At 46.9% G+C, this 56,935-nt stretch carries 61 protein-coding genes and 1 pseudogene; 14 read left to right on the forward strand and 48 right to left on the reverse strand.

Translation table 11 applies throughout. The features are described from left to right. The first annotated feature begins 150 nt into the window (after positions 1-150). From DMN77_RS05265 to DMN77_RS05275, 3 genes and pseudogenes are all read left to right on the forward strand, one after another. Positions 151-933: pseudogene (locus DMN77_RS05265) on the forward strand (VanW family protein). A 136-nt stretch (positions 934-1,069) separates the two neighbouring features. Beyond that, positions 1,070-1,921: an AraC family transcriptional regulator gene (locus tag DMN77_RS05270; protein WP_068782548.1), complete on the forward strand. Its 852-nt coding sequence runs from the start codon at positions 1,070-1,072 to the stop codon at positions 1,919-1,921. Between the two features lie 26 nt (positions 1,922-1,947). After that, positions 1,948-2,127, forward strand: coding sequence for a hypothetical protein (locus DMN77_RS05275; RefSeq protein ID WP_179013845.1), 180 nt, complete (start codon positions 1,948-1,950; stop codon positions 2,125-2,127). Positions 2,128-3,415: 1,288 nt separating this feature from the next. On the opposite strand, the gene DMN77_RS05280 is transcribed toward DMN77_RS05275, so the two are convergent. The 41 genes from DMN77_RS05280 to DMN77_RS05480 form a co-directional block, all read right to left on the reverse strand. Then, positions 3,416-4,129: a GntR family transcriptional regulator gene (locus DMN77_RS05280; RefSeq protein WP_179013847.1), complete on the reverse strand. Its 714-nt coding sequence runs from the start codon at positions 4,127-4,129 to the stop codon at positions 3,416-3,418. Between the two features lie 11 nt (positions 4,130-4,140). Next, entirely contained in the window at positions 4,141-5,157 is a 1,017-nt protein-coding gene (locus DMN77_RS05285) for a sugar kinase (protein ID WP_179013849.1), read from the reverse strand. Continuing rightward, positions 5,150-5,905 carry a 2-dehydro-3-deoxy-phosphogluconate aldolase gene (dagF, locus tag DMN77_RS05290; RefSeq protein WP_179013850.1) on the reverse strand — a complete coding sequence of 252 codons (756 nt, stop codon included), beginning with the start codon at positions 5,903-5,905 and terminating at the stop codon, positions 5,150-5,152. The genes DMN77_RS05285 and dagF overlap by 8 nt, the downstream gene beginning before the upstream one ends. Position 5,906: 1 nt before the next feature. Next, positions 5,907-7,010, reverse strand: coding sequence for a DgaE family pyridoxal phosphate-dependent ammonia lyase (locus DMN77_RS05295; RefSeq protein ID WP_179013852.1), 1,104 nt, complete (start codon positions 7,008-7,010; stop codon positions 5,907-5,909). Beyond that, positions 6,976-8,166 (reverse strand): amidohydrolase/deacetylase family metallohydrolase, encoded by a 1,191-nt coding sequence (locus tag DMN77_RS05300; RefSeq protein WP_179013853.1) that lies wholly within the window; start codon positions 8,164-8,166, stop codon positions 6,976-6,978. Before DMN77_RS05300 ends, DMN77_RS05295 begins: the two co-directional genes overlap by 35 nt. Positions 8,167-9,100: 934 nt before the next feature. After that, positions 9,101-9,322: a phage holin gene (locus DMN77_RS05305; RefSeq protein WP_068782230.1), complete on the reverse strand. Its 222-nt coding sequence runs from the start codon at positions 9,320-9,322 to the stop codon at positions 9,101-9,103. A 1-nt stretch (position 9,323) separates the two neighbouring features. After that, a complete protein-coding gene (locus tag DMN77_RS05310; RefSeq protein ID WP_179013855.1) occupies positions 9,324-10,232 on the reverse strand; it encodes a glycoside hydrolase family 25 protein in 909 nt (302 codons plus the stop codon). 55 nt (positions 10,233-10,287) lie between these two features. After that, positions 10,288-10,548 carry a hemolysin XhlA family protein gene (locus tag DMN77_RS05315; protein WP_068782232.1) on the reverse strand — a complete coding sequence of 87 codons (261 nt, stop codon included), beginning with the start codon at positions 10,546-10,548 and terminating at the stop codon, positions 10,288-10,290. Positions 10,549-10,642: 94 nt separating this feature from the next. Beyond that, positions 10,643-11,101 (reverse strand): hypothetical protein, encoded by a 459-nt coding sequence (locus tag DMN77_RS05320; RefSeq protein ID WP_179013856.1) that lies wholly within the window; start codon positions 11,099-11,101, stop codon positions 10,643-10,645. Positions 11,102-11,237: 136 nt separating this feature from the next. Beyond that, complete coding sequence (locus DMN77_RS05325; protein ID WP_179013858.1) at positions 11,238-11,378, reverse strand: hypothetical protein; 141 nt, start codon at positions 11,376-11,378, stop codon at positions 11,238-11,240. Then, a complete protein-coding gene (locus DMN77_RS05330) occupies positions 11,375-11,674 on the reverse strand; it encodes a hypothetical protein (RefSeq protein WP_179013859.1) in 300 nt (99 codons plus the stop codon). Before DMN77_RS05330 ends, DMN77_RS05325 begins: the two co-directional genes overlap by 4 nt. Before the next feature lie 13 nt (positions 11,675-11,687). Continuing rightward, positions 11,688-12,698, reverse strand: coding sequence for a hypothetical protein (locus DMN77_RS05335; RefSeq protein WP_179013861.1), 1,011 nt, complete (start codon positions 12,696-12,698; stop codon positions 11,688-11,690). 18 nt (positions 12,699-12,716) lie between these two features. Continuing rightward, on the reverse strand, positions 12,717-13,013 hold the full coding sequence (locus tag DMN77_RS05340; protein ID WP_179013863.1) for a hypothetical protein: 297 nt from the start codon (positions 13,011-13,013) through the stop codon (positions 12,717-12,719). A gap of 14 nt (positions 13,014-13,027) precedes the next feature. Further along, positions 13,028-14,509, reverse strand: coding sequence for a phage tail protein (locus DMN77_RS05345; RefSeq protein WP_179013864.1), 1,482 nt, complete (start codon positions 14,507-14,509; stop codon positions 13,028-13,030). Between the two features lie 34 nt (positions 14,510-14,543). Then, a complete protein-coding gene (locus DMN77_RS05350; RefSeq protein WP_179013866.1) occupies positions 14,544-15,131 on the reverse strand; it encodes a YmfQ family protein in 588 nt (195 codons plus the stop codon). Further along, complete coding sequence (locus DMN77_RS05355) at positions 15,124-16,242, reverse strand: baseplate J/gp47 family protein (protein WP_068782237.1); 1,119 nt, start codon at positions 16,240-16,242, stop codon at positions 15,124-15,126. The genes DMN77_RS05350 and DMN77_RS05355 overlap by 8 nt, the downstream gene beginning before the upstream one ends. Beyond that, complete coding sequence (locus DMN77_RS05360; protein WP_068782238.1) at positions 16,242-16,697, reverse strand: DUF2634 domain-containing protein; 456 nt, start codon at positions 16,695-16,697, stop codon at positions 16,242-16,244. The genes DMN77_RS05355 and DMN77_RS05360 overlap by 1 nt, the downstream gene beginning before the upstream one ends. Next, positions 16,690-17,067 carry a hypothetical protein gene (locus DMN77_RS05365; RefSeq protein ID WP_068782239.1) on the reverse strand — a complete coding sequence of 126 codons (378 nt, stop codon included), beginning with the start codon at positions 17,065-17,067 and terminating at the stop codon, positions 16,690-16,692. The genes DMN77_RS05360 and DMN77_RS05365 overlap by 8 nt, the downstream gene beginning before the upstream one ends. Beyond that, positions 17,057-18,034: an XkdQ/YqbQ family protein gene (locus tag DMN77_RS05370; RefSeq protein WP_179013984.1), complete on the reverse strand. Its 978-nt coding sequence runs from the start codon at positions 18,032-18,034 to the stop codon at positions 17,057-17,059. Before DMN77_RS05370 ends, DMN77_RS05365 begins: the two co-directional genes overlap by 11 nt. Beyond that, positions 18,034-18,666 (reverse strand): LysM peptidoglycan-binding domain-containing protein, encoded by a 633-nt coding sequence (locus DMN77_RS05375; RefSeq protein ID WP_179013868.1) that lies wholly within the window; start codon positions 18,664-18,666, stop codon positions 18,034-18,036. Before DMN77_RS05375 ends, DMN77_RS05370 begins: the two co-directional genes overlap by 1 nt. 14 nt (positions 18,667-18,680) lie before the next feature. Continuing rightward, positions 18,681-20,294 (reverse strand): hypothetical protein, encoded by a 1,614-nt coding sequence (locus DMN77_RS05380; RefSeq protein ID WP_179013869.1) that lies wholly within the window; start codon positions 20,292-20,294, stop codon positions 18,681-18,683. 199 nt (positions 20,295-20,493) lie between these two features. Beyond that, positions 20,494-20,955 carry a phage tail assembly chaperone gene (locus DMN77_RS05385; RefSeq protein WP_068782243.1) on the reverse strand — a complete coding sequence of 154 codons (462 nt, stop codon included), beginning with the start codon at positions 20,953-20,955 and terminating at the stop codon, positions 20,494-20,496. Positions 20,956-21,010: 55 nt separating this feature from the next. Continuing rightward, a complete protein-coding gene (locus DMN77_RS05390; protein WP_068782244.1) occupies positions 21,011-21,427 on the reverse strand; it encodes a phage tail tube protein in 417 nt (138 codons plus the stop codon). Positions 21,428-21,451: 24 nt separating this feature from the next. Then, a complete protein-coding gene (locus DMN77_RS05395) occupies positions 21,452-22,915 on the reverse strand; it encodes a phage tail sheath subtilisin-like domain-containing protein (protein WP_179013871.1) in 1,464 nt (487 codons plus the stop codon). A gap of 1 nt (position 22,916) precedes the next feature. Then, a complete protein-coding gene (locus tag DMN77_RS05400) occupies positions 22,917-23,123 on the reverse strand; it encodes a YqzN/YkzM domain-containing protein (RefSeq protein WP_068782246.1) in 207 nt (68 codons plus the stop codon). A 5-nt stretch (positions 23,124-23,128) separates the two neighbouring features. Further along, positions 23,129-23,707, reverse strand: coding sequence for a hypothetical protein (locus DMN77_RS05405; protein ID WP_179013872.1), 579 nt, complete (start codon positions 23,705-23,707; stop codon positions 23,129-23,131). Positions 23,708-24,151: 444 nt separating this feature from the next. Beyond that, positions 24,152-25,216 carry a phage tail protein gene (locus DMN77_RS05410; protein ID WP_179013874.1) on the reverse strand — a complete coding sequence of 355 codons (1,065 nt, stop codon included), beginning with the start codon at positions 25,214-25,216 and terminating at the stop codon, positions 24,152-24,154. Beyond that, entirely contained in the window at positions 25,209-25,502 is a 294-nt protein-coding gene (locus DMN77_RS05415; protein ID WP_179013875.1) for a ketopantoate hydroxymethyltransferase, read from the reverse strand. Before DMN77_RS05415 ends, DMN77_RS05410 begins: the two co-directional genes overlap by 8 nt. Then, positions 25,499-26,083, reverse strand: coding sequence for a putative phage tail protein (locus DMN77_RS05420; RefSeq protein ID WP_179013877.1), 585 nt, complete (start codon positions 26,081-26,083; stop codon positions 25,499-25,501). The genes DMN77_RS05415 and DMN77_RS05420 overlap by 4 nt, the downstream gene beginning before the upstream one ends. Then, positions 26,076-27,155, reverse strand: a complete 1,080-nt coding sequence (locus DMN77_RS05425; RefSeq protein WP_068782253.1) for a baseplate J/gp47 family protein — start codon at positions 27,153-27,155, stop codon at positions 26,076-26,078. The genes DMN77_RS05420 and DMN77_RS05425 overlap by 8 nt, the downstream gene beginning before the upstream one ends. Next, entirely contained in the window at positions 27,148-27,546 is a 399-nt protein-coding gene (locus tag DMN77_RS05430; RefSeq protein WP_068782254.1) for a DUF2634 domain-containing protein, read from the reverse strand. The genes DMN77_RS05425 and DMN77_RS05430 overlap by 8 nt, the downstream gene beginning before the upstream one ends. After that, positions 27,543-27,884, reverse strand: a complete 342-nt coding sequence (locus DMN77_RS05435) for a DUF2577 domain-containing protein (RefSeq protein ID WP_068782255.1) — start codon at positions 27,882-27,884, stop codon at positions 27,543-27,545. The genes DMN77_RS05430 and DMN77_RS05435 overlap by 4 nt, the downstream gene beginning before the upstream one ends. Beyond that, positions 27,884-28,879: an XkdQ/YqbQ family protein gene (locus DMN77_RS05440; RefSeq protein ID WP_256872249.1), complete on the reverse strand. Its 996-nt coding sequence runs from the start codon at positions 28,877-28,879 to the stop codon at positions 27,884-27,886. Before DMN77_RS05440 ends, DMN77_RS05435 begins: the two co-directional genes overlap by 1 nt. After that, on the reverse strand, positions 28,854-29,537 hold the full coding sequence (locus DMN77_RS05445; protein ID WP_179013878.1) for a LysM peptidoglycan-binding domain-containing protein: 684 nt from the start codon (positions 29,535-29,537) through the stop codon (positions 28,854-28,856). Before DMN77_RS05445 ends, DMN77_RS05440 begins: the two co-directional genes overlap by 26 nt. 1 nt (position 29,538) lies before the next feature. Then, positions 29,539-31,587 (reverse strand): tape measure protein, encoded by a 2,049-nt coding sequence (locus DMN77_RS05450; protein ID WP_179013880.1) that lies wholly within the window; start codon positions 31,585-31,587, stop codon positions 29,539-29,541. 259 nt (positions 31,588-31,846) lie between these two features. Beyond that, a complete protein-coding gene (locus DMN77_RS05455) occupies positions 31,847-32,266 on the reverse strand; it encodes a phage tail assembly chaperone (protein WP_179013882.1) in 420 nt (139 codons plus the stop codon). A gap of 11 nt (positions 32,267-32,277) precedes the next feature. After that, positions 32,278-32,745 carry a phage tail tube protein gene (locus tag DMN77_RS05460; RefSeq protein WP_179013883.1) on the reverse strand — a complete coding sequence of 156 codons (468 nt, stop codon included), beginning with the start codon at positions 32,743-32,745 and terminating at the stop codon, positions 32,278-32,280. Between the two features lie 13 nt (positions 32,746-32,758). Then, entirely contained in the window at positions 32,759-34,087 is a 1,329-nt protein-coding gene (locus DMN77_RS05465; protein WP_179013885.1) for a phage tail sheath family protein, read from the reverse strand. 1 nt (position 34,088) lies between these two features. Further along, positions 34,089-34,319 carry a hypothetical protein gene (locus tag DMN77_RS05470; RefSeq protein ID WP_068782263.1) on the reverse strand — a complete coding sequence of 77 codons (231 nt, stop codon included), beginning with the start codon at positions 34,317-34,319 and terminating at the stop codon, positions 34,089-34,091. Further along, a complete protein-coding gene (locus DMN77_RS05475) occupies positions 34,297-34,755 on the reverse strand; it encodes a phage tail terminator family protein (RefSeq protein WP_179013886.1) in 459 nt (152 codons plus the stop codon). The genes DMN77_RS05470 and DMN77_RS05475 overlap by 23 nt, the downstream gene beginning before the upstream one ends. Further along, the gene (locus tag DMN77_RS05480; protein WP_179013888.1) at positions 34,752-34,928 is read right to left on the reverse strand and encodes a hypothetical protein; all 177 of its coding nucleotides are present in this window, start codon (positions 34,926-34,928) and stop codon (positions 34,752-34,754) included. The genes DMN77_RS05475 and DMN77_RS05480 overlap by 4 nt, the downstream gene beginning before the upstream one ends. A 363-nt stretch (positions 34,929-35,291) precedes the next feature. Between DMN77_RS05480 and DMN77_RS05485 the strand changes: the two genes are divergently transcribed. Then, positions 35,292-36,104, forward strand: a complete 813-nt coding sequence (locus tag DMN77_RS05485; protein ID WP_068782265.1) for a copper amine oxidase N-terminal domain-containing protein — start codon at positions 35,292-35,294, stop codon at positions 36,102-36,104. A 110-nt stretch (positions 36,105-36,214) separates the two neighbouring features. Here the strand turns inward: DMN77_RS05485 and DMN77_RS05490 are convergent, their stop codons facing one another. Together DMN77_RS05490 and DMN77_RS05495 are read right to left on the reverse strand one after the other, a co-directional pair. Beyond that, positions 36,215-37,924 carry a DUF4127 family protein gene (locus DMN77_RS05490; protein WP_179013889.1) on the reverse strand — a complete coding sequence of 570 codons (1,710 nt, stop codon included), beginning with the start codon at positions 37,922-37,924 and terminating at the stop codon, positions 36,215-36,217. Between the two features lie 249 nt (positions 37,925-38,173). Continuing rightward, on the reverse strand, positions 38,174-38,677 hold the full coding sequence (locus DMN77_RS05495; RefSeq protein WP_068782267.1) for an ArpU family phage packaging/lysis transcriptional regulator: 504 nt from the start codon (positions 38,675-38,677) through the stop codon (positions 38,174-38,176). A gap of 296 nt (positions 38,678-38,973) precedes the next feature. On the opposite strand from DMN77_RS05495, the gene DMN77_RS05500 reads away from it, so the two are divergent. The 8 genes from DMN77_RS05500 (at position 38,974) to DMN77_RS05535 (ending at position 47,490) form a co-directional block, all read left to right on the forward strand. Next, entirely contained in the window at positions 38,974-39,351 is a 378-nt protein-coding gene (locus tag DMN77_RS05500; RefSeq protein WP_179013891.1) for a helix-turn-helix domain-containing protein, read from the forward strand. Positions 39,352-39,476: 125 nt separating this feature from the next. Continuing rightward, positions 39,477-40,073 carry an ImmA/IrrE family metallo-endopeptidase gene (locus tag DMN77_RS05505; RefSeq protein ID WP_068782269.1) on the forward strand — a complete coding sequence of 199 codons (597 nt, stop codon included), beginning with the start codon at positions 39,477-39,479 and terminating at the stop codon, positions 40,071-40,073. Positions 40,074-40,076: 3 nt separating this feature from the next. Then, complete coding sequence (locus tag DMN77_RS05510; protein ID WP_179013892.1) at positions 40,077-40,421, forward strand: hypothetical protein; 345 nt, start codon at positions 40,077-40,079, stop codon at positions 40,419-40,421. Between the two features lie 307 nt (positions 40,422-40,728). Further along, positions 40,729-41,736, forward strand: a complete 1,008-nt coding sequence (locus DMN77_RS05515; RefSeq protein WP_179013894.1) for a LacI family DNA-binding transcriptional regulator — start codon at positions 40,729-40,731, stop codon at positions 41,734-41,736. Positions 41,737-42,034: 298 nt separating this feature from the next. Then, positions 42,035-43,453: a tagaturonate reductase gene (locus DMN77_RS05520; RefSeq protein ID WP_179013895.1), complete on the forward strand. Its 1,419-nt coding sequence runs from the start codon at positions 42,035-42,037 to the stop codon at positions 43,451-43,453. Position 43,454: 1 nt separating this feature from the next. Beyond that, positions 43,455-44,942, forward strand: coding sequence for a UxaA family hydrolase (locus DMN77_RS05525; protein ID WP_179013897.1), 1,488 nt, complete (start codon positions 43,455-43,457; stop codon positions 44,940-44,942). A 34-nt stretch (positions 44,943-44,976) separates the two neighbouring features. Further along, positions 44,977-46,365, forward strand: a complete 1,389-nt coding sequence (uxaC, locus tag DMN77_RS05530) for a glucuronate isomerase (RefSeq protein ID WP_179013985.1) — start codon at positions 44,977-44,979, stop codon at positions 46,363-46,365. Positions 46,366-46,950: 585 nt separating this feature from the next. Beyond that, positions 46,951-47,490: an NADPH-dependent FMN reductase gene (locus DMN77_RS05535; protein ID WP_068782276.1), complete on the forward strand. Its 540-nt coding sequence runs from the start codon at positions 46,951-46,953 to the stop codon at positions 47,488-47,490. A gap of 71 nt (positions 47,491-47,561) precedes the next feature. On the opposite strand, the gene DMN77_RS05540 is transcribed toward DMN77_RS05535, so the two are convergent. After that, positions 47,562-47,939: a MerR family transcriptional regulator gene (locus DMN77_RS05540; RefSeq protein WP_179013898.1), complete on the reverse strand. Its 378-nt coding sequence runs from the start codon at positions 47,937-47,939 to the stop codon at positions 47,562-47,564. 161 nt (positions 47,940-48,100) lie between these two features. Here DMN77_RS05540 and DMN77_RS05545 point away from each other — a divergent pair, with 161 nt between their 5' ends. Next, positions 48,101-49,027 carry an aldo/keto reductase gene (locus tag DMN77_RS05545; RefSeq protein WP_068782278.1) on the forward strand — a complete coding sequence of 309 codons (927 nt, stop codon included), beginning with the start codon at positions 48,101-48,103 and terminating at the stop codon, positions 49,025-49,027. Between the two features lie 98 nt (positions 49,028-49,125). Here DMN77_RS05545 and DMN77_RS05550 read toward each other — a convergent pair whose 3' ends face one another. Continuing rightward, positions 49,126-50,718 (reverse strand): extracellular solute-binding protein, encoded by a 1,593-nt coding sequence (locus DMN77_RS05550; RefSeq protein ID WP_256872253.1) that lies wholly within the window; start codon positions 50,716-50,718, stop codon positions 49,126-49,128. 570 nt (positions 50,719-51,288) lie between these two features. Here DMN77_RS05550 and DMN77_RS05555 point away from each other — a divergent pair. Further along, positions 51,289-53,631, forward strand: coding sequence for a helix-turn-helix domain-containing protein (locus DMN77_RS05555; RefSeq protein ID WP_068782280.1), 2,343 nt, complete (start codon positions 51,289-51,291; stop codon positions 53,629-53,631). A 111-nt stretch (positions 53,632-53,742) separates the two neighbouring features. Here the strand turns inward: DMN77_RS05555 and DMN77_RS05560 are convergent, their stop codons facing one another. The 3 genes from DMN77_RS05560 to DMN77_RS05570 form a co-directional block, all read right to left on the reverse strand. Next, positions 53,743-54,765 (reverse strand): glycoside hydrolase family 130 protein, encoded by a 1,023-nt coding sequence (locus DMN77_RS05560; RefSeq protein WP_179013900.1) that lies wholly within the window; start codon positions 54,763-54,765, stop codon positions 53,743-53,745. 91 nt (positions 54,766-54,856) lie between these two features. Then, positions 54,857-55,768, reverse strand: a complete 912-nt coding sequence (locus DMN77_RS05565) for a carbohydrate ABC transporter permease (RefSeq protein WP_179013901.1) — start codon at positions 55,766-55,768, stop codon at positions 54,857-54,859. A gap of 24 nt (positions 55,769-55,792) precedes the next feature. Then, complete coding sequence (locus DMN77_RS05570) at positions 55,793-56,746, reverse strand: ABC transporter permease (protein ID WP_179013903.1); 954 nt, start codon at positions 56,744-56,746, stop codon at positions 55,793-55,795. Positions 56,747-56,935: the final 189 nt, after the last annotated feature.

The following is a 56,935-nucleotide window of genomic DNA, read 5'->3' on the forward strand; positions in this document are numbered from 1 at the left end:
GAGCCAATGGTTAGCCGGGTGTTCTCAGCACTCGGCTTCTTTAATAGTTATGATAACATAATTGGAAAAAGAAGTGAACGATAAGAGCCATTCAATTTAACCCAGTATAAGGGGGGAGCTGCATTGAAGAAACCGATTCCCAGGTCTAGGATGCGTTTAGTCCTTGGAGCATTTTATTTTCGCTGGAGAAGATATTTGAAATGGTATTTAGAACGAAGCAAATTTGCTGCAAAGCAAGAACCGTCTATACTCCCCATAGAAGTGAACAGGCATCAGACACCGCTAATCCGGCAGCTCAAAAACGTAGATATGTGGATGCAGACGAATAAAGTTATCAACCTGAAGCTGGCCCTGCAAAAAGTAAACGGTATCGTCATCCAGCCTGGCGAGACATTTTCTTATTGGAAATTGATTGGCCGTCCTTCACGCAGAAAGGGTTACGTAGAGGGAATGGTCTTGTTCTACGGCAGCTTCCGGTCGGGGATCGGCGGCGGGTTATGTCAGCTCTCCAACCTGATTTACTGGATTACCTTGCATACTCCGCTGGAGGTTACAGAGAGACATCGCCACAGCTACGACGTATTCCCCGATTCAAATTGAAATCAGCCCTTTGGCAGCGGCGCTACCTGCGCTTACAATTATCTCGACCTGCAAATTTACAATCCGACCGATCAACCCTACCAGTTGAATGTCTATTTGACCGATGACCATCTGGTCGGGAGCTGGAACACCACTATGGAAAGTAAATTCAACTATGAAATTTATGAAAAAGAACATAGCATGACACAGCAATCATGGGGTGGTTATATCAGACAAAACCTTATTTTCAGGCGGGTGTTTAATGTAGAAGGCGAGCTCGTGGACGATCAGTATGTGACAGAGAATTATGCATTGATGATGTATCCGCCTTTTTTGAAGCAGGGGAATGCTTAAGAATGCTTAATTGATGAGCAGAATGTGTGTCATAGTGGATGATCCAGGCAGATGGGTGCGGGTTGGGTTAACCCTTTTTCAGATGCTCCGGAATTATGGCATAATGAAGTTAGATTGTTATCGGGAGGGAGCCGTTGTGCCTAAAATCGAAATTCCCCACCAAAAAAGCGATACCTTCCGCTTCAAAAGAGTCCCGGAGCTGCTCTTCGCCGGCAAGGTTGAGGATGAGAGCTTCTTCTACGCGCCACCGCAGATTCATGATTTTTGCGAGATCATCTATATTGTGGAAGGGACCGGAGAGTTCTCGATCGGTGGAAAAAACTATGTGCTACAGCAAGGGGATGTAGCCATCTATAACCCCGGCGTCCCCCATGAGGAGCGTTCTTCGAGCGAGGTGCCATTCAAGGTATTTTATTGCGGTCTGGATAATCTGCATATTGAGGGAGTTCCTTACGGGATGCTGCTCCCCCCTTACGTAGATCCGGTCATTTCCTGTGAGAAGTACGCTTATCGGGTGGAGAGCTATCTGTCGGAAATGCTGCAGGAATGCGACTCGCAGGTTCTGGGCTATGAGACGCTCAGCAATAACCTGTTGATGTCGCTGATTACGTTGATCTATCGCATTGTCGATGTGAAGCATCAGTTCCAGAAGCTGAAGGGCAAGAATGAAATTTCCCTGCGGACCAAGGAATTTATTGATAAAAACTATACTCAAAGCATTACGCTCAAGGATATCGCCGACACGCTTTATGTCAGTCAGCACTACCTGTCCCACCGCTTCAAAAAAGATCTCGGCGACTCCCCCGTCAATTACCTGATTAACCGCAGGATTGAGGAGGCCAGGCGACTGTTGGTGGACAGTGATACGCCGGTTCACGAAATCGCCGCCCGGGTTGGCTACAGTAATGACAAGTATTTCTCGATGCTGTTCAAGAAGGTCACCGGCCAAACGCCATCGGCATTTCGGGAAGAGGAACGAGGAAGGTAAGGTGTGAAGCGAAGAGGTATGGACCGGTGCTTGGACTTGTGGTCGACCGACTGCTGTCAGGCAGATCAGGGCATCGCATGTTAGGAGTTACCCACAGTGCAAAAGATGCGAAATGCGATGGAGGGCACATTATTGGGCAGCAACTGTTGCGGGATGCGATGAATAGCGGACTATGGGCAGTGACTGATGCGGGATGCGATGAGTAGCGGACGGACTATTGAATAGTAATTGGTGGGAAAGTTGATGTGCGCAGGCTAGAGAATAAATTAGCTTCAAAGCTACTGTTGTTGTTAGCATAGATCGACAAAGTAGGTAAGCTGAAAGATTACCGCTAAATTAGCTGCTTAAAACAGTATAAGGCTATAATAATTAATTAGAGAGTGAGAGAGCAATGCGCTTAACCAACTGCCATGCGACAGACACCACACGCTGGGAGCTATGGGTAAACGAAACGGGAACTCGGTGGCAGGCCATCTGAGATTTGTAACGGAAATGAGGTTCGTTATTTAGCAGAAAATAATGCTTTTCCAAAAATAACGGAACTCCGATCCCTTATTTTAGCTTTTTGCGACGAAAACGGAGCATTTGCGGCCAAATAGAGGCTCTCATTTCCGTTAGAAATTCAAAAGCCCGATTTTCCTGCTAATAAGGGCTTATATTTCCGTTAGAGCTAGAGGCGACAAATGATTCCGTACGTTCATCTCGCTTCCCTATCGCTCGCCTATTCACCTATCGATCACCTATTCATCTCTCGCTTACCTATCGCTCATCTCTCATTCACCTCCCGTTCACCTCTCGCGCATAAAAACAGGCTGATTCTCTACAGGATCTACCCGTGGGAAACAGCCTGTTCCTAGTAGCTCACTATTTTGTGCAGCCAAGTCCAGTTACATTTCATAATTCACTACATAGTTTTGCAGCGCTGTATTGTAATAGCCTACGCTGTATTCGATGGTTCTCTCTAACAGATCAAACGAGTAACTAATTAGAAAGTGAGAGAGCAATGCGCTTAACCAACTGCCATGCGACAGACACCACACGCTGGGAGCTACGGGCAAACGAAACGGGAACTTGGTGGCAGGCCATCTGAGATTTGTAACGGAAATGAGGTTCGTTATTTAGCAGAAAATAAGGCTTTTCCAGAAATAACGGAACTCCGATCCCTTATTTTAGCCTTTTGCGACGAAAACGGAGCATTTGCGGCCAAATAGAGGCTCTCATTTCCGTTAGAAATTCAAAAGCCCGATTTCCCTGCTAATAAGGGCTTATATTTCCGTTAGACTAGAGGCGACAAATGATTCCGTACGTTCATCTCTCGCTTCCCTATCGCTCACCTATTCACCTATCTCTTACCTATCGCTCATCTCTCATTCACCTCCCGTTCACCTCTCGCCCCTCTCTCCCGCATATAAAAACAGGCTGCTTCTCTACAGGATCTACCCGCGGGAAACAGCCTGTTCCTGGTAGCTCACTATTTTGTGCAGCCAAGTCCAGTTACATTTCATAATTCACTACATAGTTTTGCAGCGCTGTATTGTAATAGCCTACGCTGTATTCGATGGTTCTCTCTATCGAATCACACGAGTAACGCAGCCGCTTCAAGGCAGGGGTTCCAGCCGTAAGCTGCAAGGCTTGCAACACCGGCTCCGGCGGTACAGCAACTCCAAACTCATCGCGAAGCTTGTCCAGAGACAACTCTCGTTCCTCCAGCAGCTCGTACAAAGACTGAGCATTGAGATCCTCCAGACTGATCGGGCCCGCCTCCAAAGTTAAGTAATGCGTATAGTGGATATAAGGGCTGCCGTTCAAATAATAGATTCGCTCAAGACATAGGCACTGCTCACCGAACAGACGAAAGGACTCGCTATCCGCCGTATTTTGGATGATCTCGGCGCGGAGCCATTTTTTCTCGATACGATGTCCCTGCTCTACCAGAATCTCCGTAAAATGCTTCCACTTGGACAGCTTGGACGCGGCCCTGTTGCGGATCACCTTGGTTCCCCGCCCGCTGCCCTTCTCGACATAACCTTCCTGGGCCAGCTCCTGGATCGCATTGCGGACCGTAATTTTGCTGACGGCAAACTCCTGCTCCAGCTGCGGTTCAGAGGGGATATTCTCCCCTAAAGGATACACACCGTGCAGAATCCGTTCCTTGATTATATTTTTAATTTGCAAATAGAGTGGTTTATCTTTACGGGATAAGCTCACTTGTCGTTCAACTACCTTTCTACGTCACCTGCAGATGCCGTCATTGCCCGGAGCACCTCCGGCTCGGAAGCCATCGGCGTATCCCCGGATACCGTATGAGCCAGCATCGCTGCGGCTGCGGCAAACCTAACGGTCTTCTCCGCCGCGAAGCCCTCCAGCTCGCCATGGATGATTCCACTGGCATAGGCATCTCCCGCCCCTATTCTATCATAGACGGAAAAAGTCAGCATATCCGAATAAGTAAATTGACCTTCGCGCAAAAGAAATCCCCGCAAGGAATGCTCATTACTGCTATGAATGGATCGATGAGTTCCGGCAATCACAGAGATTTGATAACGCTCCGACACCTGCGGCAGCAGCTCCTCAAGCTGATCTTCACGTCGTTCCTGAGCTGTACTCATCCCAAGCGTATAGAGGGCGTCCTGCTCGTTCATCATCACGATGTCCGACAGCTTGAGCATTTCCTCGTAATGCGGCTTGGCCTGAACGTACCCGTTATCTCCCCACAGGGAAGGCCTGTAATTGCAGTCAAAAATCACTGTCCCGCCGCGCTGCTTGACCGCTCTAGCCAGAGCTTTCATATGCTGCCGCACACCGTCATTCATCGCAAGAGCGATGCCGCAAAAATGCAGCGCATCCAGCTCCGCAGCCAATGCCTCATAATCATAAGCATCCTGTGGTGCTGTATTGAAGCTGCTCTCCAGCCGATTCGTATACGTCACCCGGCTTGGCCTGACGCCGAATCCATTTTCAAGGAAGTAGAGGCCCATGTATTTTCCATGACGTTGAACGAGGGAAGTATCAATCCACAGCTTGCGCAAGTACGCCGCGGCTGCGTCTCCAAGCGCATTCTCCGGCAGTCTTGTAATCAGCTTCCCCTGATGCCCGTAGCGGGCCAACGCGGATACCACATTGACTCCGGTCCCGGAAAAAGAATAGTTGAGTGTATTTCCCTGCGACAGCAAATCATATCCCGGCACTTGAAGCCGCATCATCACTTCGCCAAAGGCAGCGATCCGCTTAGGCATATTGATCCGCCAGCCTCTTCATAATCGCGGTCAACTCGCGAACTTGCCCGATATTGGTGTTACCTGTGTCTTTATCGATAATCGATGAGTACACATGCGGGATGACCTGCTTAACTCCGGCTTCCAAAGCAATCGACAAAATCGGCTCAAAGTTGTCCATATCAATGCCGCCTGTTGGCTCCAGTGCGAAACCCTCTTCAGCACAGGCCGCAGCCACAGCACGATACTCTTCCTCACGACTTAGGCCTTGCATCGGGAAGTATTTCAGCGCGTTCCCCCCCATGTCCCTGACTAAAGCGATCGCCGCTTTCACTGGTACAATCGCCTGGTCAGTTGCGGCCGCACTGATCGGTCCCGTGGATATATTAACGAAGCCTGGCTGTCCGCAAGGGGAGACGAGGCTGTTGATCCAGCTGTCCTTATCTCCAAGATTGGCGCGCGTTGCACCCACTGCCGGAAACACCTGGTTGATATGGCTGCCGGGGTAAAACTTCGCTATTTTCGCTACGACAGCTGCCTGACGGTTATCCCCGGCTCCCAGACCGATTGATACCGCTTCTTCAATCTCACTGCCGTATTGTTTCATCGCTTCAACGGCGTCTTCAACTGAGGAATAGTTCTTGGAGAGAACGCCGACGAGCACATAACCTTCCGCAGCCGCAAAAATTTCCTTCGCATTTGCAATATCCTTTGCCAGTACGTTCAGGGCCACTCGCCCTCTATAGAAACGTTTATCAATTAGAGCCATCTTATTTACCTCCTGCTAATTCGCGGATTCTGGATTCAATAACGTGGATGTCGTCCCCTAACAGCGGGCGCGGATCGATATCAAAATACCCTTGTCTTACCCCATAATCCCGCGTATATACAGCAATATCTCCATCCATGAGACCTGCTACTACCTCCTTGGCTGTTACGCCAGCTTGCTGCGGATCAATTTGAACTCTAGCCCGGAAAATAGCCCGTCCCGCCTCATCCTGTACGACTGACACTTGCACACCGGCCAGTTCGTTCAGGGGCATTAAAACCTGCAAGGTTTCTTTTTCCTGCTCGCTGCGATCTTCCTTCACCATATATTCATCCAGCGCCTGCAGCAGGCCAAAGGATGTCTCCTTTCCAACCTTCATGCTGCGACCGATGCCTGACAATTGCGCCTTCACCCATTCGATATAGGTACGTCTGCCCGCAACGATGCCTGAGGTCGGACCCTCGATCGCTTTGGAGCCGCTGTAAATAGCCAGATCGGAGCATTTTACGTATTTCTGCAAATCCTCCTCAGCTGCCGCATCCACAATAAGCGGAACTCCATTGCGCTGCGCCACCGCCCACGCTTCCTCGACCGAGATCATGTTCTTCTGTACAGCATGGTGCGATTTTACATATAAAATAGCTGCCGTTTTCTCGGAGATGGCGTCCTCAATATGCTCGGCACGGCCTTCATTGGCGTAACCGACCTCAACCAGCTTGCCCCCGCCCAGATAGACCATCGTTTCCACCGGAGCGCCGTATTGTACGTTATGGCCTTTGAGGATAATGATCTCATTCTGATAGATCGGGTCCTGATGCAGTCGCTCGCTCTGACGGCGCTCTCCCTTGGTGACAATCCCGGCAACAGAGAGCGCAATCCCGCTGGACGCAGAATTGACAACAACGGCCGCTTCCGAGCCTAGAATCGCGGCAATGCGATCCCCGGCTTTATCAACCAGGTCAGCGATTTCCACATAGCTCTGCCCGCCCTGCCTCATCGCCTCCATCACAGTATCGCTTGGCGCAGATACGCCAAGAATGCTCATGCGTCCGCTGGCATTGATAACGCGCTTAAGCCCGTACTTCGCATTTAATGAATGTCCCATTCGTATACACTCCTTTGGCTTTGATGAACTGGTTCGTCGTCCGCTGCTCTCCTTCCGAATCGGTCAGTATGGCGGATTCCTGCTCCAGACTAAATAGCGTTAAGTTGGCGGCATCTCCGATGCGAATGCGTCCAAGATCCGGTCTTCCCAGCCATTCGGCGGCATTCGTTGTAACAGCCGCGATAATCTGCTCAAGCGGATAGCCAAGCAGCAAAAATTTGGACAGCACATTGGCCATGCTGTACACCGGACCGTTCAACCGGTTGCCGCGGTAGATGTCCGTGCTGATCGTATTTGGCGCAATCCCAAATTGTTTGGCCGCTTCAGCCACCTTGAATGAGAAGCTGGCCGTTCCATGGCCCACATCCAGATGGACACCCCGGGCTATCGCGTCCACCAGCACCTGGAGCGGCTGTCCCTGCTCATCGAACAGATTATTCTTTTTGCCATTTAAATAGTGCGTAATAATATCTTTTCGCTCTAATAATGGAATTACCTCCGTAATGTCCGGAGGAGCCGAGCCGATATGTACCATTAACGGCAATTCGGTCTCGCTGGATAGTCTTCGCGCCGTTTGCAGCGGCTTAATCCCGTTTCCGCCGACCACGCTGCTGCTGATCCGCGCCTTCAGGCCAACGATTACATCGCAGAGCGTATCAACCGAAGCAAGCACCTTGCCGCGGTCAATCCATTCGAGATTGGAGAGCTCATCAACCCTTTTTAGGCCGATCCGTGAAATGTTCAGGAATGCGAACAGATTGGTCATCGCCTCCTGACTACTCCGGGCCAGATCAACGATCCGGTCCGCGCCGCAGCTACCGGCATCGACAATCGTTGTAACGCCCTGCTTCACACCGATCTCATCGATCTCGTCACCATAGGGGTCGAACTCCGGAAAAGCATGCACATGCATATCAATCCAGCCGCTGGAGACGTAGTCCCCTTGGCCATCGTATACGGTGATGCCGTCTACGGATAGACTCGGACTCGGCACTCCCAGTCTATCGGAAGCGGTAACGCCGTTATCCGGTTGACTCGGTGTTTGGATTCCCTGGCCGACCGGAGTAATTCCTACAATTCTGCCATCCTCAATCACGATATCGATTTCCTCTCCATCCACGTGTTTGACGTTGTGGAGAATAAATCTATCATCCATTCTTCTCACCACATTTCGTATATAAGGTAGTTCAAAAAGTCCACTTTTGATCATGTGGTAACACTGAAAAGCTTATTCGACATCGAATCTTGAATTCACCCGAGCCCTCCGGTGCTCATGTACCCATTATGTACGTTCCGCTCCTTAGTCCCTAGCTTCATCCAACCCTCTCAGTGCTGAAAACTGTGCTTTTTGAACCCTCAACATAACATTATAATGTTTAAGATAACACGGAATGAGCGATTAGTAAATATAACGTTATAATGTTTTTGGGTGAATGTTTTGAAGTACTTTTTTTTAGGAACACGAAGGTGAACATTAAAAGAAGGGGCCTCCTCTAAAAGACAATGGCTGTTGATGTTGAGCAGAATAGATCACTAACTTCTAATGAAACTACCGATCGCTATTTCAGCAAAAACAGTCGCAATTTAACTTTAACGAAACACCATATCGTTATTTTGGAGAAATGAGTCCTTCAAATTACTTATGTAAACCAATAACGTTACCGTGTTTCGTTACAATTTTTATAGGCTTATATCGACCCTAATAGCGATACCACGTTTCGTTAGAAAATGAAGCTCCGGGCAGTTAAGAATCTCAGTAGCAGAACCGGTGAGAAAATTTCGAAAAAAGTATGACGATGACTGTGTCCCCTTTGAACCAGGCATACTAATTTAGAGGGAGTTTTGGTCAAGTACGCAAGAAAGGGGACATCTGGTCATGCCCAAATCGAAGAATGGCTTCCGGGGTTGGGGAAGAGCAGTATTGTGGATCTGTTTGTTTGGTATTTTGCTGGCTTGCTGCTATGTAATGTTCATGTTAATAAAATAAAGCAACAAAGAAATCGCCCTCCGATCGCAGGACCGAACGGGCGATTTCTTAATCTGGTATTCAATTGATTCAGTCCTCTCCGGTGGCTGTAACTGATGAGGGGTTATAAGTTATATCCGCCACTATTGGGCTTGGTTGGATTCGAGATAATGCCCAAAGTAGCCAGAAGACCAAGGATAACATCCGTAATGGCCAAAATATCCTGCTTCATCACTTCGGTTAAGTCAAACAGTCCCGTCAGATGTCCCAGAAGCTGAATAAGGAGCAGCACTTGGGATACAATACTCACCCATAACGCGTAGTTGCGCCATCTTTTTTTGATCATATTATTGACCTCCCTGCTCGATCCGTTTCAGTCTTTCATCCAGATCACTAATCCTTGCCGAGCTGCCGGCAATCAGCTTGAGAAAGTTCGCTCTTAGTCTATTGATCACGATTGCTGTCTCTTCTCTCGTTATCGCCGCTCCGGGTCTCGTTCCATCGAAATAACCATTCGCCTTGGCTTCTGCCCAGTCTTTTGCAGCCCAATCACTGACTTGATTCACATCGCGTTCGCCCACTTTCGGCTCCTCCTTTTTAGAACCGTATTTATTTCTCAATTCGGCCTCGGTACCATCAAATTCATTCAAATCCACCTGTCCGTTAATTCCGCCCACGATTCTCGAACCATTCGGCAATGTACCTCCACTTTGGCCATCGCTATATTGCCAGAACGTCCAGCGAGTCCAACCGGATGCGTCAACAGGCGCCTGAGTGCTGTATCGTGCAATCCAAAGCGGGTATTGGCTTAGGCCACTGAAATTGCCAATGAACGCCGGATAGGTGTAGAGCATCGGAGTAACTCCGGTCAATCGCCCGATTTCATTGAGAAAAGCCTTTGCAACTGCAGTAGCTCCCGCCACGCTTAAACTACCGGATTTCGATTCGTAATCAAGTACTGGAGGAAGATCGAGTTTTACTCCCGCCGACTGAATCGCATTGTAGAACATTTGCGCTGCCGATTTTGCCGCAGCTTCTGTCATCACGGAATTGTCCAGGTAATGATAGGCACCAATCATCAATCCTGCGGCTTTTGCTCCTTGGGCGTTTTCGATAAACTTTTCATCCACACCGTTTTGGGTAGCCTTAATAAAAGCGAATGATATTCCACTCGCCGCTACCTTCGTCCAATCGATCTTGCCTTGCCAGTGGGAGACGTCGATACCTTGGGCGTTGCCTTGTTTTCTTGTCTGCATCGCTATCACTTCCTTTACTGTAAAATATGCTAGGTTGGTGGTAATCGGCTTGTACTCACGCCCCGCCCTGCAATTTAATCACTGTTAAAATAGCTCCGACGACAATCGTAATGATCGACGCCGCAATGGTGCGCCAGAGCCACTTCTGGGCATCTTCAATCTTGTCCAGCCGATGGTGAGCCGACCGCGCCGAGGATAACGCCTCTACCGCCGTCTCATTAGCCGCAATCGCCCGATCCAGCTTATCGTCCATATTGTCTACCTTCGTCTCCACTCTCGTAATCCGCTGAAGCACCTCAGTTTGCACCCCGTCCATCCCCCTTTCCCCCTTTCAAAAGAAATGCCCCCGGGTGGGCGGGGGCATAAAGAAAAGCACCCCATTTAGAGGTGCCTCCTTTAAAAACTATTTATTATTCTGCACGGAAAAGAAATTGATACTGTTCCATTGCATAATAAGTCGAATCAATTACTATATAAGCTGTAGCTCCTTCAGGGACATAAACACGATATAAATGCGTGCCACTTCCAGGATTTGGGGTTGTCCCATAGAAAACACTCGACTCTTTACCATCTGCATATTTGATCTGCATTCCTACTCTAAAAATACACTGGTTTCCACTAGGCATAACAAATGCGGAAACCAATTTACCAGCCCCAGTATTGTTAGTCCATTTAAACCAGTCTTGGTCCTGAGCATTTGATAAGTACAATGTATGATCCTGAGACATAGAAAGTAGAGAAATTGCACTATCTTTTGTGTCCCCTATACCTGCTGCTTGTGGTTGCACATCAGCAGCAAAAACAGATGATGACATTGTTAGTACCATCACACAAGCAAAAAGAACCGCTAAAACCTTTTTGAGTTTCATGGTCTTCCACCCTTCAGGATTTTTAGAATCGGCCGATTCGACTCTATTATACACAGATCTCCTAAATGTTGTAAATTAATTACTCTATTTAGTTGATTTTTTGACATAAAAACAGCACGCTCCATGTGGGCGTGCTTTAAGCTGATGTTCCGTTAACGACTTCCGCTACTACTGTCTTAAGATTATATAGTGCTGGCACTTGTTCAATCTTATATGTTCCTACCATGACCAGGCTGACCCACACCTTAACCAATCCGCTGTTCTTATCAAAATTCATTGCGATTCACCTCCTCCCATGGCGACCATCATAGCTAACTCGGCTATGGCTTGTTCCAGCGCCGTAATTCTGTCCTGCTCAGCTTTGATCGGCTGGCTGGCGATTTCATTGTACTCTTCTAACGTGATTTCACTTGCACCGTCTGGCAACTCCGTGATTTCTTCGGTTGTGCCTACATACGCCACATCACCGTCAATGTAAGCTGATGTGAGTTTGTTAATATCCAGTCCGCCGTACAGGTAGCGGGTAGCGCCGCCTTCTTGCACAAAAACATTCTTGGTTAATTTTAGGTACATATCAGACCGCTCCTTAAAATTCGTTTGTTCTGAATTTCAGACAGTAAATAAATTTGTAAAGGTTGTATCGCAAATAGTTCCAATCCTTTGACGTAGCCCTGCTTTCCTTTTGTATAGCCCCGTCAGTTCTCACGAACGACGTGTAGGCGTTGCTTGATGCGTTGCCGTAGTCATCTATAGCAAGAAACACATTCTTCCGTTCGTCCCACGCGGCAGACATGCTATATTGGGAACTGGTACTAAGAAGTGTTGTGGTTAACAACGCACCGTTTTTTGCGTCATATAGCCTAATTTGGTGTTGATAGCTGTTGCTGTTGTCTCTGCTCTCTTTGCTCAACACAGCTAGAATATCATCATTGGTGGATACATCATCCCATATGTTTGTAGTGGCGGTTTTGGCGGCTTTCCACACCAAAACGCCCGATGTTGTGTATTTTTCTATTACGTCCCCAAACACTGCAAAAAAGTGTTTGCCATTTGGAGTTAATACGATTTTGGCATATGAAAAGTCCACGAGCGATGTATACAGTGGAATCATGTTCTTGTTCACAATACACGCTTTACTGTCGATCTTGAACAGCACGTTTTTGTTTTTGTCAAGCGTCGCGTTGATATCCACGTACTTTTCAGATTTTTCAATGTAGTCAAGTATGAGCTGAATCCAATCAGACATATCCTGCATGGCGTCTTCTATTCCCGTTTTGATTTGTCTGATGTTCTCCGCCAACGTCGGAAAAGTATCGTTGGGAGATGCAGTGCCTTTTTTGTCAATAATAGCCCCAACGATTAGCTCTTTGCCCTTATTGACATTTGTAAAAAGCTCATTGATTGCCTTTACAACGTTACTCTTATCCGTTGTTTGCAAGGTTGAGAGATTACCTATCGCATTATCAACTGTGCTTTTGACCGCAATGTCATCCGCTGCTGAAGGTGCGGTAACCTTAGCGCGTCCAGCACTGTCCTTAATAACAAGGCGACTGGTAGCCGTTGAATCTAGCTCTTGCAAGGTGATTCCCTTTGCCATATGTGTTCAGCTCCTTTCTTATGGAGTAGCGATCATTAGGGTTAATTCTGCGATGGCCTGCTCTAGTACCTCTACTTTCTCAGCCAAAGTAATCTCTTGAATTGGAGGATCAGACAGGACTTCATAGTTGTAAAAAGGTTCTCTTGTTTCGATCCGTGCCATTAATACCGGATAAAATCCTTCTATCGACTCAGCAACAGGAATATCATCAACAAATATTCCCGTATCTTCCATCTGTTCTTCATAAGGGTTAATAATGATTGCTTTTACTCTACCAACACCATTTTCAATGTTAGAAAATGTAATGTATTTCATATATATCACCACTCCTAGAAATAAGTTAATTTACCTCGAAAATATGTGCTGCCTGATGTTGTAACACCTGATACATTGTTCATGTTGACACCATTAAGGACAATTTTTTGCGCTGCTACTTTGTTATAACCCGATGGTATAGTGATTTTGTTTTTGTACGTAGTATTATCTTTTGAACTAATATATGATAACGTTGCGTATCCTGCATCAAAATCAATATCAAGTAAATGTAAGAATGAGGTTACAAAGTAGTACTGGTAATATGAAATAATATCAAAGTATTGATTATTGACATAAGAAGCCCCGTTCATCATGCGGAAGGATGCCCATAGACTAGAATCATCACTTCTGACCGATATTCCTACCCCTGTGCCTGTTGTATTATTTGACGGACCTTCATCCGATGTAAACATAATTCTTTTTACACCAGCAGGAAGCGTGATAACCGTATCAAGTATATTGCTGCCGTTTGGTAGTGGTTTAGATCTACCATCAAATGTTAGTACAGCTTCGCCGACTGGTTTAAGTGTACCAGGTACATTATAAATTGTGACTCCCGACTTGATATTTTGTGATGTTAAATTAGCATCGCCTTTAACCAGACCAGCCCCATTATGATACCCTGCCGCAATGGTCTGATCGACCGTCCCTGGCGTAATAATCTTCGCCCCCTGATTAGGCATTGTGCCTGTCAGTCCAGCTGCCGATGCATTACTAAACGTCCTCCCCGCCAACACATCCCCAACATCAGCATTACCAGTCGCTTTGATTACGGTAGCCATCTTACTAATAAGCGTGTCCCAACTATCATTTGTGGACGCTGATACTCCCAAGGCAACGAGGGCGTCCACGACTTCCTTTTTACGCTCATTGCCAGCTTGAAAAGCCTGATCTAGCTTATCCTGTAGTCCGTCCACCCGATTGATCGGTACGCTGCCAGTAGCCAATACCCCGCCATTGATCGCGCCATCAGGGCCAATCGGTACATTTTTCAGGACGACCATGGTTACCTCAGATGTAGCGGCCACACCGGATAGAAGATTGATCTTTGCCCGCTGCGTGACTTGTCCAGCTCCATCGCGGACGGTATTGGTCAGGGTGTACTGCGTAGCGTCCAAGACTGCCCGGTTAATCGCTACTAGCAAGGTGTCTGTGTTCGCGTCGAATAGATCAAGCGGAATCTCGAACACATTCTGATTATCCGCTGTGGCCGTCACCAGCAGCGGGTAGCTGACCAGCTTCGGGATGCCTGTCTCCGTGACCAGGCTGATCTGCTGATCCGTGTAGGATTTCGCCTGAAGGGCCGCATCTTTGATTGCCTTCGGCGTCGCCGCCTGATTTTCGGCTGCGCTGTCCGTTGCACTGGAGAGCTGGACTTTACCTTTGACGGTTAGCGAAGCATCAGGAATATCGACCTGGCCCATGGCGGCATCGATCTTGTCCCAATTGTCATTAAGCATGGTCTTTATATTAAATGTGTCGTCCCCATCGATCATAGGATCTTTTTTCAATAAATTAAGATTAGGTGTATTACTGGCCAACCGGACCACCTCCTGCAAATTTACTTAAGGGTATCTGCTCCATTTGATTGAGCGTCATTGCTCCATGAATGTCCCGAATCAATAAATAGCTGAATTCATATTCCACCTTCAAGTGAGCCGGCTTAATCTCCTCGATGACCATCTTCAAATCATCCAGGTTAGGTGGGACGCCGATGGTGTCCACAAACTTAATCGTGAAGCTCCACTCAGCAGGCTGAAATGATACATCCACGGTTCCACCATCGTAAGCTTCAGCTACATTCTTCACGAGCCGTCCGGAGAATTGCCCAGCCCCACGCAGCTTGGATTCCACCAAAGCACGACGCTGCTCAATCGGCTTAGCCAGCTCCGTTGTCAATCCGAGCTCTTCCTCCCATCGGTCCAATCCCCAGGTAGCCGTCCGCACATAGAACTGATTCAGCGTCTCATCCAGTGCTTTATATAATTCATCCAGTTCAACGCCCTTACTGTTCATATCAGACTGCATAATCCGTGAGCTCTCATAGTATCCCGGTAGATAAGAGAACATCTCTCGTCCCTTAGGGCTTATTATTTGAAAATGCTGAAAGCTACTCATAAACATTCACCGTCCCCAGAACGGCAACCTGTCCCGGTGAGATTTCCATATTTGCGTTATCCTTCCCATTAACGGTCAGGTTCGTATAATCCACAATGGACGGAAGATCCAGTAATACGGCAGCTATACGTGTATAACGAACCAACGTATCTGTAAAAGCTAACTGCTTCAAATAAGCACGAACTCCATCCTCGATATAACCCCTGACTTCTTCCATCGTTGAACCAGCCGCAAGTGTCAATTGCACCGAAATTTCAATGGGGACCTCTTTCGCCCCCATAACTGTAACCACAGGCCCGGCAGGCGCAACACCTTCCCCCTGGCCATCCATGGTCGGATCAATATGCTTCTGCGCAGCAGCAATTATTTCTGCATTTGCCGCACGTTTATCGGCATCGAGCAAATAAATTCCAACCGTACCTGGTCCATTCCACAACGGAATTACCTGAACGCCGCCAACACCCGCGACTTCCCCGGCCCATTTCATATATTGCGCCTTATTACCGCTGGTTCCTTGGTTTCGAACCTGCGCATAGAACCGCTCCAGAAGCAATTCATCTGACTCAACATCTGTACCGCCCGTAGTTTCATTGGGATTGATCACTGCCGTGATCCCGCTGATTGACGTTGACATTACATTAATAACACCCGCAGGCACATTACCGCTTCGGCCAGCGACCAGCGCCCTGATAGGAACAATACCAGATCCATCCGTTCCCAGAGCAACAGCTTCCAACGTCTTGTATTCAATCGATGCCTCATCTGTAATCTCATCTGCCGGAGTTGCCACAACAGTTCCCGTCGGCACAGTCGTTCCCGGTGTCCCCGAGAACATGACCTTGCCTATCGCTGCAACCGCAGCACGCCGGGTAAGCCCATGCTCCGCGACTCGCAGATCCAGATACTCACCGTAAGTCGTGCTCGCGAAGCCGCGCTGCAGCACTTGCTGCCCCCAAACTGCGGCATCGGCTAACACAAAAGCAACCGGAGCTTGCGAGTCCCAAATAAAAGAACCCTCGGATTTATCAATATCTGCGGGCACTCGTTCCAGCATACGCTGCATAATCTCATCCTCTGTTTGTTCCTGTAAAAAAAGCGGCAGCTCTGCCATCAGCTCACACTCCCTTCTAAAGTGAACTGCTCATCATGTACATTTCTGATCTGACAAGAGAAACGACATCCGTCTTCCTGCCAACTAAACGTAAAACCATCCACACTCAACGTACGGGGATCAACCATTAATGTCTCCGTCACCATCCGCTGGATTTCGCTTTCTTGTACGGCTCGGCTGTAACCTCTACCGATCAATTCATCCAACTCCTGCCCATACTGGCGAGAGTAAATCAGATGCCTGTATCGCGGGGTGCGAATCGCCTTCTGGCACCACATCACCCAAGCGTCCATCCCATCTACCTGAGCTATTTTTCGCGTAGGCGTCATTACGAATTCCCCGGCATCAAAGTCGAAGCGCCAGCTCCGGCCTAGACTTACCCCGTCTTCCAACAACTCCGGATTCCCGGAATCATCCCAGGATTGCTCCATACTTTCCGGAAAAAGATTAGCCACCCCCGCTCACCACCTTACAAAGTATAATCGCATCATTGCCGCCGTTAATCGGCAGGGCCAGCACCCGGTCCCCTGGGGCGTATTTCAAGGTTAGCGATACTTCCTTCGTCTCCGAGGCTTGAAATAAAAACTTTCCCTCCCCTTCGCCCAGGGTGGTCGTCCCGGTCAGTTCCAGTTCAGGTAATCTCAAAGTTCCGGGAAACTCAGCAACATAATAATCCTTGATCTCATGCTTAAACTGATCGAGCTTAAGTCCAGTTGACGTTAACGTCCCAAGATCCGTTGCAAGACCAGAAAGAACCTCGCTGGCCTTCTTCATCGCATTATCACGAAAAGCAACAGCAAGTGCTGTATAAGGATCAACTGTCAAGAAAATACCTCCTTTTTACATCCGCCAAGGTCGTTAAGTCCAGTGTCATATGGCCCGGATTCCCAAGATCGTGCGTTACGCCCGTTACGATCAACTGCTGACCGCCCCAGCTTACCCTGTCTCCAGCACGTATGGTATTCAAATCTATGCACTGAACGGTGTAGGTTTCCCCGATGCCTGTCAGCTTGGATTGAGCCAATTTCTTGGCGGCCTCTACCGATTTAACATCATCATCTTGAACGATCCGCTGAAGAACCCCATACTTCGCCGTTTCTCCTGTAGCGATAGCTAATACCTTGGAAGGTGCATCTTCCTTACCATCCGCTGTCCCAAGCACTTTCACCTTGGTGACTGTCTCTTCCAAGGTACGGTTTTGGGTAGATGACTCGATTCCTCCCAACACCCAAACCGTTTCATTGCTTCCGATCTTAAACAGACCGAAACCTGAAGGTGTCATCCGTGGGATGTACATGTCACCACCGGCTTTTACGGTTTCCTTCAAATCAGACATAATCATGTTGTAAATCGTCTGTGCACGGTAAACAGCTTTCTTTAATCTTTGCTTCGTATCGGGAAGGGAGGGGGCCAGTTTAATATTCCAATCAGCAGCATATTTCTTGAGACGCTGGGTAGCCGTTCCTCCCGCCGAGAAAAGACATTCGTCCTCCGAACGTGCCAAATATATCGTTCTATCGTAGAAGCTCACCCTCATATGCTTGCTCTGATCAACACTGCTTGAGCATTCCCAGACCACACCAGGATGAAGCAAATATACTTTGCTTGAACCCCCAAACGGGGTCCCGCTCACCCTGATCTCCTGCCCAGGTTCAATTCCGGGAAAGTCGGCAGGAATTTTCATGTTAAGCGTTCCTTGGTAAGCGATCATATCCAGCGAATCAGTCAAGGATATGCTCTCAATCAGCCCACTCAAATAATATTTATTCCGCAGCACAACCTCATAGCTCATCATGGCAGCACCAGCTTTTGTCCCGGCCTTATTTTGTTCGGATCTTTACCGATCGTTTTAGCGTTAGCTTTATAGATTGCCTGCCATTTTGCGCTGCTCCCTAACTCAAGCTTGGCGATTTTAGAGAGGGTATCTCCAGACTTCACCGTGTAGGTCTTGGCCGCCTGCTTCGTATCGCTTCGATTGGATGAACCGCTTTTAGCTTGAGCTGCCGCAGAATTGTGTACCTTCATTTCCTGCCAGGTGCGGGCCGTAATCTCAAAATAAACATCTCCTGGCTCGCCGCCTTTGAACGTGCTGTTGTGAGCCGATAACATAACCAGCACATTGACTGCCGTATCGGAAATGATCAGCCGGACTGGCCGTTTACTATTTATCATCGAGGTGATTTGATTCATGACCATCTGCGGATCAGGCAAGTTCTCATAATTACAGTAACCTGGATCATAGGCTGCCGGAAAAAAAGAAGAGAAGGCGATTTCCTTCACCCTCTCTCCGACCGGAAAATCAAATTCCCCAAGCGCCACAATATTCACTGTATCCAGGGCGTTTCCCCGGGTAATCGTAATCTCTTCAGGATTCACCGGAAAATAAAAATCCTTACCCGCCGAATCGATCAAGTGGATTTCCACCGCTCATCCCTCCTTTAACTCATATTCATCATTGCAAAACGAACCTGATTAGCAATCAAGCTGCCTGTTTTTTGGGCAATATCTTCGTAGTTGATCTCGTCTTTTTGGACTGTGAGATTGATGGCGCCAGGTGTAACTGAGACGTTAACGGAATGGTCCACCTCTTGTTTGATATTGTTCGAATTTATTCCAGACACTGCTGATTGATTAGTAGGAAATTGAATTGAAGAGTCAGAATTTATGAATTTAGTACCCTTAATGATTTGATTAATCCGTTCTATCGGATTGATATACCCAATCTTATTAAGAGTTTCATTTATACTTTTTGATGTGGAATCATTTATAGTATTTCCTTGAACTGCATTACTTTGTTCTTTTTTCTTTTCTCTTTCCGCTCTTGTTCTTTCTACCTCATCAGAAACATCCTCCCCAAAAAATAAGGTACTTAAATTTTCCCGAGAAATAAAAGGCTTCATGGATTTCAGAGCGTCACCGTACGTGTTCTTCCAAGTCTCTTTATTCGTCACTCTGTTGTAAGTTTCTTTACCAAGTTCAATCGTATATTTGATAACCCCCATATCTTCTACTGGCTTACCGTTAACTTCTGTTCTAGGGGGAGTATTCAAATCATCCCATATTAATTTAGGAGCTTTCCTTACCAGGTCCGACATTCCACTGTTATCCATATATTCTTGTGTGTTCTTAATTGTTAGAAGCATTCCTGCGCCAGTAAGCAATTTTCCAGCAAACGGTAATGTTTTGGACAAAAATTTTCCGCGTCTTCCGTATGTGTCAAGACGTGAAGGAATAGTGCTTACAAACTCTTCTGCTACTTTAGCAGTAGGAGAAACTCCCTTTGAGGCTGCTTTTGTAGTTGTTTTGGAAATTGATTTTGATGCACTTTTAGATATTTCCGAAGTAACCTTTGGTGGGCTTTTCAAAGGATCCTTCACTTTACCGGGTGTCACTTTCTTACTAAGAAAATCACCCAACTCACTCATTTTCCCACCAATTTTCTTTGACAGTATGTCAACCAGAATACCGGCAGCTACTTCTTTTACAAAATCCAAGGTCCCTTCTTTCCAGCCGCCTCCGTCCGATCCAGACCCTTGATCTCCAGTAGATACCTGACCACCATTCGCCATGGATAATTGGCCTAAAATATCCGTAATCCTCAGCGGATCCAGAACAGATAAGAACGCCTCAAAATAAGTTGTTCCCGCCTTCTTGCCCACCTCTGTATAGAGCGATTCATTGCCAAACAGATCGGCAAAAGACGTGCCGGCAGCCTCATCCCAGTTTGGTCCTAAGATCGTCACACGCCAAGGGGGTTGTGTTAACCGTGATAAAGAGTTGCGAATTTTGTTAATTCCAGCAGATGCATTATCAATCAGCCAAACTATCGGATTCGCGCTCATCCGGTCAAGTAAGGTCAATCTGTGTGTGATTAACCTTGCTTTTGTAGTGAAACGATCATCCAAAGAGATTACAGGCGTCATTCTTGTTTGGCCCAGAACAGCGGCCCGTCGCTGGGTCTGTTGCAATAAACTGTCCATGCTCCGCAGCTTTTTCTCAGCCTGTTCGATATCGCGGTCGTTAATGACCAAATCGATTTCCTTCTGAGGCATAAGCCACCTCCTTTCTTCCTCATACACGCCTGATAGAGACCTCAGGTTGAGGGAGAAGAGTTCAACAACTCCAGCTCCCTCTCCGAGAAGGCTCTTAACAGCAGGCGTTCTCCTTTGGGAAGAGACCAATACACCCCGGGGCGAAGACTATGCCGCGTCCAAAGATGGAAGAGCAGCGTTGTCATGCCGCCGGAGTCTATTAGTTTTTTACATCATCAATATCAATCCCAAAGCCGGAAATTTCGAGTACTTTGTCGCCTACAGCATCCAATTCCCCAGCCAAAAGCATCCGGCGAACCGCCTCTTCACCACCTGACAGTTTCAAGCGGCTAATCAAGCGATCATCGCCCCATCCGCTCAGCTTCAAGGCCTGCTCCTGGCCGCCGTCCAACTTCTTCACAACTTCAAGGGCCGAGGTAGCTTCTTTAATCAACGCCGCGTTGAACAACTCGCTATCGATCTTTTCTGTAATCTGCCCCTTAGTCGTCTTGCGGATCGTACAGCGTTCGCGAATGGCGTCCACCTTGCTGGATGTTAGGCCACGCAGCGTAATCCTCAGGCTTAACCGCCCAATAAAAACGGTCTCTTCCGGCAAATTTGCTGCCGTCTCGAAGAGACCGTCCAAAATTTCCTGTTCATTCAGTTGTTCATTCAAACTCATAACCGGGCTTCCTCCCTACTTTATGAAACTTCGCTAAAATAACAGTCCCCGTCGATTAAGATGCAACAATCGGGTCAAGCAACTCATAGGACTCAAACGTAAACGCCGTTTCCTCAACGACCTCTTCGCCGGCAGTCCAGTTGGCGAGCTGGATTTTATCGACCATACATCCGTTCAATTGGATGCGTTCAAAGCCATATGCCTCAGGATCATCCAGCTTATTAATGATCGAGAACTTCTGGAAGCCCCGCGTAATCATATCCGAGGTTACTTTGTAACCGCTCATTGTGCCGGTTCCTTTTTTGCGTCCCAACTTAAATACGGTATATTCCGTACCAACGAGGTTCAGTTCCCGCTTGTCCGCTTCGACATTGGCCTCCAGATGATTTAAGTTCGACTGCCAGACTCCATCAATAAAAATCTGACCGAACGTCCCCATAATAATGCGGCCTGGATCAAGATATTGTGCCATATTGTTATCCCCCTAATAATCGATTTATTGTACGTAAAACGTTCCGAAAATTTGTTCCATGACATCGGTATCATCCGCCGTCCACGCCAGGAAGACCTGATCGTCTTCAGGAACGAACTGCGCCCCGCTTCCATAAAAACGAGGATCCAGAGTTACATCGAACCCGGTGGATTCGATCACATTTTCCAAAGCTAAGGTCTGCAAATACTGCTTGCCCGCACTGATCAAAGCGAGACGACCTTCTTCCGTGTTATTCACTTTACCGATATAGTGATCCTCGGCGGTTTTTTGCAGATCTGAGTTGATCTGGTCAATGACACGAATCTTGCGGATCTTCTTCCAGCCTCTGTTCTTGCCTTCACCCAGCGTATTCAGACTGTTCACCCCGCGAAGAACCTTCACCTTGCGACCATCATGCACCAGCAAAAATACCCCGTTCTGCACGCCCTGCTCTTGCTCGGAACGAGTCCAGCGATGTGTTACATCCTCAAACGGCGCAACAGCATAAGTTGTTGACTCCTTCAAGGACTGACCGGCAATCAGACCCGCCACCCAAGCAGCTACCTGGGAGGAAGAGTATTCTTTGCCGTTCATTTTTGCCCCTGTACCCACGTTAACGATCCCTTCAAAATCGCTGGCCATACTGCGGGCTATCGCTGTATTTACCGCATCACTGGCTGTATCCTCGGCCGAAGTGCCGCCAAGTGTGGCAATAATTCCTTTGCCCTCGCCACGTACACGTTTCACCCAAGCAACAACGCTGGTCCGAAGTGCCGCATCCGTGACACCGTCAAGCGTCAGCACATGGAAGTCCTGGGTCTCAAAAGCTTCCGTAGCCTTAATATAATCGGCATTAGTAATGCCTGAGATTCCGCTCTCTCCACCTGCAAAGGCTTCGCCGGATACATCCGCGAGCGTGCCTTCCGCTATTTTCTCAGCGACAATCCATTGATTGCCCGTGTCTTCATTTATAGCAGTTGCAGCCTGCGCCGCCTCGCCGCTTCCGAGTGCAATCGTCCGCAGCAGTTTACCACCTTCGTACAGTTTGAGTTCTTTGGTATTTGCAATGACCGGGCTTGGCTGAATCGTTACTTTGAAGTCATTGCCACGCTTGCCAGGGTACTTCGCTTTCAGAGTAATTGCATCTGCTGGGCTAGACTCAGTATTTTTTAAATGAATAATGGCTTCTGCCGCTGAACTGTCTGCCAGACGATAAGCCAGCAGCTTGTTCGGTCCGCCGAGCAGCGCAAGATATAAAGTGGAGAATGCTGTTGCTCCATCTGTCTCGTTGTCAGTAAACATCTCCCGGATCACCATTTCACTATTTACCTCAACAAATTGGCCGATTGGCCCCCAATGCGATTTGACTGGGGCGACGACAACCCCACGTGCTCCAGATTGAATCGCCGTTCCGGCCGCACTCACAAAATTCATATACAAACCGGGCAAAACCGGTTGATTCGTTAAATTCCAAGTTCCTCCTGCCATGTTACAGCACCTTCTTCCTTAAAAATTGTTGGACAAGCTCTTCAGCTTCTTTAATATGAAATGCATCCTGCTCCATGTTTGCTGTGGCCCCAACCAATACCTCTGGCTTCACGCCAAGGATGGCCTCTGCATTCTCCAGCATCTCTTGCAGTGAATACAGCGGCGAGGATGTCTCTTTGGGCTGTGCGATTCTTTTTTTGAATAACAAGTGTCTCACCTCAAATTGGATTCATAATGTACAAATTGCATCAATGGCCCCTCCGTACCAGCAGGTTGACGGCTTGTTCTTCCGCTTAAAGTAACTGTGAGCGGCCCCTCTCCTTGATTCGTGTAACCATCGGCCGTGACTTTGGTGTTCACCTTCGGCCCAGAGACGGTTAGATAGCGGCGATCCGCTTCGTTCATCGGCAGTCTTGATGATGTTCCAAGGGCCTCAAGAAGCTGCAGAAGAGCGTTATGTTCTTGGTTGGAATCAACGCCTTGAATAAAAGCGGTCAAGCGCTTTTGAATCTCAAAGGATGATGTTCCCTTAGGCGTGATATCCATCTCGCTAACTCTCCACATTACAGCAGGTACAGCTGACTGTAGCGGCCAGGCTCCGCTGTATACGAACCACTCTTTTCCCAGGAGATCTTGTGTCCAGGTTGCGATTGAGGTCAGCCAGTCGTCGTTAGTGATTGGACTTTCCACCGTTAACCGACGAGGGCTAATGACAGTAAAGCTCATGGTGCGTTTGATCGTTTGCCGCTCCTCATCGATGATGTCCTTAACGGATTGTTGCGGATAAAGCATCAGCCACTTGTCGGTGAGCTCGTCTTCTAGAAGCTGATTGTTGAGCGACTCTGTAATTGACTCAGCTATGGAGTTAAGTTGCTGGGGACTGACCTTGTCAACGTGTAGGCTGACTTCAATTAGATATCTCCATCCAGTCCACGGGCTACCGCCACTATCTGTAATAGGAGATAGAATGACATACGGTTTTGCGCTGCTAATCTCAGCTTGTTCTGAGACGTTGTAAACGGCCTTCAATTCAGGAACCGATTCTAGCAATTTGCTTCGGATCATGTTTAATGGATAGATGACAATTTGACTCACCTCCTTTCAGGGCGTGGAATCCAGCAATTGGAGTTTAGGTAAAAACAATATTATCCTAACTACCATATTTCTATAAAACTCCATAAAAATAACCCCCGGGGGAAGAGGATTTAAAAGTTATTAAAATAAAAGTTTAATAAGTTATAGCCCTAATGCATACCAACTACCTATATTTGCGCTAATAGTAGTATAGTAAGGCGTATATGAACTGACACTAATTGTGAATCCATTAGGCGACCACGTAATAGAAGCGGATACCTCTAAGTTGGAATTACCATCCCTGCCTGTTGTGGTAGATGAATTAAGTCTGGGATAGATACTAACTCCTTTAACAAAATAGGCATCGCCAGAAACACTTACAGATTTATCGTTCCAGCCAGAGGCTCCATCGCTACTTACGAAACTACCGCTATATTTAATCATAACGGCTATTGGACTAAAAGCTAAGTTGTTTATTTCTACTGTTTTTCCTCCTGTATTTCCAGAAGCCTGTTTAATATTAATCTGTCCAATTTTTTGAGCTAATATCAAGTTTGTATCTGCCGCACTAGCTGCCACACCTTTTGCTATAATTGCCGATATTATTGCATTGCGATCTGCTGTCGTTAATCGTTCCAATAGTCCAGTGACACCAAAAATGCTTATATCTTTAGGAAGATTACCCGCTACTAGATTAGAATCACCTTTTACATAACCAGTACCATTATGATATCCTGCTAAAATAGCTTGGTTTGATGTACTTGGAGTTATCACCTTAGAGCCTTGATTAGGCATTGTGCCTGTTAATCCGTTTCCAGTAGCATTGCTAAATGTCTTTCCTGCCACCACGTCCCCAATTGTCGCATTACCGTTTGCTTTAATTACGGTTGCCATCTTGCTGATAAGTACATCCCAACTTTCCTCTACGGACGCCGATACTCCAATGGCAATGAGGGCGTCCACAACTTCTTTCTTACGCTCATTGCCAGCTTGAAAAGCTGCCTCTGCTCTATCAAATGCTGACTTAACAGCCTTCTCAGTTGATGCTACATCTTCCCGCGTTCCCGTTGTCGAATTAGACAACTGCACTATCCCGGGCTGGGTTAAAGTTGCAGTAGGAACATCAATATTACCCAAATCACTACGCAAATCATTAACCTCTTGCCCGAGGTTATTCATGTCTTCAGGCTTTACAACATCCGTTAATCTCCAGTTCGTTTTAGCCATTAGGGCTTACCTCCTTCACTTGGATGTTTTGAAGAAGCAACGTATCCGTGGCTATTGGAACGTATACGTTATTGCTACTTATCACATTGTCATCTTTATCCTTAAGCTCAATTTTGTTTATGATAGTTACTAGAGTAGCAGGGACAATATACTGCATTGTAATCATTGATCCATCTACTTCTTTAATCGTGAAACTTGGTACCTCTACCGTGTCATTCAACACTACCTTAGCAATCTTTGCATTTGTGTAATTGGCTATATCGGACAAAAAAGTACTGACAATCATTTAATCACCACCTCCGCGCCTAATTCAGCGAAAGCCTTGCTTCCCAAAAGCCAGCCCCCGTCCAATCTATAATTCCAAGCTACATTTCTCTTAGAGATATGTTCACTTAGTAAAAGCTCATCCTCCAAACCTGTTTGCTGTTGATAGATCAGATTCACAGGTTTGACAACTCTTATCGTGTGCTCGACTTCTTTAAATACCGCTGCATTCTCCATACTAGTGGTAACCGTAACAGTAAAACTTTGCGAATCTACACCAACAATGACCAGCCCCGCCCCCACCAAAAAATCCAGCCTCTGCTGCAAATACCTTACGGTAAATGGCGGTTTGGTGGAGTAGCGGTTGATCAGCCGCTTGCGGCGGAAGTCCAGAGTTTCGGCTTTGGGGTCGGCCTGAATGCCAAGCATTTTCTCACGCCGCTTGATCGCCTGCTCTGAGGCGGTCAGTACAAACTGATCCTGCAGCAGCCGTTCCATTGCCTGCTCAACGGTCAGCAGTTCCTGAGTCTCCGTCTCCGTAAGCTCACGAAAATCAAGAATATCATGGTAATATCCCGGCAAATATTCAAGCAGCCTATTCATCCAGCGTCACCTTCCCCAGCAGTGGAATCTGCTCCTCGGTGAGCTGAATATTTCCAGACTGGCCATTAAGCAGCGTGTGACTAACATCCACGACTCCGGCCACCGTCAAAATGCGAGCATCGATTTGCGCGACACGCACGGCGAGAGCTGACTCATGAGCCCAATTTTGCCGGAGCTGTCCAAAATAGGATTGAAGAGCCTCCTCCACATCAGTCTGGACCTGTCCAATCGTTGTATCATTCGCCAGTGTAAGCGTAGCTGTCACATCAATTGCGATGCCCTCCGCCCCGGCAACCGTTACCGTATGCCCGATGGGGGCAAGGCCAATCCCCTCTCCATGATTCGTCTCCGGGTCTAGAATGGTCTGCACCTCCTCAATCAGTTCCTGAGATGGAGAAGTATACTGCGACGAGATCATCGTCGCCCTTACCGTCCCGCCGCCATTCCAGACCGGGAATATCTTCACCCCGCCAACACCGTCCATCGCACTGATCTTCTGCTTGTAATCAGCAACATTTCCACCAAAGGGCTGTTCATTAACCACCTCAAGATACCTCTGGCGCAACGCTTCATCACTCTCTGCATCCTCCCCAGGAACGAGGACCTCCCCCAACTCAGCCCGGGCAAGACCGTCGATATACTCGATCGGCAGCAGCGTCCCGTATTCCTGATTTCCAGTAGTTCCCGCAGTCTCGCATTCAAGTACCCACTCCCCAGTCTTCATTTTGCTGATCGCTGTATAATCAAGGTCACGAATTGAGAAACGGCTGCCGGTCGGAACATCCATCGGGGCCTGCCCGGACGCAAAGAATAGCCCCTTCCGCCTTGCCTTGGTCGCCGGTTCCCGTTCGATTCCGAACTCCAGCGTCCGCCTCTCCAGATACTCTCCCGTAGCTGTATCCGCAAAAGACAAATTATGGTTCACATCCAGATCCATATACATCTGGGCCAGCTCAGCCGCCGCAGGAGCCAGCGCATCATAAATAATGCTCCCCTCCCGCTTATCAATTTGCTCCGGCACCCGTTCCAGCATCCGCCGCAAAATGGCCTCATACGTCTGATTCTCATACATTTGCATTCACCTCCATCCGAAAATCACCATAAATCGAGTGGAGCAAAAAGGATGCCACCGCTTGATCGTCTTTGATATCTACCTGAAAATCCGCTATCCCGGATATCCGATCGTCCTGCAAAAGGGCTTCGGATACTCGCCTGTTTAGTTCGGATCTGACATAACCGCTGCTCCTGCCAATCAAGCTATGACCTTCAAAACCATAATCATTGCCGTAGATCAAATGAGCAAACCGCTCGGTCTGCAGAATTTTATAGGCGGCCTGCTTTACTGCATCAAGACCATCTGTCATTCCAGCCATGCGGTTATTCTGGAAATCCAGCCTATAGGTACGGCTAGTCTCCTGAGTCTCCTCCAACTCAGGGGTCAAGCTGGCTCCAATCGGTATCATGACTTTACCACCCGATCCCATACGACATATTTCTGCCCGCCTTGAACGCGCAGTAGAAGCACTGAGTCTCCTACTTGCAGACCTTTACGGATAACCACTTTTTCTAGCAACGCCTCCTTTGTAGAGGCCTCACTTGTATCGTGTTTATGCTTCAGATCAATCTCATATCTTTGCAGCCTTTCCGTCACAACCAAAAAATCCTCTTCGAGCGTGAAACGCTGATCGACGTTCACCTCAAGAGGATTTACTTTTACTACGGTCCCGAACAGGACCGCCACCGGATTACCGGCGCCCACGGCCTCACTGCCGAGCCTTCTTATTTTATCTCCAAGTGCCATTAAATCACCTTCAAATCCAAGCTAATCGTATAATCTTCCCCGCTGAAGCGATGCGAGCACTCGTCGACCAAATAGAATTGATCGATGCCCAGATCAGCAATCCTCGCGTTAAGATAAGAACCGGCTCGGACAGACGGATTGCCAAGAGCCTCAAGCTTAAGCTTCTTCATCTCACGATTCTTTAGCTGATGCAGCTGCTCGATCAGCTTTTTGATCTGGGCTTCATTCATATTGTCATCGACCTTCTGAAAGTACTGCAGCCGCCCCCATTTGGCGATATTCGCGCTGTCCTCAGCGGCGTATACGTCGCGATGACCCGACTGCTTATTGTCCTGCACCAGCTTGAAGCGATTATACGTCTCATTATCAATACTCTTCTCAAAAGAATAACCGTACATGGAGGCTTCGTCGCCAATCACCAGATTAAGCCTCATATCCTTGGCATCACGTACAGCCAGCGCCCCAAATTCATCAAAAAAGTTATAGATATTCCCCGTATTAATAACGGTATGGTCGAAAGCTTTGCAAATAATATCGATCAGCTTCTGATTATCCTCAACCATCGAAGGAATGCGGTACTTCGTATCGACGACATGCCCCCATTTCAGGCCCGTATCATCCGCAATACGCTTGACGATGGCTGCGGCAGTCATATTCTTGAACACATAGGTTTCATTTGTGGACAAATAGCGGATTTGGTCATAGCATTTGACCTTGATCTGTTCCTCTTGATCGCTCCCGATTGTAAACACATATCCATAAAAAATCGGCATACCCTCCCACTTCGCCCTTACGATGTCGCCATTGTTAATCTTGATATTATCGGCAGCAATAAAGGAAAAATCAAAGCTGCCCGGCTTGCCGACCCGGGAGGTCTTCCAGGTTGCATCTGTGACCAGCTCGGATATATCCCATATAGACCCTTCCTTGTTATCCAGCAGCAGCTCCAGCATCCGGTTGTCCCCCCTCTTACGGTAGTTTAATAATCTTTCCAATCGGTAATTTCCTCAGCTCACTGTCCTTAATACCATTCAGCTTCTGAATCTGCTTGTACTTGGCTCCATCGCCAAGAAACTTCTTGGCCACCTTCCAAAGCGAATCCCCGGCTACCAATTTATAAGTCTTGGGCTGAACTCTCGTATCGGGACGGGATTTTGATTCGTTACTGCTCTTATTAGCGGTTTTGGCTCCCTCTTTGGTTTCTTCCACAATCTCCATCTTCGTTGCCGCGTAGAAACGGTATTCCTTAAACGAGATTTGATACTTGATATCGCCAACCGCCCCGCTGCTTTCCGACCAAGAGAACTTCTCGACACTGACATACATCGCAATATCTATTGATCCGCCAGTAAAGACCAGACGCATCGGCAGCTTGGAACGGGACCATTTCTGAATGTCCTCGACATAATGCTTCGGCTCGAATAACCTTTCTTTCGCAACACTCGCCCCCGGAAACCAGCTCACAGGAAAAATCCCCTCAAACGACAGCTCGGCAAGCTTCACGTTCCTGAGCACGTTGATCTCGCCGAGCTTCGATATATCATAGGTTTTATGATTACCCGATTCGGAAACCTCAATCTTGGCCGGCAGCACCGGAAATTCAATCGCTTCTTTCTCATTATTGTAAGAAAGAGTCATAGAGTATTTACTCATCTCAGCCATACACCCCCGCGGCGGAAGCAGCGATTTCATCTTCCAGAGTTTGTTCTATCCGAGCTACGATCGTATCGATATCCGCACCATTGTTCACGGGGCCTGTCGTTACCTGGACAGTTGGAGTAAGGGAGACAAAATTCTGAATCGATTTCATCTCAGCCAGCTCCCGCATCATTTTCAGATCTTCGCTGCTGATATCTACCGAATTCTCAATTTGTCCTACCTTATCGACTCTTCCGACATTGGGGATGGAGTTGGTATTAGCCGTACCAGCAAAGCCTCCAGATGGGTTAGCCTCCCCCATTGGGTTCGTTAATCCATTTGACCCGTAAGGTTCAGGTGAGAATTGCATCCCTTTCTTGCCGAAATTGTCAAATTGGCTCTTGAACTTACTGGTAAGACCGGCTCCTATAGTATTGCCCTTCGCAAAATATTCAGCTGTCTGTTTATACTCCATGCGGTTAACTTTAAACAAATCCTTATTGCTTACTGGCTCCTCCATCTCATCCATCAGACCCTTAAATGAGTCACTTATCGCATGGATATTATCCGCATCGAATAAATTAGCAGTGCTAAATTTCGTACCGAAGATTTTATTTACACCCTCAACCAGTTTGTTGAAACCCTTTAATGCACCATTAATGCCCTCAATAATTACCTTCATGAAGCCACCAGCAAAATCCTCAGCTGACCGGAGCATGTTGTACATATATCCACCGAAGGTCATTGCTAAGTCATACATTAATTTTTTTACAGCAAAGATTGGATCAATGAACAAGTTTGCAAGAAACTCAACAAATGATGCAAAGAGATTGTAAAGTAAAGCTACTGTATTGTAAATGTAAGCATAGAGTGCGAAAAACACTCCTGTTACAAAGCCGACGATCTGTTCTGCTGAGACTCCAAAATATAACAGTGCACCAACCAACGCTCCTATCGCAAGAATGATAAGGGTAATTGGCCAATTAGCCACCATCCAGGCTATAGCTTGTGCAGCAATTGGCGCTACCATCGCCCAAAGTTGTGCGATAAGCTGACCGGCATCGCTACTAAAAAACTCGTTCATCTTGGTAATGACAGGATCAAGATAACTCAGAGCGCTATTTTTGAGGATGTTAAAGCTATCTCCGACTGTCATCGGCATCTGCGAAAATTTATCTTCAATGTCGCCGGATGCAGCAAACATCGAGTTCTTTAGCACGTCGGCAGTAATCGCACCACTTGCCGCCAAGTCCATAAGCTCTGATTTGCTCTTTCCCGTATAATTGGATAATGCATCGATAATTTGGGGAGCAGTATCCAATAATGTACTAAAGTCGCTCTTTCCCATCGTTCCTGATGCCATAATGGAAGTCATCTGATCCGTTACGGCTTGTTGATTTTCAGGCTGTACACCGCCAATCCGGAATGACTTTTGCATTAACTCATGAAATGCAATCAGCTCGTCATTGCTTTTAAATGCAGATAGGGCTGCTTGCCCCATTTTCCCGATGCTATTGGCAATGTCCATATAGCTGCCCCCGGATCGTTGAGCAGAAGCAAATACTTTATCCTGGAGTTGTTTCGTGGTTTGTAAATTATCGTTAATCGAATCCAGTTTGGAGAAAGTATCCATATAATCCTCGGTCAAGGATTTTGCCGATTTAAGCTTATCGATCACAGTCTCGGTATTAAATTTCTTAAGGAAATCAGAAATTTTACTTCCGGACTTCTCCACACTCTTATTAAGATTTTCCTGTGCTTCGGCGGTTTTCTCAATACTGGCCGTTATTCTTTCTTCCGCTTTAGCAGCTTCATTCTGAACATATACAATCGTTTGAAAATTATTGTGAGTCTGATTCAAGGTCTGATTAAAATTGTTAACGGTATGATTTAGCGTATTCGTTACTTTGGTGAGTTCAAGATTCAATGTATTCGTAATATCGGTTATTCCGAGGTTGAGTGTATTTGAAATATCCGCAAGGCCCACATTTAATGTATTATTAAAATTCTGTACCGGTTTAGAGCCTTTACCGAATAAGTTTAGTGCACCCATCAATGTCGCCATTTCCACGCCTCCTTTCAAAAATAGTAAAAAGCACTCCCAATAGCATTGTGCAGAGAGTGCTCTAAAAAACTTAACCGCAGGCGAGGTAATTCCTACAGTTACTTTTTATTTAATTTGGAATCCGCCTGAATCCGCACCTGGATCATCGCGATCAGCGCGGCCTTCTTGCGCGGCTCTAGCTCGACGAAGTCCCAAGGCATAATGCGAAGCTTGTGGAGGGCGTAGTAGGCATAGTTCGCCTCACCGTCGCCCTCTTTAATTAGTTTTTTACTTCTTCAGCGAGCTCGTTCACATCTCTGTCAAAGCCGTTAACTTCCTGTACCTTCTGTAGAAGCGTCGCATATTCTCCAGGCAGCAGCATTTTGCGCAGCAGTTGATCAGCGCCAAGTACGCCATAGGATTTCTGCAGCTCGGCATCCTTCAAGTCCGGGAACACAACGCTGGCTACAACGAGCTTGGCCAAATATTCATCAGAGTTCGTATCCAGCGTAACGATACCTCTCTCCTTGATCTTGCGCTGTGACGATTTGCGAATCGCTTCGTTCTCTTCCTCGGTCATACTGCGCAGCTTCCATGGAATCGGCTTGCCCGCTTCATCCTTGAAACGGGGGGAAATGATCACTTCCTCGGAAATTTCCGACACTACATTTTGGGCAAAAAATAAACTTAATTGACTCATGCTGCTCCTCCTTAAATTCCTTGAATCGTATTAAACGAATCAAGAATGTCGTAGTCCTCGAATGTGAATGGCAGTTCTTCATCCAGCATATCGTCGCTGGTCGCATCCAGCTTGGCCGCAATGATGCTGTCGAGATTGCAATTTTTCAAAATAACGGTCTGCTTGCCGGCCGAGCTGCCCGGTTGCTCATTTACAATCTGCAGATCAAACCAGAAGTCCTTGCCCGTACGGATATAATCGCGCATCAATTGGCGGAAGACGGAAGACACATAATAAATCGTTAATGTACCACTGCCCTTCCACCCCGCAGAACGCTGTGGGGTATTGGTCTTGCCGAGAACAGGTACGTCTACCTTATTCTTCTCGATGGTCGCTTCAATCGTCTTTGCATAAAACAGCTCTTCATTCCGCCCCTCGATAATGACGAACGCCTTCCCTTGCTTCCCGCTTACTGCATCCTGTTTATTAAAAAATGCCATGGTTTGTCCCTCCTTATTGAACTGAAATATTCATATAAATTTTCTCGGCACTATCTACCGGCTGAACCGCGAGCTGAATCCAGACCGCGTCGACATCCTGCCCCGGCAAAACCTCGATATCGCTCTGTGAATCGAAATTCTGGATTGCGCCGATTCCTTGCAATTGGCCCAGATAGGTGATCACTTCACCCTTCAGCAAATTGCGTCCGTCCGCATTGTTGTCGGTCTTGCCGATATAATTTTGGCTGAAAATAGACTGGATGTCCTTCGCCATAGTATCGAGTACACGCAGCACCCGGTTTTTGCTAAATTTTTTATCCTTATCGGCTGTAAAAGAAGTCAACGTATTAATGTCCTGCTCGATGACTACACGCCCATTAACAACGCTGAGCACCATTTCACCTTGATTCAGCGCTTGTACAATCTCCGAATTCGTATATTTTGGCGCTACATCAACCGCATTCGGAATTTCTGTATAAGTGAGCGACTCATTCACATTCGCCGCCGCTTCCATCGCTGCGATCTCCCATAGCAAATAGATAGGCTCTACTGTCAGGCCATCCCCTGTAACGATACCGTTCTTCAGACTAATGACGCCTTCGTAGTTAGCCGCAGGATAGTCATATACCACGGTTTGGAACTTCTTGCCTTCCTGTTCGCGCAGCCGTTTGGTATAGGCAACTGCCAGCTGCTTCACATCACTATCGTCTACAGGAAGGCCAAGGACGTTGAAGTCCTCTGCTTCAAAAGCCGCCAATGCGTCGGAATATTCCCCCGCGCCTCCACTGCCATTCGCTCCGCCTTCCAGGGCGGTTCCCGCAGTCTCTGTCAATGCGCCGCTTCCCGAGAATTCAACGAACTCATTCGCCAGCAGCTTCTCCGCCGTCTCGACGGTTTGCACATCTGCTTTCTCACCGTCCAACAGCGTCTTCACCTCAAAGAAACCTTCATAGTCCAGACTGGACTGAATAACGATCTGCAGATCATTGCCTCTTGTACCGCCGTATTTTGCCGTAGCTGTCAGCGCTCCAAGCTTGGCTGTTGCCTTCACAGCGCCCTCAGCACCTAGCCGGTAAATCAGGACTTTACTGGCATGAGCCATTGCCGCCGTAATGTGACGAATTCGCGCATCCGTTGGCTGGAAGCCCAGCGATGGCAAGCATTGCTCCAGGAAGGTCTCGCTATTCAGCACCGTAATCCCCCTCTTGCCCCAAGGAAGCGGTGCCGGGAATGCCGCGATTCCTCGCTCTCCAAGCGTGCCAAGTGCTTTTGCCTCCGATTTGAAATTAATGTAAACGCCAGGTCTTACCTTGTTCTGAACTGTAAATGTTCCACCCGCCATTTTATTTCACTCCTTTATATTTAAATTGATTTATTTCCACTTCAGCTTCTGCCTTTGTATACCGCTGTCCATCCTTCAGAACGACCGACAAAATATCCTTCTGCACTCCGGAATAGGCCTGCGAAGCCAGAAATTGCGCTTTGGAGAACGTTGTTCCCTTATGCGTCTCTTCCGGCTGGAACACGACCGTCTCCCGCTCCTCCATTTGCTTAACTGCCTTTTTTGCTGTCATTTTTCAGAGATTCCTCCTCTTTGAGCGTTTGCATTTTGGGCTCTGCCCCAGCCGGGAGCCAAACCAGGAACTGAAAGCTAAAGTCGAAAAACAGTACCTCATCCCGAACTTCATGCTTCATTTGTGTCCCCATATATCTGGCACCGTCAATATCGAGCTCGCGAAATAATTCATATAGATGCTCAGCCATATCATGCACCGACATATTCGGACCTTGAGTTGTCAGTCCACTTACAAACTGCACTTGAAAGGAACACGCCCGGTGATAACGACGATTCAGCTCCCGCTCCTGTAAAGCCTTCAGCATTTCCACATAAAAATAAGGCCCCTCGGCCTTCTGCTCAGACTGCTCACGCTGTACCGGGATTTCCGGAAAACGCTCGGCGAGTGATCGCATGACCCCATCTAGCAGCGTCCTGAAGCTCACCTCAATCATGCCTTTGCTCCCTTCTTCCCTTGATTCTCCACCACGCACCGCGGCAGGCTGCAAAATTGTTTTGTCCCTTCGAGCCGCCCCCATATACAGCTGATGCACAGCTTGGGCTGCTTCCATTCGATTTCCGTAAATGGCGCGGCAGGCGGATTCTTGTTGTTATTGCACGTTGGCATTGGCTTCCCTCCCAAAAAGAAAAGCCGCTGAATCAACTTCAGCGACTTTCCTGTTCTATCCGGCGATTAAGGACCTCTTTGGCCCGTTCGCCTGATTCTCACAATACAAATTTAACACGCCATTTAGGAAATGGACGGACATGCAGAGGACAACAAGCGGACATATGTTCGTATTTGATCATCTCTTATACCAAAAAAATAGGAATATCCCAGGCTATTCCATACGGTCTCTTTGAGATCACGTTTTTTACGGCTTGAATTTCTTACTTTCCTACTAAAATCCAAATTATCTGCAACCATTTCTACCTATTTTACGTTTAATATATTAACGGCTACTTTAATTTTAAAGATTCGGAGGTTCGCATGCTTAAAAAATGGACACTATCCTTACTAGCCTCTGTCATACTGGCTATTCCCGTATTATCCGCCTCCAGCTTTGCGAGTCCTGCCGCTGTGGAACTGGATAATGGGAAACTGCAGAACAATCGGGTACTTATTCCTCTTCGGGATGTTTCTCAGCACTTGGGCGCCCAAGTTGAATGGGATAAGCGTAGTCAGCTTATTACTATTGTCAAAGATGACACAACCATAAAGCTGGTTCTGGGTTCCAAAAAGGTTCAGGTCAATCAATCCGAGGTGACGCTGGATGTTCCAGCGCAGATTATGAATGGAGGAACTACCTATGTTCCCCTTCGTTTTGTCAGTCAGACATTAGGTGCGGACGTCGCGTGGGATCAACGGATCAGACAAGCTACAATTACATTAAATGATCTGCAAATCGTAGTGAATATGAATCCCGGGCAGCCACCGGCATCCATGAAGATAACGATGGAACGTTTACGGCAGCTATCCGATATGTTGAACGAAGCCAATGATATCTCCGCCATCCAGCAGGTCCGTTCTTACTTTGCACCCTACTTTACAGATCGGTTCATTAATTCAATCATTCGGGATAAGGGACTCAACAGTAAATACGAGTTCAAAGATCTTACTTCTCCAGCTTCTTATACAAGCCCTACAACAGGGAAATTCTCTCAATCTATTGATATTGGAAAGAATGCAAACGGGGATTTGGTGACGATGACCAGGCAGGCACAATTCGTCTATATTGAAGGGATATGGAAAGTAGATAGCATTAGTTTCAAGAAGAACGAAATTCCTATTACAGGGGCTTAACGCCCACCGAATTAATATAAGGACCTCACACCGCAGATTGCGGTAGATGAGGTCCTTTTGCTTGACACCTTTTAATTGCTGAACTAATAAAGGCTAAGAAACAAAGCCGGCTATTTCAACTTCACAGCAGGGGCCAACGTGATCTCAAAGGCACGACCCCATAGAAAATCAGGATTTTCATAAGGTAAATGAACACGGTTGTAACCGGCAAGCCTCCAGGAAGCCCCGCAGATTTGCTTCACATTATGCGCACGATCGGTGCTGCCGATCGAGAAGGCCGGCTTATCTCCCAGAGTCGATACCAGAATTTGCATTCGATCTCGCAGCAAGGTAAGCATATGCTCATAATCCTCCGCCGAGTTGAAGACAAGCATATTCTGATCCGCCATCGTTTGCGGAAAATTGCTGTATTTGCCATGGCTTCTGGAGTACGTCCGGATTTCACCAATCGCTACTGCTTTATAGTAGTAATCCTTCAGGAATCGCTTGAATAATAGAGATCCATGCGCGTTAATGGCTGCTTCGAGCGCTGCCTCCTTCTTCTCCGAGACCAGGAAGCGGTAGCGGGCCTGACCCATCCCTAAAGAGAGCCCGATTTTATTGCCGGCTGTATTCCAAGCGCTGTAACCGAGAAGTCGTCCGGTATATGGGTTTTCCAGCAATGCATCTGTTACCACAGCATTGGCTGCCCCCTGACCCACAAAATCAATCACAACCGTTGCCCTGTTCTCCGCCCCATTTGCCTCTATTCGCGTCATAGCACTGGATACCTGGGCAGCATCCGTTATAGCGATAATCTCAATATCCGGCGAACCGGTGACATATTGCCCTCCAACAATATCGATATGACGAAGAATATTCTCATGGACGCTCATATATTCATACGGGTTGATAATTGTGGAACCATGCGGGCCATAATATTGCAGCGCAAATTTGGTTCTGCTCTTTCGCCCTCTATTTAAATGGTTCGCCATACGCGCTACTAAGGAATGACCCAGACCATCGGCATCAGGCAAAATAATTGCCAAATTCGCATTTTGTCCACCGCAGCCTCCTAGCGAGCGATTAATAAAGTTCTCCACGAAACGGATCTCGTTGATCTGCACCCCTTCTGTCTTCGCATCATCGACTCCGATGGCCAGGAAGTCAATATAACCGCGGCGGGCCAAGCGATCCAGCACATAGTAATTCGTCTTGAACTTATGCTGACGGGTGTTATAATATTGCTCTTTATCAAACTCTGTAGTGTCGCCGTATTGGGTATCCGTATCTGAAGTGTTGTATCCGTTCAGAATATCGCTGAAGGCCGTATAAGATTGCCGAGGCTGGCCCATAAAATTACGCGATTCCACGTAGGCATCGTAGGTAAGGCTTTCTGTAAAAGTCGTCGTCGCCAGCCGCATAATCGTGTCCAGCACATACACAGGTTTATGAGGATAACGTTTTTTGATCTGGCAGATCACATCGAGCAGATGGGCCGTGGAAGAATCATAGTTTGGATAGTCCCCGCCCCCGTTCTCCCGCAGTCGTCTGCTGCCGATCAGCCCGCCGAAAGCGAGCATATCAATCGAAATAATGAAGCCCTCTACCTTTGCCGCATGATCAACGATAAATTGGCGAATGTTCGCCGTATTTCCGAACGTTGGCGAGCAGGTTCTAATCAACTGATCTCCTGAAGCTTCCGCATCCGCATCGATACGGTTCCGAATGTCTGCAGGATCGGGCGTAATAAGCTGTAATCCGGCAGCGTGCCCCAACGTGATCACGTCGTCCAGATTTACAGGACGATCATCGAGTGGTACATACAATACTTTTTTCATAAATAATCACCTCTACATTGGTTTAAATATATGTGGCATAAAATAAGAAAAGCCGCCGAAATGTTATTCAGCGACTTTGGTGGTGGGATCGGCGATGCAGAATTTCTTGTCATTCTCACCTTATGCCACAATACCAATTTAACATGTCAAAAAAGAAATGATCGGACATCCAAAGGACATAAAGCGGACATATGTTCGTTTTTTGAGAAAAGAAAAAAGCCGGCACGCTGCCGACTAATATACCAAGCTCTAAGTATTACTGCATTTCGCGTATTCCCTCACGCCCTCAGACTCCTCATCTTCGAAAACTTCCAGCTTCATGGCCACGGCAAGAATTCGCAGCGCACTTGCCTTGATACGTCTATAGGTTCTGTCGCTAATGCCCATCTCGCCGCAGCTGATGAAATCATATTCGCCCTCCCGGCTCAGATAGCTTCGTTCAATAACCTCTCGCTGTACCGCGGATAGACTGCACATCGCCTTGTCCAACAATTCGGATTTGCGGATCAATTCTGCTTCGCGATCCACATTTGATATAGCCAGATGTTCAGAAGGCTTGCTGACAAGATTCGTATTTCCGTGATATCTTGGCTCATAACTGGCCGTGATCCCTGCCTCGCGGCGGATAAAGCCAATCTGCCTGTAATGACGGATCTCTTCAAGCCGCTGCTCCACGGCCACTCTTGTTGCAGTCTGATTGATCGGCAGATTCTCAAATACAGTCAAGTAAATGTTAGTGTTGCGTCTTGCCATAACAATCCCTCCCCAGATTCACCAATAAAATATATGATCATAAGACAGTTGAATTATAAATACCATTTTGGTAACCTATAATATAGAATCTTTTAGTCTTCATTTCATTACTCCGAGTGATTTTGTCTCTCTACCCCCTAAACTCTATTCTTTACCGAAACGGTAACTGTAAATCGATTATATATTACCATTATGGTAATGTCAATCTCTGTAACTCCCAATTAAATACAAAATAATATCTTACCATTACGGTAACTATATGCTATAATAGTCTAAACGATGAAAGAGGAGTCATTATGCAAACCCTTGGTGATCGTATCAAGTACCTCAGAGAATTGAAGCAACTGACGCAAAAAGATTTAGCCGCTCAAGCGGAGCTTACGATCGTCCAATTGTCTCGATATGAGACGAATGACCGCAAGCCCGACCCGGAATCCTTGCGCCGCATCATCGATGCGCTGGATACAAGCGGGGATTACTTGCTGGGCAGAACTCAGGATCCTGCTCCTATGAAGGTAGCGGTGACGAACATGTCTTTTTATGGTGGTCCTGAAGCCTACACCGCTGACGAAATCGCGATGATGGAAGCCGCGCTTAAGGCTTATCGCGAGCAGAAGAAGAAATTGCTGCATAAAGACAGCGAAGACAAAGATAAAAACAATTCCGATCAATAGAGGATTCTCCGCCTATAACGACGAATCTAATAATAATCAAGTTTGGCTTTTGACCAGGCCCTTTCTGCGAAGGGCTATTATTTTCCAATATATTGCGAACATACATTCTTATTTGAGGTGGATTTATGTTATTCTCCTATTACCAGGAAACTCCTTTGGAACAATGGATCAGCACAGAATATATGAGCCACGGAATCATGGTTCCCGAGCAGCTGGATATCGATCATATTGCCGAAGCCTTTGGCGTTGAGCTAATCTATGAGGCCTGTCCGTCCTTCTCCGATAATGAAGATAAAGTTATATTTCTGAATAAACAGACGCAGGAAGTGAGCGCCCGGCTGATCTTCTTCCATGAACTCTGCCATGTTATGCGTCATGCCGGTGATCAGCGACGAATGCCTCTGCTCTTCAAGAATGCCCAGGAAACGGAGGCCGAGCAGTTCGTTCTCTACGCTGCGATGCCATTTTACATGATGGCCAGACAAAATATTCCCGATCAGCATTGTGAGGCGATTCCGTTCATTGCCGAGCAATTCCAGGTTACCCTGGAACTAGCGGAGCGTAGACTTGATCAAGTCCAGCGCAGAGTGCTTCAGGGCACATTGATCGCAGCAGCCCGTGAAGCGGATCGGAAGCAGGCCGCTGACTCCTGGTCTCCTGAGACTATGCGGATTCTTAACCAACTGGAACGGCAGATTTCCGGAGGCAGAGGAGGCAACTGATCTATGCGATTAGCCGTATATTGTGATTTCATCTCGGAAGGGATACATCCACTTCAGCTTATTATTCAGCCTGATCCGGGCGAATTGGACTGGGGCGAGGTTCTCTATCTCCCCTTATCCGGTCCTTTTGAACCGTTCGAAGCGGAACAATTCGGCGACCTGATCGGCGCTTCCGTCCTGCTTGAGGATCTTGTTATCAGTCACGAAGAACCGGAGCAAATAGGCATACGGCTTCCCCAGATAACCTCACGTTACCCGGAAGCCGACATCTCTCTGCTTATTTTGCAAATTGCCGATGTCGAAGAAGTGTTAGGCTACCGCTGGGAGCAGGCCAATTTATCGATTTGACTTGCTGCCTTGCATAGACATAAAATGAACACGTTAACATGTCCGCTTTTGATTACGAAGCAACACCGGGAGTTTATTCGGCACCGAATCTTGAACTCACCTGGGTCTAAGCGAAGGCTTACGAAGTTATGTTTCCTGCGGAAACATCTTAGGTGCTCACGTACAAACTACAAGCAAGATGCTTACGAGGCCGTTTTCTACGAAAACGTGCAGCCCCGCTCCTCATACCCTAGCTTCATCCAACCTTCTCGGTGCTGAAAAGCGGCCTTTTTGAACACACTACTATATAATAAATTAAGAGGTACATATGATTACGATAAAAGATATTGCCCGGGTTGCCGGTGTCTCCCACACAACTGTATCCAGGGCGCTGAATGGCAATCCGTTAATTAAGAAGGAAACTCGCGACAAAATTGAAAAAATCGCTGCCGAGCTTAACTATATTCCCAACTTCAGCGCCAAGAGCCTGGTCACAAGAAAATCCTACACGATCGGTCTGTTCTTCTCCTCCATCGACCATGGCACATCGGAGAGCTTCCTCGTTGACGTGATCAAGGGCATCAAGCATGTGCTTGATGAGAACTACAACCTGTCGGTTAGCGGTATCGATAGCATCCAGCATCTGGACAGCATCTCTCCCCAGCGCTTCGATGGCATTCTCGTCATTAGCCAGAGCGATGCGGACAATACCTTTATTTATCATGTCAAAAAGGCCAACATCCCGTTGGTGGTTCTCAATCGCCAGCTTGAGGATTCAAGCATCATGAATGTAGTGGCCAGCGACCGAATCGGTGTCAAGGAAGCGATGGAGTACGCGATCTCGCAAGGTCATCGCAGACTTGCCATGATTGAGGGCAGGCCTGACTTCAAGTCAGCCTCCGAGCGTAAGCAAGGCTTCATTGATAGCATGCTTGCGAAGCAAATTCCCGTCAAAAGCGAATATTTTACAGCTGGTGATTACACAGTGGAGAGCGGCTTCAGTGCGATGAACATCCTCTTGTCTTTACCGGAGCCTCCGTCCATGGTGCTCTGCTCCAACGATAATATGGCAATTGGCGCCATGAATGCCTGCTATGCCAGAGGTGTGGCGATTCCGGAGCAAATGTCGCTGATCGGTTTTGACGATATTGTCTTTGCCAAGTACACCAACCCTGCCCTAACGACAATTCATAGACCGATCGCGGATATTAGCAAATTAGGAACGCAGAAATTAATTGAACTGATGAACGCCCCTAAGGAGACGTCAACTGAACAGTTATTCGTCAAGACGCAATTGATAATCCGTCAGACGGTCGCAAGCCTCCAAGAAATATAAGCCTCATCAGAAAAGCCTGGGATGACAACTGAATCCGCTCATCACAGGCTTTTTTCTAAAGCGCCGTGCTTGTGCCGTCTTTATTTATGTTATTGACTAAAATACGAAGTGAACATAAAATGAACACGTGAACATTTATTTTCATAGAGCGTCTCTCAAAAGCATTATTTTAGCTTTTATAGCTGAAAAGTTTTAGATTTCAATTCGTCTGACAGGCTGTCAAACTGATATCTTTTTATACGCCAACTTGTTAACGTGTGCATTATTATAGTCATAGCTTAAAGGAGATTGAAATCTGATGGTAAAAACATTATCTCGTGCTAACTATCCGGACCTCCCCTCCTATCCGGAGCGGATGATCCAGTTCGGTGAAGGGAACTTCATGCGGGCGTTCGTCGAATGGCAATTGCAGCAAATGAACAAGCAAGGACTATTTAACGGCAGCGCAGTATTAATTAAACCTCGCAACCGGGGCCTCGGTCCGCGACTGGATAATCAGGATTACCTCTATACCGTGTTAATAAACGGAATTATGCAGCAGCAGCTGGTAAACGACCGAGAGATTATAACGAGCGTCAGCCGATTGATCAATCCTTACACACAATACGATGATTTTCTTCAATTAGCTGAAAATGATGAGCTGGAGTTCATCACCTCGAATACGACGGAAGCCGGGATCGCCTATGATCCTGAGGATCGGCTCGACAATGGCCCGCAAAAGAGCTTTCCTGGCAAACTGACCGCGCTTCTATATAGACGCTTTGAACTGGGCAAGAAGGGCTTCACTATCATTCCCTGTGAATTGATCGACCGCAATGGCGAGAAATTGAAAGAAATCGTGTGCCGCTACGGCCAAGAATGGAATTTGGGAGAAGCGTTCCTGAATTGGCTGGATGAGGATAACCTCTTTTGCTGTAGTCTGGTGGATCGGATCGTCCCTGGTTACCCGCATGACAAGGCTGCCGAGCTTGAACAGGAGCTTGGGTATGAAGACAAGTATATGGTCATGGCCGAACCTTTCCTGCTCTGGATCATTGAAGGTCCGGAATGGTTGAAGGAGAGGCTTCCTCTGGCCAAAGCCGGACTTAATGTCAGGGTCACCCAAGACATGACACCTTACCGTGAACGCAAGGTTCATCTCTTGAATGGTCCGCATACGGCCATGGTTCCGCTTGGTTTGCTAGCCGGACTCGAGACGGTTGAGGAGGTTATGACCGATCCGAGCTTCTCCCGATTTGTGAATTTGTTAATCGAGAACGAGCTGATCCCGATGCTTGACCTCACCAGTGAAGAATTGCGTTCTTACGCCTCTGCCGTGCAAGAGAGATTCAGGAATCCGTTCATCCGCCATGAATTAACATCGATTTTCTTGAATAGCTTCTCTAAGTTTAAGACTCGCCTGTTGCCTGTTATGCAGAAATACTACCAGGAAAAGGGACAATGGCCTGAGCTTATCATGCTCTCTTTTGCCGCCCTGCTACTGAGCTACCGAGGAGATCGCCTGTTGCGGCAGGACAGCCCTGAGGTGCTGGCGATTGTTGATGAAGCGTGGAGGGATCGGGACACCGTAGTCCAGTCCATTCTGAGCAGCAACAACTTATGGGGCGAGGATCTGACTCAGCTTCCAAGGCTGGAAGAGAGCCTGGAAGAGAGCCTGCGACAGCTCGAAGCAATGGGAAGCCGCGTTGCCCTAGAACATAGGATCGGAGTGAAGTAATATGCAGCCACTCATGAAGATGAATCCGCGGGATACAGTCGCCGTAGCTCTACGGCCGATTCAAGCCGGCGATGAATTAGTGCTTGAGGGACAGGTATTTCAAGCGAAGCAAGATATTCCCCAGGGCCATAAATTGGCTCTCATCGGATTTAATCCAGGGGATACGATCACCAAGTACGGTTATCCGATTGGCCGGGCTATGGATACCATTTCTACAGGGGAATGGGTGCATACGCATAACCTTCAGACCGGACTCTCCGGTGAAGAGACGTATGAGTATCAACCGGATCTTCATCCGGTTATCTACCCAAAGCGGAACTTGAGCTTCGAAGGCTACGTGCGCAAGAACGGCAAGGTCGGCATTCGCAATGATCTCTACATTGTACCCACTGTAGGCTGTGTTAACGGCATTGCCGAGCAAATGATAAGTGAATTCAAGCAGCTTCATCCGGACCTAGGCAGCTTCGATAATATTACAGTGCTCAAGCATCCTTACGGCTGCTCGCAGCTAGGGGACGATCATCGCATGACCCGCAGCATTCTGATGGATGCAGTCAAGCATCCTAACGCAGGTGGTGTACTCGTCTTCGGGCTTGGCTGTGAGAATAATATCGTCTCTGAATTTCGCAGCCTCTTAGGCGATTATGATGAAGCACGCGTCAAATTCCTTGTCGCTCAGGAAGTCGGAGATGAGGTCTCCGCAGGTCTGGCCCTATTAGAGAAATTATATGAAGCTGCCAAAGGCGATCATCGACAGCCTGTTCCGATCAGCGAGCTGAACGTTGGTCTCAAATGTGGCGGGTCGGATGGATTCTCAGGCATTACTGCCAATCCTTTGCTAGGCGCCTTCTCCGATTTTCTTATCTCCCAGGGAGGAACGACGGTGCTGACTGAGGTGCCTGAAATGTTCGGCGCCGAGAAGATGTTAATGGCACGGGCCGAGAACCGTGAAGTATTTGAGCAGATCGTCTCGCTTATCAACAATTTCAAGCAGTACTTCCTCTCCTACGGAGAGCCGGTATATGAGAATCCTTCACCAGGCAACAAAGCTGGAGGCATTAGTACTCTGGAGGACAAATCATTGGGCTGTACGCAAAAAGCCGGAACTTCTCCTGTAGTCGACGTGCTGCAATACGGCGAGAAACTGCGCAAGAAAGGCCTTAGCCTGCTGCAAGCACCAGGCAACGATCTCATCGCTTCCTCTGCCCTTGCCGCGGCGGATTGCCAGCTTGTATTGTTCACAACCGGACGTGGTACACCGTTCGGCAGCTTCGTGCCGACCGTGAAGATTGCCACGAATAATGAACTGTACGCCAAAAAAGGACATTGGATGGACTTCAATGCCGGTCCGCTATTGGAGACGCGGATGGAGGATGTGCTGGAGGACTTTATTCACTACATTATTGCCGTAGCCAGCGGCCAAAAAACACGCAACGAACAAAATGAAGTGCGGGAACTGGCCATTTTCAAAACAGGTGTAACCTTATAAAACCAAACTTATAGGATAAAAAGGAGCCGGTATGATGTTCTTAAATGACGATTTTCTATTAACCACCCCTATTGCGAAAACGCTGTTCCATAACCATGCCAGCAAGATGCCCATTATCGATTATCACTGCCATCTTGACCCGCAGGAAATTTATGAGAACAAACCATTTCTAAACCTGACTGAAGCCTGGTTGTCCGGAGATCACTATAAATGGAGATTAATGCGTGCTAATGGAGTGCCGGAGACTCATATTACAGGCGATGCTTCCGATTATGACAAATTCCTGGCTTGGGCCAGAACGGTGCCAAAGACGATCGGCAATCCGCTCTACACCTGGACACATCTTGAACTTCGCCGCTTCTTTGGGATCGATGAGTTGCTGAATGAAGAGTCCGCACCACGAATCTGGGAAGAAGTGAACCGCAAGCTGGCCACAGAATCCTTCAAGCGTCGCAATATCATTAAGAATGCTAATGTGAAAATGATATGCACGACGGATGACCCGGTGGATTCTCTGAGCTATCATCAACGTTTGGCCGAAGAGGAGCAGGATTTCAAGGTGTTGCCTACCTTCCGTCCCGATAAAGCGCTGAACATCGATGCCCCGGGCTTCCAGGAATGGATTGGCCGCCTGGAGAGCGCCAGCGGGCAGTCGATTTCCTCCTATGCTGAATTGATTCATGCACTCAAGAATCGGGTGGAATTCTTCCATGACAACGGCTGCCGCCTGTCCGATCATGCGCTTGACGTATTGCAATATAAGGCCGGAGATGCCGAAACCTTAGAAATGATCTTTCATAAAAGAATAGCCGGCGAGGAGCTCTCAGCGGATGAAATTACGATTTACCGTACAGAGCTGCTGGCTCAGTTAATTGCCTTCTATCGCGAGAAAAACTGGATCATGCAGTTTCATATGCATGCGTACCGCAACAATAATACTTCGATGTTGAAGTTATTGGGACCCGATACGGGATATGATGCCTTAAATGATCTGCCGATTACCGAAGCTCTGGCAAAGCTGCTGGACCGCGCTGAAAGTGAAGCGGGCTTGCCGAAGACCATTTTATATTCCCTCAATCCAAAGGATTACCCTGTGCTGTTGACACTGATGGGCTGCTTCCAGCGGGAAACTCCAGGCAAGCTGCAGCTCGGTTCCGGCTGGTGGTTCAACGATACCCGCGGCGGGATGCGCCAGCAATTGTCTTTGTTTGCAGAGCACAGCCTGCTCGCAAACTTTGTAGGCATGCTAACCGACTCGCGCAGCTTCCTGTCTTATACGCGCCACGAATATTTCCGCCGCGTATTGTGCGAGCTGATCGGCGAGTGGGCAGAGCGCGGCGAAGCGCCTGAAGACCCCGTATTGCTGGGACAGATGGTTGAAGATATCTCCTTCAATAATGCCGCCGGATATTTCGGCTTCTGAGAGGAAGCTAACAATTTATTTTTGATAAGAAGACCTCTGACGAGGCCACTCTAAGATGAGCTATTGCGACGCAAAGGAGCTTTTGTTGCAATATACAATTTCATCAGTTCACTGGCAACCTATAAATTCAATATCTAGCACGAAGCGATTCAAGAATCGATCTTGACATTGAATCTTGAATTCGTCCCGGCCCAAGCAAAGGCTTATAATGCAAATGGGAACCATCCACTGCGGTGCTGTCAAAACCAGGCCTTTTGAAACACTTTTTATAACGAATACCATCAAGCCCATGAGTTCATCCTTATTGAATTCGTGGGCTTTTTAATCAGGTGTGTACAAAAAATCTGCGGCTTTAAACTATTTCAAAAAATTCTTTACTAACATTTTGTTAGGTACTTGATTTAGTAAATACGGTGTGTTATATTCATATCGTGATATTAAGACACTTAAAAATAAGATTGTTCATTAGGGATTAAACGTTGTTGATCTGTGAAGAATAGGCAAGAATGCTTTTCACAGAAGCGGCTATAATTCCTGAAGCAAGTTATTATTTTCATCTATTTAATCTCAGAGGAGGATTTCTCAATGTCCAAGTTAAACATCGGTATTATCCTAGGAAGCACACGTGAAGGTCGCTTAAGCCCACAGGTTGGCGAATGGGTGAAGAAAATCGCTGACGAACGCGGAGACGCAAACTATGAAATCGTAGATATCGCTGACTTCAAGCTTCCATTGCTCGGTGAGGCTGACGCTACAGAACAAGCAACAGCTTGGAATAATAAGCTGAACAGCTTGGACGGATTCGTCTTCATCGTTCAAGAATATAATCACAGCATCTCGGCATCTCTGAAGAACGCACTCGACTATGCCCGTGAAGCATGGAACGACAAAGCCGCTGGTATCGTGAGCTACGGCTCCGTTGGCGGCGCTCGTGCTGCTGAACATCTGCGCGGCATCCTGGGCGAATTGTCCGTTGCTGACGTACGTGTTCACCCCGCTTTGTCCCTGTTCACAGATTTCGAGAACTTCTCCGTATTCAAGCCGGCTGATCTTCACCTGACCAACCTTAACGGCATGCTTGATCAAGTTCTTGCATGGAGCGGCGCTTTGAAAACATTGCGTTAATCTTTCTCCCCTAAAGCCGAAATCCCCCATTCTCTTCATTTAGAGAGTGAGGGATTTTTTATTGAGCTGACCTAATGATGGATCGAGAATTTCTCCTTATACATTTGCGGCAAATGATTAATTTTGTATTCAATCGTCTCCAGACTGCGCTGAGTATCTCGGATCTGTTGCTCTACATTATGCTTATGCTGAATCAGAATCTCCAGGCCCTTATCCACGACAGCATCATTATCCATGCAATACTGGATGAAGGTACGAATATCCTTGATCGGCATACCCGTATGTTTCAAGCAGCAAATCAAGTCAATCCATTCAATATCCTGATCATGAAATACACGTATACCGTTCTCGCGATCCACAAAAGGGAGCAGTCCCTCTTTATCATAATATCTGATCGTGTACACGGACAGGTTCGTCTTCTCGGCAACCTGCGAAATGGTATAAGTCATTGAAAATCTCTCCTCCATTAAGGCTCCAGATTTGGATCAAATGCCATAACAATGAACATCCTATACTCAGATAAATTTTCGATCCCATTTGTTATTTGACATAGAGTGAACTCTAGCACTTATCCTATTATTGTAGAGAATATGAAGGGAGAATGTAAAGCATGAAGTATATTAACATCGCTGGAACAGATTTGAAAGCGTCAAATATAGTTATGGGCAATATGCGCCTGAAGCAGCTCTCTGTGACCGAGGCGGAGAAGCTGATTCGTACTGCACTGGATCATGAGATTAATTTCTTCGATCACGCCGATATTTACGGACCTTCCTATGGGGAATGCGAATCCCATTTCGCCGAAGCGATCCGGATGAACCCGGAAATTCGCGAGCAAATGATTCTGCAGAGCAAATGCGGCATTCGCCCAGGTTACTTCGATTTCTCCAAGGAACATATTATCGAAGCAACAGACGGTATTCTGAAACGTCTGAAGACAGACTATCTGGACGTTTTATTGCTCCATCGTCCTGATACATTAATGGAACCGGAGGAAGTTGCTGAGGCATTCGATCAGCTGCATAGCAGCGGCAAGGTTCGCTATTTCGGGGTATCCAATCAGACTCCGAACCAAATCGAGCTGCTGCAGAAGTACATCCCGCATAAAATCATCGCTAACCAATTGCAGCTTAGCATTACGCATACGCCAATGATTGATTCAGCCATCGCCTTCAATATGGATGTCGATCAATCCGTGAACCGCGACAGCGGTATTCTCGAATATTGCCGTTTGAAGGATATTACGATCCAGGCCTGGTCCCCATTCCAAAAAGGCTTCTTCAACGGACCTTTCCTTGGCGACCTGGAGAATTATCCGGAACTCAACAAGATTATCGACCAGCTTGCCGAGAAATACGGAGTAACCAATACAACGATCGCCGTAGCCTGGATTACTCGTCATCCGGCCAACATGCAGGTTGTACTTGGAACAACCAATGAGCAAAGACTTATCGATTCCTGCAAAGGCTCGGACATTCCACTTACCAGAGAAGAATGGTACAGCATTTACAAGGCAGGCGGCAAGATTATCCCTTAACGTACAGTTCCCCAATACGTATATAAAAGGCGTCCCTGATGTCATTACAGACATCATTGGGACGCCTTTCCTTTTATTATTAAGCTTTATAAAGGGGTTTAGCTGTTCTTCCAGCGGTCATAGGCAACTTGATAAATTTCCTGGAAGCGGTCGGATCCCATTTTCTTAAGGGTTTGGACATATTTATCCCAACCGTCGATAGCTTCTTGTCCGGTAATGAATTTCGCTTCCATCTGCGCCACATAAGTGCTCAGGTCGGAACGAAGCGCTGTAACTTCAGCAGACTCAGCTTCTGTCAGGAACAAGGCTGGGAATGGAACTCGAGCGCCACGGTTGAGCAGCTTCGTCTGGGACTCATTTTCAACCCATTTCGCAAACTCGTCCTTAACAGGCTCATCAGGCACGATCATCGGAGAAGCGATACCGAAGTTAGGCGTGATTTTCGAACGGAAATCCTCTCTGTCTTCTCCGTTAGGTACAGGCAAATACTCAATCGTTTGTTTGGAATCATCTGTATATTTCCACAAGATTCCCTCCGGTCCTTTGTTCCACATCATTTGTCCTTCCGAACTGTACATGTAGTCAACCCAACGAATAGATGCCTCTGGACTAGGATTCGTCCTAGAGATTGCAAAGGTTCCCGTGGAAAAGCCTTTGTTCCGAGCAATCACCGCTTGATCCACCATATCGCTCTTCACAGGACTAAACATTGGATCTTCCGTGCTTGGTTGGCCGCCAAGCGACATGTAGGCATGCCAGTCAGAGAACAACAAAACCTGATTGTTTTTGATCTTGGCTTTCTTTTGATCATCGGTTTGCGAGAAGGACTCATGATCCAGCAAATCCTCGTCCCACAGTTTATTCAGGTAAGTGACATATCCCTTATAGGAGTCCTCAGCAGGTGTGTAGTGGACTATATCATTATCATCCACATAGAGCTCTTCCTCATAGGCTCCAAAGGCACCCAAAATCCATGTTCTGATATCTCTTAATTTGATTCCTGAAGAAGAAGACAGAGGAATGTTCTTAGAATCCTTCTCTTTAAACAGCTTTAATAGATCATACAACTCATCGGTTGTTGCGGGCAGATCGGTAACATGAAGCTCCTTCAAAATTTCACCGTTATACCACATCGGGTTTCTATACCAGGGTTGGTAAGGCTCGATACGCGGCAAAGAATAGATATGTCCGTCAGGAGCAGTAATGGACTTGCGAATATCCGGATTGTCTTCAAGCGCCTGCTTAATGTTAGGTGCATACTTATCGATTAAGTCTTCCAATGGAAGCAAGATGCCTTGGCTGCCATAGGTCTGTTCTTCAGCTTGGGTCAACTTCGCGGCAAAGAAAATATCCGGATAGTCGCCACTGGCAAATACGAGATTCTTCTTGGTGTCGAAGCTGTCTCTCGGCGCATTGCGGTATTCGATTTTAATACCTGTAAGCTTCTCCATCTCTTGCATGACAGGCATGTCCTTCCAGTTCTGAATCCCCATATCAGGAGCCATAATAGACAAAGTCAAGGGCTCATTAACGATCGGATATCCTTCCTTATTAACCTTAGATTCCGCATTGCCGCTGTTGCCGCTTGCAGAGCTCCCCTCCCCTTTGCCCCCACAGCCGCTCAGCAAAGATAACGCCATAACCGCTGCAAGTATGGACATGAAGATTTTTTTCTTTTTAATCACATGCATTGCCTCCCCTTAGAGTAAATTAACCAAATTAATAAGTGCAGGAATCGCGCTTCACCTGGAGCCTCTTCCCCGGCATTATTATGTTTGGTTTGCGCTTTGCAAGGGCTTTCCCTAAACTGTCGTTTTGGATGATTATTTGCTAGCGCTTACAGTGTAATTCTAAGCAAGGTCGTTATTAAGCGTAAATATGTCGATTTTGTATTGTCATATTTCACGGATAAATGCTCTGAATCGCATAACATAGAAGCAACAGACCGCTTATCAAGATGCCATTATAGTCTAATATATGTCTTTTGTTAAATCCGTTGGGGATGCAAATTTTACATATCGAGTCCTCCTCGTAATCGTCCACCAGAGAACCTGAGACTAGCCTAGATCTTTCTTTGAGAACTAAGTCACCTACCTCTGTTGATCAGTATGTCGTTTTTTACTTTAGAGATTTACATGCTATATAAACCGCTAATGAAATCGTTTCCTTTACAGCCGTCGCTTTTTCGTCCATAATAATGATCAGAACATTATAATGTTTAATATATGATGTTGATAACATTTAGGAGAGAGAACGCGACAATGGCCAAATTAGCACCGAAGATATCTATAGAATCCAAGTTTCTCAGATCCTGGAACGGCTTTAAGTCCAAGCTGCTGCTCAAGTATACGCTATCTTACATCCTGATTTTCCTGATACCTTTAACCCTCGTTACCCTATTAATTTATGAGAACGCAGTCAACGCCCTTCGCAAGGAGATTGAACAGACTAATTTTAATCAGCTGAATCAGGCCAAAATTACAATCGATGAACGAATGAGCGAACTTCAGCATATCGCGAGCAGAATCGCCTATGACCAGAAGCTTAGCTCCTACATGGTTCACGATCCGTATTACAGCATGGAAGCCATTGAGACACTGGGGAATTACAAGGCGAACAGCGGGATATTAGAGGATCTGTTTCTTTATTTTCATAACGATAACCAAATATATTCCTACCGCGGACTAACCGACATCGATATCGTCTTTGGCGACCTGTATCATTACGATAATTGGGACAGCAAGCAAATTTACCATGATCTGAACGAAATCAATCAGCCCACCGTACGCCCGGCGGAATATGTTACGGTGAATTTACGTAAGGATTCAACTCTGACGATGCTTTTTCCGATCAAGCCAACGGACCTGTATCCCAACGCAACCGTCGTATATATGGTTAACGAGGCCATGTTTACAGGTGTAATGGATACGATTCTGAACAGCTTTTCGGGCAATGGGTATATCTTCACTCAGGATGGTCAGCTGCTGACATCCGTCAACAAGGAAACCGAAATCTCCCCGGATACGGTTCAAATGCTGTCCACCCTGGAGCCTGGGATACACAATATGAAGCTAAATGGAATACAGCACTCTGTTGTATCCACCAAATCCAAAGAGAACAACTGGACCTATGTTACCACCATACCTAGCTATCAGTTTTTTAGTAAAGTGGTGCATATCCAGACATTAATACTTATCGTATTTCTAGTTACAGTAATATCAGGCGTTGCTGCTGCAGTATTTCTGGCTAAGCGGCAGTATCATCCGATCAAAGATATCATCGAGTTTACCAAACAGAAGTACCATTCAAATCATTCCACCCGTACTCGCAACGAATGGGAATGGATCAAGCAGACCATTCATGAATACAGCGCAAGAATTGATACCCAGGTTCCTTTTGTGAGAAATCAGTGTCTCCTGTTGCTGTTCAAGCATGGTAAGCCGAATGATCCAGATATCGAGAGCATGATCATCCGCTCGGGTCTGGAATACCCTGGGGAGCAAGGAATCTATTTATCTATGATATTGGCCTGGGATGACTGTACAGTAGCCGATGAAGCTTTATCGATTCAGCACTACATGCAGGAAACGCTTAGCGAACTGGAACTTCCGAACCTTCAGGCTCGTATTTTCGGTATCGAGTTTAATACCAAAGATCAGTTTGCCTTGCTGGTCTCAATGCCGGCTGATCACAGTGAATCGGTGCAGAAAAGAATCGAGGCGGTCATTGAAGCGATTAAGATCCTCGTTACCGAGAAAGCCCAGGTCATGCCCTATTTCGGCGTGGGTCTGCCGTATCCCGATCTCGCTAGTATGAATCAATCCTTTATCGAAGCCGCTACTGCAATAGATAACCGTATCATAGGAGAAAACGGACGCGTTACCTATTTCGAGCAGCTTCAGGATATTGTGGTTACCGAAGCAGAGGCATTCTGGATTCCCAAGAAATCATTCCTCAAGCTTGAACAGAGCTTGAAGCAGGGGAATGAGTCCGTCGCCAATCAGGTGATCGGCGATATCCTTCGACAGATCAAAGAGGAAGCCTTGTCTCCCGTCCTGCTGCGCTGTATCTGCTCTGATCTCTTGAACTCCCTGCTGCGGACATCCCATGAGCTCGGTGTTACCGAAGTGTTCAAGAATCTCAACCATTATACCGTCTATGACACGCTGGAAGAACTTGAAGCCGGATTAACCGATTTAACCAGACGTATATGTGACCAGGTTGAACGAAATACGGAGATGGATCAGCCATCGCTGATCGAGGATATTGTCTCTTATGTGGACCAGAGGTACGCTGACTATACGCTCAGTCTGGAGCATGTCGCACTGAAATACTCGGTATCCATCTCTTATTTAAGCCGTACGTTTAAAGACAAAACCGGGATTAATTTCACGCAATATATTTGGCAAAGAAGAATGGAAGAAGTGAAACGACTGCTTATAACTACGAATGCACCCTTAAAAGAGATTATCGAGCAGGTTGGGTATCTGGACGCCGCAAACTTTATTCGAAAGTTCAAAAAAGAAACCGGAGTCACGCCGGGACAATTCCGCAAGCAACACGAAGATCAAGGAAAAACGAGCAGGAGCCTGCCCATTAGCTGAGCAGCCGACCTCTCCTACCTCCGTACATACCGTTCGGTATACGGCGGTTCAATCGATTAGGTACAAATTTGTATAAACAATAAGCCTTCCCGGTTCGGGAAGGCTTATTCGTTAACATGAACTGGACTCGTTCAGAATGTGATCGACCAATTCAGCCAATGGAACGGTGGCTAAGGCTATTGCCGTATCCGTAACGCCATAATAAATATATAGCAGATCATCTTTGACCACATTTCCTGTAGGGAATATTACATTCGGGATCTGGTAGCCGAATTTTTCATAGTAAGTCTCAGGCTCCATAATGAAGTTTCTCGTTCTGGCAATAACCTTTTCCGGATTCTCTAAATCGAGCAGCATCGCTCCAACCCGATACACTATTTCATCATCTACCCCATGGTACAGCACCAGCCAACCTTTATCTGTCTTTATTGGCGGAGTAGAACCCCCAATCTTTCTGGATTCCCATGCCGGATTTTCTGCCTTGGCAAGAAGCCTGGGCTCCTCCCAATGGATCAAATCCTCGGAATAAGTAATCCATATTGCAGCTTTGTCCGTACCGTATTCCTCGCCGATGTATTCCTCCGGTCGACGAAGCAATACATACTTGCCATTGATCTTCTCCGGGAACAGAATATTGTCACGGTCATTGATCTCAAGCGGAGTGGTGTTCGCTACAAATTCCCAATCGATCAGATTCCTGGACTTCACAATAGAAGAACGGGTTAGCCAGTGGCCCTCCTTCTCGCCCCAGCCGTCCGGATACTCAGGAATCGATCTCTCCGGAACACCACGGTTTGTTGGGTAATAGTTCATGGCGCAAGGACGCAAAGCGTAATTCATGTAGAATGTATCCTCCATTTTGACAATGCGTGGGTCCTGTACGCTTCCATAAGGGAAACCAAGCTCATCCGGTGTCAGGATGGGCTCGTCCTTGACATGGGTGAAGTTTACGCCATCCTCACTCTCCAGTAAGCCAAGGTAGTTTTTACAAGGAGTCAATGAACCTGCTGTTCGCTCTATCATATAAAACTTGCCATTATCGATAATTACGGCAGGATTGAATACCGTAACTTTCCGCCATTCATCCCCCCCCGGAACAACGATCGGGTTGTTAGGGTGCCTCGTAATTTTCATTGAAGTATTTTCCCTCCTAATTCTGAAATTCACTATTATGGGTTAAGTTGAAAGCATCTGAAAAACACGGGGTATAAGCTGAAAATATCTTTTATCCTTTTACTGAACCGATCATAACACCTTGTACGAAATAACGCTGCAAGAACGGATATACAACAATGATAGGAAGCGTAGATACAATAATAACCGCATATTTAACCATCGCTGCGATCTCCGCTTTGTTATTCATCGCTATAGCAGCGTCACCGCTGGCTGCACCTGTCGCATCCGCTGACATTTCCTGCAGAACGAGAATTTGCCGTAATATCATCTGCAGCGGATACTTTGCTTCATCGTTCAGATAGATCAGGGCCGGAAAATAACTGTTCCAATGCCCTACTCCATAAAATAAAGCCATAACAGCGATTATCGGTGCCGACAAAGGAATTATAATCCGGATAAACAGCTTGAAGTTTGTACAACCATCAATATAAGCAGTTTCATTTAATTCCTTCGGAATGCTGGATTCAAAGAACGTACGGGCAACAATCAAGTTGTAGACGGATACAGTCGTTGGCAGAATGAGCGCCCCTATCGAGTTGATCAACCCCAGGCCTTTTACAAGCAAGTAAGTTGGGATGAGTCCCCCGTTAAAGAACATCGTGACCAGAAACATGCCCATAAAAAATTTACGCCCGACAAAATCAGGTCTGCTTAGCGAGTAAGCGGCCGGCAAAGTAACAACCAGATTCACCATCGTTCCCAACACTGTGTACATTATCGTATTGCCATAACCAGACCAAATCTTTGGATTGTCAAATACAAGCTTGTACCCCTTTAAATTTAATCCTTTAGGGAACAACCACATCTCTCCTGAGCTTACATATTTCGGATCACTGATTGATGCGCTGATAATATACAACAGAGGATACAATACAACGATCAGAGCAATAACAAGAAACAAATAGTTAATGACCAGATATATTTTGTCTGTCTTCGATTCCTTAATTGCAACAGTAGCCATCAATAAGCCCTCCTCTCTTCCTGTTTACCATAAGCTTGTCTCGCTTGTCCGCTTGGCGATTTTATTAACTGTAATTAACAACAGAGCGTTCACTACGGAGTTAAACAAGCCCACGGCCGTCGAAAAGCTGTATTGCGCGCTAACGAGACCAGATCGGTATACAAACGTCGAAATTACATCCGAGGAGTCCATATTTAACGGATTTTGAAGCAGCAATACTTTCTCATACCCGATACCAAGAATGTTGCCAACGTTCAAAATGAGCAAAATCATAATCGTCGGAACAATCGTAGGCAAATTAATGTGCAGAACCCGCTTGAATCGGCTGGCGCCATCGACGATCGCTGCTTCATGCAGCTGCGGATCTACTCCAGATAGCGCCGCCAGATAAATGATCGTTCCCCAACCTGTGCTCTGCCATACACCTGATAACACATATACCGTCTTAAACCAACGCGGGTCCGTCAGAAATGCCGGAGCATCGATTCCGAAGAGCTCGATCAACTTGACAATCACTCCTGTGGAGGGCGTCAAGAAGGTAATGACCATCCCCGCCATAACGACGACGGAAATAAAATGCGGGGCATAAGTGATCGTTTGTACGCTTTTCTTAAAAAATCCGTTGCGCACCTCATTAAAGGCCAGCGCCATAATGATCGGAAGCGGGAAGCCGATTGCAAGCTCATAAAAACTCAAGCTAAACGTATTCCACAATAAATCCTTGAAGTAATAGGAATGGAAAAAACGATTAAAATGTTCAAAGCCGACCCACTCGCTCCCCGTAATTCCTTGGGACGGAACAAAATTTTTGAAGGCAATCTGAATTCCATACATCGGTCCATATTGGAAGATCACGAAGTATAAAAACGCTGGGGCGATAAATATATATAACTCCCAGTTCTTCAGAATTCTCGTGAGCAGTGAACTTTCACCTGCAGTTTTTATTTGTAGTGCAGCAGCCTTACGCGGTACTCTCATGTCCTAAGTCCTCTCCTTTCCTTACTTGTTCTAATTCTTGCTGTCATCAGCCCGGAAAACATCTGGCGCAAGCACTCTTCAATTCGGCTCATACCGGAAATTGATGAGTATAACTGCTAGCGCTTACAAGCAAAATTGTAGTGAAAACAGCTTCCCATCGTAAATATGTGGAATCTGCATTGTCATTTC

It is taken from the genome of Paenibacillus sp. 79R4 (assembly GCF_013393165.1).
In the GTDB taxonomy this organism is placed as follows: domain Bacteria; phylum Bacillota; class Bacilli; order Paenibacillales; family Paenibacillaceae; genus Fontibacillus.

Excerpts from the sequence above, each read along its gene's own strand:
- DMN77_RS05285 (WP_179013849.1), bottom strand. The coding sequence starts at position 5,157 with ATGCCTAAGCGGATCGCTGCCTTTGGCGAAGTGATGATGCGGCTTCAA.
- dagF (WP_179013850.1), bottom strand. The coding sequence starts at position 5,905 with ATGGCTCTAATTGATAAACGTTTCTATAGAGGGCGAGTGGCCCTGAAC.
- DMN77_RS05295 (WP_179013852.1), bottom strand. The coding sequence starts at position 7,010 with ATGGGACATTCATTAAATGCGAAGTACGGGCTTAAGCGCGTTATCAAT.
- DMN77_RS05300 (WP_179013853.1), bottom strand. The coding sequence starts at position 8,166 with ATGGATGATAGATTTATTCTCCACAACGTCAAACACGTGGATGGAGAG.
- DMN77_RS05305 (WP_068782230.1), bottom strand. The coding sequence starts at position 9,322 with ATGATCAAAAAAAGATGGCGCAACTACGCGTTATGGGTGAGTATTGTA.
- DMN77_RS05310 (WP_179013855.1), bottom strand. The coding sequence starts at position 10,232 with ATGCAGACAAGAAAACAAGGCAACGCCCAAGGTATCGACGTCTCCCAC.
- DMN77_RS05315 (WP_068782232.1), bottom strand. The coding sequence starts at position 10,548 with ATGGACGGGGTGCAAACTGAGGTGCTTCAGCGGATTACGAGAGTGGAG.
- DMN77_RS05320 (WP_179013856.1), bottom strand. The coding sequence starts at position 11,101 with ATGAAACTCAAAAAGGTTTTAGCGGTTCTTTTTGCTTGTGTGATGGTA.
- DMN77_RS05325 (WP_179013858.1), bottom strand. The coding sequence starts at position 11,378 with ATGAATTTTGATAAGAACAGCGGATTGGTTAAGGTGTGGGTCAGCCTG.
- DMN77_RS05330 (WP_179013859.1), bottom strand. The coding sequence starts at position 11,674 with ATGTACCTAAAATTAACCAAGAATGTTTTTGTGCAAGAAGGCGGCGCT.
- DMN77_RS05335 (WP_179013861.1), bottom strand. The coding sequence starts at position 12,698 with ATGGCAAAGGGAATCACCTTGCAAGAGCTAGATTCAACGGCTACCAGT.
- DMN77_RS05340 (WP_179013863.1), bottom strand. The coding sequence starts at position 13,013 with ATGAAATACATTACATTTTCTAACATTGAAAATGGTGTTGGTAGAGTA.
- DMN77_RS05345 (WP_179013864.1), bottom strand. The coding sequence starts at position 14,509 with ATGATCGATGGGGACGACACATTTAATATAAAGACCATGCTTAATGAC.
- DMN77_RS05350 (WP_179013866.1), bottom strand. The coding sequence starts at position 15,131 with ATGAGTAGCTTTCAGCATTTTCAAATAATAAGCCCTAAGGGACGAGAG.
- DMN77_RS05355 (WP_068782237.1), bottom strand. The coding sequence starts at position 16,242 with ATGGCAGAGCTGCCGCTTTTTTTACAGGAACAAACAGAGGATGAGATT.
- DMN77_RS05370 (WP_179013984.1), bottom strand. The coding sequence starts at position 18,034 with ATGAGCTATGAGGTTGTGCTGCGGAATAAATATTATTTGAGTGGGCTG.
- DMN77_RS05380 (WP_179013869.1), bottom strand. The coding sequence starts at position 20,294 with ATGCCTCAGAAGGAAATCGATTTGGTCATTAACGACCGCGATATCGAA.
- DMN77_RS05385 (WP_068782243.1), bottom strand. The coding sequence starts at position 20,955 with ATGAGTTTGAATGAACAACTGAATGAACAGGAAATTTTGGACGGTCTC.
- DMN77_RS05390 (WP_068782244.1), bottom strand. The coding sequence starts at position 21,427 with ATGGCACAATATCTTGATCCAGGCCGCATTATTATGGGGACGTTCGGT.
- DMN77_RS05395 (WP_179013871.1), bottom strand. The coding sequence starts at position 22,915 with ATGGCAGGAGGAACTTGGAATTTAACGAATCAACCGGTTTTGCCCGGT.
- DMN77_RS05405 (WP_179013872.1), bottom strand. The coding sequence starts at position 23,707 with ATGCTTTATCCGCAACAATCCGTTAAGGACATCATCGATGAGGAGCGG.
- DMN77_RS05410 (WP_179013874.1), bottom strand. The coding sequence starts at position 25,216 with ATGGCTAAAACGAACTGGAGATTAACGGATGTTGTAAAGCCTGAAGAC.
- DMN77_RS05415 (WP_179013875.1), bottom strand. The coding sequence starts at position 25,502 with ATGATTGTCAGTACTTTTTTGTCCGATATAGCCAATTACACAAATGCA.
- DMN77_RS05420 (WP_179013877.1), bottom strand. The coding sequence starts at position 26,083 with ATGAATAGGCTGCTTGAATATTTGCCGGGATATTACCATGATATTCTT.
- DMN77_RS05425 (WP_068782253.1), bottom strand. The coding sequence starts at position 27,155 with ATGTATGAGAATCAGACGTATGAGGCCATTTTGCGGCGGATGCTGGAA.
- DMN77_RS05430 (WP_068782254.1), bottom strand. The coding sequence starts at position 27,546 with ATGATACCGATTGGAGCCAGCTTGACCCCTGAGTTGGAGGAGACTCAG.
- DMN77_RS05435 (WP_068782255.1), bottom strand. The coding sequence starts at position 27,884 with ATGGCACTTGGAGATAAAATAAGAAGGCTCGGCAGTGAGGCCGTGGGC.
- DMN77_RS05445 (WP_179013878.1), bottom strand. The coding sequence starts at position 29,537 with ATGAGTAAATACTCTATGACTCTTTCTTACAATAATGAGAAAGAAGCG.
- DMN77_RS05450 (WP_179013880.1), bottom strand. The coding sequence starts at position 31,587 with ATGGCGACATTGATGGGTGCACTAAACTTATTCGGTAAAGGCTCTAAA.
- DMN77_RS05455 (WP_179013882.1), bottom strand. The coding sequence starts at position 32,266 with ATGAGTCAATTAAGTTTATTTTTTGCCCAAAATGTAGTGTCGGAAATT.
- DMN77_RS05460 (WP_179013883.1), bottom strand. The coding sequence starts at position 32,745 with ATGGCATTTTTTAATAAACAGGATGCAGTAAGCGGGAAGCAAGGGAAG.
- DMN77_RS05465 (WP_179013885.1), bottom strand. The coding sequence starts at position 34,087 with ATGGCGGGTGGAACATTTACAGTTCAGAACAAGGTAAGACCTGGCGTT.
- DMN77_RS05470 (WP_068782263.1), bottom strand. The coding sequence starts at position 34,319 with ATGACAGCAAAAAAGGCAGTTAAGCAAATGGAGGAGCGGGAGACGGTC.
- DMN77_RS05475 (WP_179013886.1), bottom strand. The coding sequence starts at position 34,755 with ATGATTGAGGTGAGCTTCAGGACGCTGCTAGATGGGGTCATGCGATCA.
- DMN77_RS05480 (WP_179013888.1), bottom strand. The coding sequence starts at position 34,928 with ATGCCAACGTGCAATAACAACAAGAATCCGCCTGCCGCGCCATTTACG.
- DMN77_RS05485 (WP_068782265.1), top strand. The coding sequence starts at position 35,292 with ATGCTTAAAAAATGGACACTATCCTTACTAGCCTCTGTCATACTGGCT.
- DMN77_RS05490 (WP_179013889.1), bottom strand. The coding sequence starts at position 37,924 with ATGAAAAAAGTATTGTATGTACCACTCGATGATCGTCCTGTAAATCTG.
- DMN77_RS05495 (WP_068782267.1), bottom strand. The coding sequence starts at position 38,677 with ATGGCAAGACGCAACACTAACATTTACTTGACTGTATTTGAGAATCTG.
- DMN77_RS05500 (WP_179013891.1), top strand. The coding sequence starts at position 38,974 with ATGCAAACCCTTGGTGATCGTATCAAGTACCTCAGAGAATTGAAGCAA.
- DMN77_RS05505 (WP_068782269.1), top strand. The coding sequence starts at position 39,477 with ATGTTATTCTCCTATTACCAGGAAACTCCTTTGGAACAATGGATCAGC.
- DMN77_RS05510 (WP_179013892.1), top strand. The coding sequence starts at position 40,077 with ATGCGATTAGCCGTATATTGTGATTTCATCTCGGAAGGGATACATCCA.
- DMN77_RS05515 (WP_179013894.1), top strand. The coding sequence starts at position 40,729 with ATGATTACGATAAAAGATATTGCCCGGGTTGCCGGTGTCTCCCACACA.
- DMN77_RS05520 (WP_179013895.1), top strand. The coding sequence starts at position 42,035 with ATGGTAAAAACATTATCTCGTGCTAACTATCCGGACCTCCCCTCCTAT.
- DMN77_RS05525 (WP_179013897.1), top strand. The coding sequence starts at position 43,455 with ATGCAGCCACTCATGAAGATGAATCCGCGGGATACAGTCGCCGTAGCT.
- uxaC (WP_179013985.1), top strand. The coding sequence starts at position 44,977 with ATGTTCTTAAATGACGATTTTCTATTAACCACCCCTATTGCGAAAACG.
- DMN77_RS05535 (WP_068782276.1), top strand. The coding sequence starts at position 46,951 with ATGTCCAAGTTAAACATCGGTATTATCCTAGGAAGCACACGTGAAGGT.
- DMN77_RS05540 (WP_179013898.1), bottom strand. The coding sequence starts at position 47,939 with ATGACTTATACCATTTCGCAGGTTGCCGAGAAGACGAACCTGTCCGTG.
- DMN77_RS05545 (WP_068782278.1), top strand. The coding sequence starts at position 48,101 with ATGAAGTATATTAACATCGCTGGAACAGATTTGAAAGCGTCAAATATA.
- DMN77_RS05550 (WP_256872253.1), bottom strand. The coding sequence starts at position 50,718 with ATGCATGTGATTAAAAAGAAAAAAATCTTCATGTCCATACTTGCAGCG.
- DMN77_RS05555 (WP_068782280.1), top strand. The coding sequence starts at position 51,289 with ATGGCCAAATTAGCACCGAAGATATCTATAGAATCCAAGTTTCTCAGA.
- DMN77_RS05560 (WP_179013900.1), bottom strand. The coding sequence starts at position 54,765 with ATGAAAATTACGAGGCACCCTAACAACCCGATCGTTGTTCCGGGGGGG.
- DMN77_RS05565 (WP_179013901.1), bottom strand. The coding sequence starts at position 55,768 with ATGGCTACTGTTGCAATTAAGGAATCGAAGACAGACAAAATATATCTG.
- DMN77_RS05570 (WP_179013903.1), bottom strand. The coding sequence starts at position 56,746 with ATGAGAGTACCGCGTAAGGCTGCTGCACTACAAATAAAAACTGCAGGT.